Origin of the sequence: Streptosporangium sp. NPDC051022 (genome assembly GCF_040683035.1) — a bacterium.
GTDB lineage: Bacteria > Actinomycetota > Actinomycetes > Streptosporangiales > Streptosporangiaceae > Streptosporangium.
On the sequence record NZ_JBFBCF010000038.1, the window covers coordinates 1 to 55,991 of the forward strand.

The window sequence follows — 55,991 nt, forward strand, 5'->3', positions numbered from 1 at the left end:
GCCGTACGGCGGGGCAAGTCGTGCGCGGAGGTGGGTGGGTGGTCCGGCCGGCGTATAAAAGGACCGAAACCACCGCGCCCGCCAGGCCGAAGGCCTGACCCCACCAGACCGCGACCAACGACGGCCGGCCGGACCACCCACCCGCCGCAGCGCGAACCCACAAACACCCCAAGCCGCAGCGCGAACCCCACGGAACCCCGAACACCGCAGCGCGAACCCCACGGAACCCCGAGCACCACGACACGAACCGCGAACCACAAGTGCTCGACAGCCCCGGAACGCTCGAATCAAACCCATCGCCCCAGGAAACTCACCTCATGGGAAACACAGCCCCCTGGAGGCTCCCGGAGGTTAATGGGTCAGGCACGTTAGGTCACGAGCCCTAGGATGACAGTGTCCAATTGCCATTCCACGAAACGGGTTCAACGACTCATGTCCGCCATAACCCGCGACGAGGTCGCTCACCTCGCCCGGCTGTCCCGGCTGGCGCTGGCCGACGAGGAACTCGACCACTTCGCCGCGCAGCTCGATGTGATCATCGGTGCGGTCGCCCGCGTCGCCGAGGTGGCGGCCGACGACATCCCGCCGTCCTCGCACGCCCTTCCGCTCGTCAACGTCTACCGCCCCGACGAGGTACGGTCCCGCCTGACGCCCGCCGAGGCGCTGGCCGCCGCCCCGGCCGTCGAGGACGACCGCTTCCGTGTTCCGCGCATCCTCGGGGAGGAAGCATGAGCCTCGTCCACAAGTCCGCCGCCGAACTGGGCGCGCTGGTCGCGAGCGGTGAGGTCTCGGCCGTCGAGGTCGCCCAGGCCCACCTTGACCGGATCGCCGCCGTCGAGCCGCAGGTCAACGCCTTCCTGCACGTCGACGCCGAGACGACCCTCGGTCAGGCCCGCGCCGTGGACGCCCGCCGGGCCGCCGGGGAGGCCCTCGGCCCGCTCGCGGGTGTGCCGATCGCGCACAAGGACGTCTTCACCACCACGGACATGCCGACCACGGCCGGGTCCAAGATCCTTGAGGGCTACCGCCCGCCGTACGACGCGACCGTGACCCGGCGCCTGCGCGAGGCGGGCCTGGTGATCCTCGGCAAGACCAACCTCGACGAGTTCGCGATGGGCTCCTCGACGGAGAACTCGGCCTACGGCCCCACCCGCAACCCGTGGGACCTGTCCCGCATCCCGGGCGGCTCCTCGGGCGGTTCGTCGGCCGCGGTCGCCGCCTACGAGGCCCCGCTGTCGACCGGTACCGACACCGGCGGCTCGATCCGCCAGCCGGCCGCGGTCACCGGCATCGTCGGCATGAAGCCGACCTATGGTGGTTCGTCCCGTTATGGGCTGATCGCCTTCGCCAGCTCGCTGGACACCCCCGGGCCCTTCGCCCGCAACGTGCTGGACGCCGCGCTCCTGCACGAGGCCTTCTCCGGCCACGACGTCATGGACGCGACCTCCGTCGACGCCCCGGTGCCCTCGGTCGTCGAGGCCGCGCGCAACGGTGAGGTGGCCGGGCTGCGGATCGGAGTGGTCAAGGAGTTCGGCGGCGACGGCTACCAGCCGGGCGTGCTCGCCCGCTTCCACGAGACCGTGGAGCTGCTGGAGTCGCTCGGCGCCAAGGTCGTCGAGGTCTCCTGCCCGTCGTTCACCACGGCGCTGCCCGCCTACTACCTGATCGCCCCGTCCGAGGCCTCCTCCAACCTGGCCCGTTTCGACGCCATGCGGTACGGCCTGCGCGTCGGCGACGACGGCACCCGCAGCGCCGAGGAGGTCATGGCGCTGACCCGGGCCGCCGGGTTCGGTCCCGAGGTCAAGCGGCGCATCATCCTGGGCACCTACGCGCTCTCCAGCGGCTACTACGACGCCTACTACGGCCAGGCGCAGAAGGTCCGCACGCTGATCGCGCGTGACTTCGAGGCCGCCTTCCACCAGGTGGACGTGCTCATCTCGCCGACCACGCCGACCACGGCGTTCCCGATCGGCGAGCGCGCCGACGACCCCATGGCGATGTACCTCGCCGACCTGTGCACCATCCCGACCAACCTGGCGGGCAACGCGGCCATCTCGGTGCCGTGCGGCCTGGCCGACGAGGACGGGCTGCCGGTCGGTCTGCAGATCATGGCCCCGGTGCTCGGCGACGACCGCTGCTACCGGGTCGCGGCCGCCGTGGAGAAGGCCCTTGAGCACCGCTGGGGTGGCAGCCTGCTGTCCAAGGCCCCGGCGCTGTAGGGCTCTTCGGACGACGGAACGAGAGGCGACGGTGGGGAACGGGGGAACGGCGGCATGATCACTCGGATCGAGATCGATGGTTACAAGTCCTTCTTGAACTTCGCCCTCGACGTGCCGCCCTTCCTGGTGCTGGTCGGTCCCAACGCCGGAGGCAAGTCGAACCTGTTCGACGCCGTCGGCTTCGTCGCCGACGAGATCACCGGTCAGGGCGGCCTGCTCTCGGCGGCCAGGGGGCTGCCGGGCGACCAGTTCCACCGGGTCGCGCGGGGGACGCCCGTCCCGGGGTTCGTCGTCTCGGTCGAGGCCCTGGTCGCCCCGGAACCCGGCGCGCTGCTGCCGATCCGGTTCGACGCGGGCGCCGAGATGGTGCTCAGGATCCCCAGGTCCAGCGGGACGGTCGTCAGCCACGTGGCCCACGACCTGCCCGAGGAGCTGCTGGAGCTCATGGTGGAGGACCCGGATCCGGAGGTCACGCCGCGCCGTACGGTCTCCTCGTGGCACCGGTACGCCCCCTCGCCGCAGGCGATGCGCAAGCGCTGGTCCGCGGCCGACCACGGGCCGCTCGCGACCGACGGCCGCAACCTCGCCGCGGTGCTCGGGCGGATGGCCGGGTCGGCGGCGCTCGCCGACCTCACGGCCGACCTCGCCGGCGTCGTGCCCGACGTGGCGGCCCTGCTGCCGCGCGTCGAGCGGGACGAGTGCTCCTTCGAGCTGGTGGTCGACGGGCAGGGGACGCTCCCGGCCGCGCTGCTGTCCGACGGGACCCTGCGCGTCCTCGGCCTGCTCGCCGCCCTGCACGATCCTGACCATCCGAGCACCCTGCTGGTCGAGGAGATCGAGAACGGCGTGCACCCCGGCCGCCTCGGCGAGCTGGTGCGGCGGATCCGGCAGCGGATCGCCGCGCCGGGAGGCACGACGCCCTTCCGGCAGGTGATCCTGACCACCCACTCGCCGGTGGTGGTCGCCGAGACCTATCGCGCCGACCCGGACGCGCTGACGTTCCTGGACACCGTGGTCCGCGTCGATCCCGACAGGGACCGGGTGTCGAGGGTGACCGTGGCCAAGCCCGTCCAGCCGGACGGCGAGCCGGGCACGTTCGTCTCGCCACGGCAGATCCGCAAGTACCTGGGAGCGGCGGCATGAGCCGCCCGCTGGTCCCCGGCCTGATCGCGCGCGGAGAGGCCGACGAGCGCTTCCTCGGGACCGTGATCTCCCGCCAGCTGCGCGAGCTGACGTGGATGTCGCCGTACACCGTCGACATCGAGGCGGCGGAGGTCATCGTGTGCGACCGGGAGCACATGGTCACGGCGCTGGAGGAGCTGGCGGCCGACTGCCACCTGCTCTTCACCTACGACAAGGAGCGGGAGCGAGGCAAGGCCGACGGGGTCCGCTACCACTCGCACTACCTGGTGCCCGTGATCGGCCTGGGGGACACCGAGGCGTGGCTGCTCGCCGACCCCGGCGTGTGGGCCGGGATCGAGGGCAGCGACCTCGGCCTGCTGCCCGCCAGGCCGCGCGACGTCGAGAAGATCACGGACCCGGCCGCGTTCCTGGCCGCGACCGTTCCCCGGCGCGGCAAGCCGATCGGCGACTACTACGAGTACCTGGGGCGCAACATCGACCTGGCCGTCCTGGCGCAGGTCCCCGGATACGCGGACTGGGTCGCCGAGACGCGGAACGCACTGAAAGGACTTGGTTACCTGTGAACGGGAGGAAACCCGGCACAGTGGGCGGAGTGGCACGTGAGGTACGGACGCTCCGCGAAGTGAACGACAAGGGCGATCGACCGGCGAACGGGAGACGGCCCGACGCGGTGAGCCGAGCGGCGCGTGAGACACGAGCGCTCCGCGCAGTCAACGAGGATTGGTGAACGACCGATGAGCACGGAAACGCTGATGCCGTACGACGAGGCGCTGGAGCGCTTCGAGCCGGTGCTGGGCCTGGAGACGCACGTCGAGCTGGGCACGGTGTCGAAGATGTTCTGCGGTTGCCCGACCACGTTCGGCGCCCCGCCCAACACCCAGGTCTGCCCGGTCTGCCTGGCCCTGCCGGGAGCGCTGCCGACGACCAACGCCGCCGCGATCGAGTCGACGATCCGCATCGGCCTGGCGCTCAACTGCTCCATCGCCGAGTGGTGCCGCTTCGCCCGGAAGAACTACTTCTATCCGGACATGCCGAAGAACTACCAGATCAGCCAGTACGACGAGCCGCTCTGCTTCGACGGCTACCTCGACGTCGAGGTGGACGGCAGGACCGTGCGGATCGAGATCGAGCGGGTCCACCTGGAGGAGGACACCGGCAAGTCCACCCACGTGGGCGGCGCGACCGGCCGCATCCACGGCGCCGACTACTCGATCGTCGACTACAACCGGGCCGGCATCCCGCTGGTGGAGATCGTCACCAAGCCGATCCCCGGCACCGACCGGCTCGCCCCCGAGGTCGCCCGCGCTTACGCGACCGAGCTGCGCGAGGTCATGCGCGCGCTGGGTGTCTCCGACGTGCGCATGGAGGAGGGTTCCATGCGGTGTGACGTGAACGTCTCCCTCATGCCGCGCGGTTCCTCCGAGTGGGGCACCCGGACCGAGACCAAGAACGTCAACTCGCTGCGCAGCGTCGAGCGTTCCGTCCGCAGCGAGATCGAGCGCCAGGCCGCGATCCTGGCCGACGGTGGCAAGATCGTCCAGGAGACCCGCCACTTCCACGAGGACACCGGCACCACCACCTCGGGCCGGTCCAAGGAGGAGGCGCAGGACTACCGCTACTTCCCCGAGCCCGACCTCGTGCCGATCGCGCCCGACCCCGCGTGGGTCGCCACGCTGAAGGAGACGCTGCCCGAGCTGCCGCGCCTGCGGCGCAAGCGGCTGCAGCAGGAGTGGGGCGTGTCCGACCTGGACATGGAGTCCATGCACAACATCGACGCCATCGACCTGGTCGAGGCGACCGTCGCCGCCGGCGCCCCGCCCGCGGACGCCCGCAAGTGGTGGATGGGCGAGCTGGCCCGCCGGGCCAACGAGGCGGCGGTACCGCTCGGCGAACTGCGGATCACCCCCGACCAGATCGCCCGGGTGTGCGCGATGGTCGCCGGGGGAGCGCTGAACGACAAGCTGGCCCGCCAGGTGCTGGAGGGGGTGCTGAACGGCGAGGGCTCCCCGGACGAGGTGGTCGCCGCCCGCGGCCTGCAGATCGTGAACGACGAGGGCGAGCTGTCGGCCATCATCGACCAGGTTCTGGCGGAGAACGCCGCGGCGGCGGACAAGGTCCGGGGTGGCAAGATCGCCGCCGTCGGCGCCCTCGTCGGCGGCGTCATGAAGGCCAGCAAGGGCAAGGCCGACGCGGCCCGGGCCCGGGAGCTGCTGCTGGAGAAGCTCGGGGTCTCGGAGTAGTTCCTCCCGGGCTCTCACCCGGTTTTCTCTTGGCCCCCACGGGCGATTCCCGCCCGTGGGGGCCTCGTTCGTGCGGTTGCCGGTGAACGTTCACCGGGTTGCGCGTCGCTCACCGGCGTCGGCCAGGTCCGCGTCACCGCCGGCCGTACCGGCGCCGTGGAGTGTCCTGAGCGCGGTGGTGGAGTTGTTCTGCGCGGGGGAGCCGGGCGGTGGTGGCGGGGTGTTTCCGGGCGCCGTGAACTGTTCTGAGCGTGGTGATGGGGTGTTCCACGGGGTGGGGGAGTGTCCCGGGCATGGTGGGGGTGTTCCGGGCGTGGTGGACGCGTCGGGCGTCGGGGAGTCGTCGGTCGTGTGAGTTTCGCGGGGTGGTGTCCCGGGCCGCAGGGGTTCGGCGGTCGTCGTGCTTCCTGGAAAGGCCTCGCCGGCCAATCGGATCGGCGGGGCCTTTCTGTATGTGGTAATTCGGATTTTTTATATCTGGCATGTATTGACTGAATTCTTCACTCCTTGCACAGTGATCACATTAATCCTCCCCTTTCTCTCTGGTGCCGCACAGCCCTGAGAACGGAGAACTCCCATGAAAAGGTTTTCGGCCCTTCTGGCTGCGCTCTCGGCCGTCGCGGGCGGGGCGCTCGCCGCCGTCGGCCCAGCCCAGGCGGCCACGTCCGCTTCCTCGTCCGCCTCCTCCCCGGCATTCGCGGTCGACGCCCTCGTCGTCGCCAACGGGGTTCGTCTGAGGTCGACACCGGGGGGAACCCGCGTGATCGGTTTCCTCTACTACGGGGATTACGGCCGGATAGTGGCGGTGAGTTCGTCGACCTGGTGTCAATTCCGGCTCAGCGGCAGGTCGGCTTCCGGACTTCCGGCGGGAACCACCGGATGGGCCTCCTGTTCCTACTTCGCCACGGAGGACGGCGTGCGCATCTCGAACACGGCCGTCGACTCCCTGGCGTCTTAGCGGGGCCCGCCGCTCCCGGCCCTTCCGGTTCCGTGGCCCCCGTCGTCCGCTCGCCCGGTGGCCCTTCCGTCACCCCGGCCCCCGGTGTTCCGGCCCCCGCCGTCTCCGGTTCTCGTCCGGTGGCCGGGTGACGTGGCCCGCCTCCCGACGAGGTGGTGATTTGTTACCGCTCATCAAGAGCGTTGGCTGACAGATGTGGTTTAGGGTTGCCGGAGGTAGAAACTGCGAAGTCAGAGGAGCCGGAGGCCGTGCGGAACGCCGGAGCGTCGACAGACCCGCCGACGGATCCGTTCGCGTCAGTGCCCCTGCCCCCGCATCCCGTTCCTCCCGGAGCCCGCGACCCGCGGCTTCCGCCGGGCGGCAGGCCGAGGGGAAAGTCGAGTCTCCCTCCGGGCGTCTCGCCCGACATTTTCGGTCCCTCGGGCCCGGCCGGTCAGGGCGGCCCCCCGGGACCCGGCCCCGGGTCGTCCGCGCTGCCACCCCCGGCGCCCAGGCCCGAGCCGTGGCAGATGGCGGCGCCCGAGCGCGCCTCCCCGGCGAGATCGTCGCGTGAGGAGCCCGCGCTCGCGCCCGGTGGCGCCGCCGGGTCCTCGCCTCCGGGGCCGCCCCAGCACGAGGAGACGTCCCCGCGCCGCCGGAAGGGGCGCAGATTCCTCTGGGCCGCCCTGATCCTGCTGTTGCTGGCCGGCCTCGCCTACACGGTTCCCGCGATCGTCATGTCCGGCAAGATGCTGCCCGGCACCCGGATCCGGGGGGTCGACATCGGCGGGCTGACCGCGACCGAGGCGGCCGAGCTGATCAGGGAGCGGCTCTCCGAGGCCGCGGCCAAGGAGATGACCCTGCTGGCCGCGGGCGAGAAGTACACCCTGAGCCCGGAGAAGGCCGGGCTGGGGCTCGACGTCGTCGCCACGATCGACCAGTCGCCCAGCGACTTCCCCGCCCCCACGGAGGTCTGGCGGGCACTCACCGGCACCCACGAGTTGAACCCCAAGGTCTCCGTCGACGCGGCGCTCATGAAGAGCGCCGTCAAAGGCCTGGCGAGGAAGATCGACCTCAAGGTCCGGGAGGGCTCGGTCACCTTCGAGGGCACCAGACCGGTGGCGGTGCTGCCCCGGGACGGCCGGACGCTGGAGCGGGAGGGCGCGGCCCGCGTCATCACGAACGCCTTCCTCGGTTCCGGAGGCGAGGTGACGCTGCCGGTCTCGGTGATCAAGCCCAAGGCCACCGCCGAGGGGGTCAAGGAGGCCGCCGCGAAGGCGGGCCGGGCGGTGTCCGGGCCGGTGACCCTGACCCACAAGGGCAGGCAGGCCCGGCTGACGGCCGAGACCCTCGCGGCCCATCTCTCCTTCGAGCCCGACGAGACCGGTGGCATGCGCCCCGTCTTCGACGCCAGGGGCGCGATCGCGGAGGTGGAGAAGGAACTCGTCGATCCGGCCCGTGCCCCGAGGGAGCCCGCCTTCGAGATCGTCGGGAACCGGCCGAAGCTGATCCCGGGGCGTAAGGGCGAGGGAGTCGACAACGGCAGGCTCGCCGACGACGTGGCCAAACTGGTCACCTCCGGCGGGAGCCGTACGATCCCGGTCGCCTTCACGACCGTCGAGCCGCGCATCTCCGACGCCGAGGCGCGGGCGCTGGGCATCAAGGAGAAGATCAGCGAGTTCACCACGCCCTACGTCTGCTGCCCGCCCCGGGTGACCAACATCCGCACCCTGGCCAAGCTCATGGACGGCTACGTCGTCAAGCCGGGGGAGACCTTCTCGCTCAACGGTGTCATCGGCGAACGCGACACCGCCAGGGGGTTCGTCCCGGCGCCCATGATCCAGGGCGGCAGGCTGATCGACTCGGTCGGCGGCGGCATCTCCCAGTTCGTCACCACCATGTACAACGCGGTGTTCTTCGGGGGGCTGGAGGACGTCCAGCACGTGGCGCACGAGTTCTACATCTCGCGCTATCCGGCGGGCCGCGAGTCCACGGTCTCCTGGCCCGCGCCCGACTTCCGCTGGCGGAACGACTCCAAGTACGGCGTGCTGGTGAAGACCTCCTACAACGATGCCGGGGTCACGGTCGCCTTCTGGAGCACCAAGCGCTACGACATCGAGTCGGTCTCCTCGGACCGTTACAACATCACCCCGTTCAAGAGCGTGACCGAAAACGGCCCCACCTGCATCCCGATGGAGGGTCAGCAGGGCTTCACGATCGACGTCTGGCGCGTCTTCAAGCAGAACGGCAAGGAGATCAAGCGGGTCAAGAACACCACGGTCTACCGCCCCGAGCTCGACCTCAAGTGCGTCAAGGGAGGCACCCCCCAGACGGAGTGAACCGGCCTGGGCGCGGCGCCGCCGGGTGTCGCGGAGGCGACGCGACGGGTGGTGCGGAACAACGCGATCGGACGTCGCCGTAAATAATGCACCCATGAAGATCTGGGTCCCCTCCGAGGCCGCCGTTGACGTGCTGTGCGATCTGCCCGATGTGGAGTGCGTCGTCTACGACGGCACGGGACCGGTTCCCGACGGGGCCGGGGAGGTCGAGGTCTGGATTCCGCCGTTGCTCTCGCCGGCGCGGATCCCCGAGCTGCTCGGCGAGATGACCGGACTGCGGCTGCTGCAGACCGTCACGGCGGGAGTGGACGCCTACCGGCCGTACCTGCCCGACGGTGTCGTGCTGTGCAACGCGCGGGGCGTGCACGACGCGGGCACCGCGGAGTGGGCGGTCGGAGCGATGATCGCCGTGTTGCGGGAGTTCCCCGGCTTCACCGACGCCCAGCGGCGGGGGGAGTGGACCTATCACCACACCGGCGCGCTGGCCGACTCCACGGTGCTGATCGTCGGCTACGGGTCGATCGGCCAGGCGCTGGAGCGGCGCCTGGAGGGGTTCGAGGTGGACGTCGTGCGGGTGGCGCGGACCGCGCGGGGCGACGTCCACGGCCAGGACGAGCTGCCGGAGCTGCTGCCCCGGGCGGACGTGGTCGTGCTGCTGGTGCCCTCGACCCCCGCGACCGCGGGGCTGGTCGACGCGGACTTCCTGGCGGCGATGAAGGACGGCGCCCTGCTGGTGAACGCGGCCAGGGGCGGGGTGGTCGACACCGACGCGCTCCTCGCCGAGCTGCGGAAGGGGCGGATCCTGGCCGCGCTGGACGTCACCGACCCCGAGCCGCTGCCCCCCGGCCATCCGCTCTGGACGGTACCGGGGGCGTTCGTCACCCCGCACGTCGCGGGGAGCTCCCCCGCCTCGGGGCGGCGCCTGCTGAAACTGCTCCGTTCGCAGCTCCTGCGCTACCTGGCGGGTGAACCGCTTAAAAACGTGATCACCGGTTCGTACTGACCGGGAAAGGATTCCCGACCGTGGCTGCCTCGTGACCTGGGCTGCGTACGGTGAATTACTGCGAGCCCGTTCGCTCGCCCGGTTATCAGATCGGTGACGACTCCGGCGTTGTCACCACCCGCGTCCGCCGGAGCGCACACACTGACGGTGTGCCGCCGCGGACGTGGACGACGAGGAATGACCCGTTCGCAACGGCAACCCGCGCGCAGCAAGGAGAGGAACGCTGCGGAAGCGAGACGAATCGACACCGATGGGCAGACGACATTGATCCGCTGGCGTGACCCCCGGGTAGCGCTGACCGCCGCCGCCGTGACGGGCGCGGCGGGGCTCGTTGCCGCCCTTCTCAGCGGTGCCTCCGCCGTGCTCGTCGGCGCGGTCGCGGGGGTCTCCGCGGCGGCCGCCGCCGCGGTCTCGCTGTTCGTCGCGGCTCGCCGTCCGTCCGACCGGGACAGCGCGCTGGCCTGGCGCTGGCTCGGGGGCGGCTCCGCCACCTGGCTCGTCGGGATCGGCGTGCGGCCGCTGGCCGACGGCACGCCGTTCGCGGTCACCTTCGCCGACCTGGTGCTGCTCGTCGGCACGGTCATGCTCGCCGTCGGCACAGGTCTGTGCGCGGTCAGACCGGCGCACGGGCAGGCGCTGCTGAGAGATCTCGCCGACGCCTACGTCTGCGCGGCCTCGATCTTCGTCATCGGCTGGGTCCTGCTTCTGGGGCCGGCCTACCGCGACGCCGGCGACGCGGGCACCTTCGCGGTCACCCTCGCCTCGCCGTTACTCTGCCTGGTCCTCACCTGCGCGGTCGGTCCCGCCGTGGTGCCCGCCAGGCAGTCCGCCTGGCCGGTGGGCCTCGCGGCCCTGGCCGTGCTGGCGGCGGTCACGGCGTCCGAGACCATGACCGCGCTGGCCAGGCTGACCGGTGACGAGCCGCCGCTGAGCGGGATGTGGCCGGCCCCGGCCGCCTTCCTGCTGCTGGCCGCGGTCGCGTGGAGCGACCGTACGGCACGGACCCGGGCCGCCCCCGAGCCCGGCGAGCCGCCCGTCGGCCGCGACACCTCCCCCCTGATCGCCGCGACGCCGCTGATCCTGGTCGTCGTGGCCGCCGCCGTCGTGCTCGTACGCGTGCTCGGTGGCGGGATCGAGGGGCCGGTCGCCGTCGTGGCCCTCGTCTCGCTCTCGGTCGTCGTCGTGCTGGTGATGCGCCTGTTCGTGACACTGGTGGAGACGGGACGGATGCGGCGCCTGGTCGACCTCGGCGAGCGCCAGCTGCACGAGCTGGCCGAGAGCACCGGCGACGTGGTCCTGCTGTGCGACTACGAGGGCGTGGTGCGGGAGATCGGCGAGGGCGTCGAGATCATGTACGGCTACCGCCCCGACGAGCTGGTCGGCGGGAAGATCTTCGACTACATCCACCCCGAGGACGTGCCCGGCATCCGGATGGCGCTGCGCGCGATGAGCCTGGACGAGGAGCCCGTCGAGGGGTCCGGCACCTGCCTGGTCGCCTGCCGGGTCAGGGCGGCCGACGGCACCTGGCGGCCCACCGAGTCGGTGGCGACCCGGCAGGTGCGCGGCGAGGAGCTGGTGCTGGTGACCACCCGGGACGTCAGCGGCCAGGAGGCCCTGCGCAACCAGGTGGTCCACCTGACCTTCCACGACGGTGTCACCGGCCTGCCCAACCGGGCCTACTTCGAGGAACGCACCCGGGAGGTGCTCGCCCGGCCCGGCGCGAGCGCCGCCGCCGTGGTCTTCCTGGATCTGGACGGGTTCACGGCGGTCAACGACTCGGTCGGCCACGCCAGCGGCGACTACCTGCTCAGCCAGGCCGCGCGCAGGTTACGCGCGGCCGTACGGGCCGACGACACCCTGGCCCGCTGGGGCGGCGACGAGTTCGCGGTGCTGCTGGAGGGGGGGACGGACGCCCAGACGGCGGTGGACCTGGCCGAGCGCCTGGTCCGCACGGTCTCCTCCGAGCCCTTCCGGGTGGCCGACCGCGACGTCGCGCTGACCGCCAGCGTGGGGGTGGCCTTCGCGGTGGACGACGTGTCCTCGGCCGACCTGATCCGCAACGCCGACGTGGCGATGGCCAGGGCCAAGGAACTGGGCGGTCGCCGGGTCGAGGTGTTCGCCGCGCACATGCACACCGACGTGGTGCGGCGCCTTGAGCTGGCCGCCGACCTGCAGCGGGCGCTGCTGGAGAACCAGTTCGCGATCGAGTACCAGCCGGTGGTCGATCTGGCCACCTCGCGCGTCACCGCCGTCGAGGCGCTGGTGCGTTGGTGGCGGGGGAGCGCTTTCGTGCCGCCCGAGCAGTTCCTCGGCCCCGCCGAGGACACCGGTCTCATCGTGCCGCTGAGCGAGTGGATCCTGCGTGAGGCCTGCCGGGAGGTGGCCACCTGGCGCGCGTCCTCGTGGGAGATCGGGCTCTCGCTGAACCTGTCGGCCCGGCAGATCATGGCACCGCGTTTCGTGGAGAGCGTCGAGTCGGCGCTCGCCGAGAGCGGCCTGCCGCCCAGCGCGCTGACCCTCGAGGTCATCGAGGAGATGCTGGTGGAGGACGCCGAGGAGACCGTCACCAGGCTCTCCGAGCTGCGTGAGCTCGGGGTACGGCTGGCCATCGACGACTTCGGCACCGGCTACGCCTCGCTGGCCTTCCTGCGGCAGCTCCCGGTCGACATGATCAAAATCGATCCGTCGTTCGTCTCCGGCCTCGGCCGCGACGAGACGCTGACGCTGCTGACCCGCACGATCGTACGGCTCGGCCACGACCTGGGCCTGATCGTGGTCGCGGAGGGCATCGAGCGTCCCGAGCAGCTGGAACTGCTGCGCGAGATGGGCTGCACCCGGGGCCAGGGTTTCCTGGTGGCACGGCCGATGGCCGCGCGCGGGGTCGACTCCCTCATGCGCACCAGCCGCTCCAGCCTCCCCAGCGGCGTCTGACGGAACGCCCCCGGACGATGCCCGGGGGCGGGGACCGCGGAGACGGCGGGCACCCCGTGTCGCGCTGTTTCGCCTGGTCGGAGCCATGATCGACGAATCGGCCCGGTCGTGTCCCCCGCCGGTCCCGTGTCCGGGTCCCGACATGCCGCGTCTCGAATTTTGAGACTCCCGTCCCATGAATTTGACGTGGGCCCTCTCCGTCGGCCAAGGTGGATCCATGCATCACCGTGGGATTCTCGTAGTACTTCGCCGGCGCGCGGGCCGATAAGCGAAGCACTTCGACCTGCGCGCCGCCCCAGATCCGCCATCCCAGGCGGGATGGGGCATTTTTTATGCCGTTAAACAAGCTCAGCCACCAAACAAGCTCAGCCACACAAGGAACGAGCCGATGACCGAACAGATGACAGGAGCCCAGGCCCTCGTGAGGGCGCTGGAGCACGTCGGAGTCGACACCGTGTTCGGGATCCCGGGCGGCGCGATTCTTCCCGCCTACGATCCCCTCTACGACTCGGTCAAGGTCCGCCACGTGCTTGTACGGCACGAGCAGGGGGCCGGGCACGCGGCGCAGGGCTACGCGCAGGCCACGGGCAGGGTCGGGGTCTGCATGGCCACCAGCGGTCCCGGTGCCACCAACCTGGTCACCCCGATCGCCGACGCCTACATGGACTCGGTCCCGATCGTCGCGATCACCGGGCAGGTGACCAGCGACGCCATCGGCACCGACGCGTTCCAGGAAGCCGACATCTCCGGCATCACCATGCCGATCACCAAGCACAACTTCCTGGTGACCGACCCGGCCGACATCGCCAGGACGATCGCCGAGGCCTTCCACATCGCCTCCACAGGGCGTCCGGGGCCGGTGCTGGTCGACATCTCCAAGGACGCGCTCACGAACAGGACCACGTTCCAGTGGCCGCCGGTGATGCAGCTGCCGGGTTACCGCCCGGTCACCAGGCCGCACTCCAAGCAGATCCGCGAGGCGGCCAAGCTGATCGCCGAGGCCAGGCGGCCGGTGCTGTACGTCGGCGGAGGTGTGCACAAGGCCGGGGCGTCGGCCGAGCTGCTGGCGTTCGCCGAGCTGACCGGCATCCCCGTGGTCACCACGCTGATGGCGCGCGGGACCTTCCCCGACAGCCACCGCCAGCACCTGGGCATGCCGGGCATGCACGGCTCGGTGCCCGCGGTCGGCGCGCTGCAGCGGGCCGACCTGATCGTCGGTCTCGGCGTCCGCTTCGACGACCGCGTCACCGGCAACCTGGACAGCTTCGCCCCGCACGCCAAGGTCGTCCACGCCGACATCGACCCGGCGGAGATCTCCAAGAACCGGCACGCGGACGTCCCGATCGTGGGCGACTGCAAGGAGGTCATCACCGAGCTGATCAACGCGGTGCGCAACGAGGACCGCAAGGGCGACTACAGCGAGTGGTGGAGGCAGCTCGACGCCTACCGGGAGACCTACCCGCTCGGCTACACCGAGTTCGAGGACGGCTCCATCGCCCCGCAGTACGTCATGCAGCGGCTGAGCGCGATCGTCGGCCCGGACGCGATCTTCACCGCGGGCGTCGGACAGCACCAGATGTGGGCGGCCCAGTTCATCGGTTACGAGAACCCCGGCTCCTTCATCAACTCCGGCGGCGCGGGCACGATGGGCTTCGCGCTGCCCGCCGCGATGGGCGCCAAGATGGGCAGGCCGGAGGCCACGGTCTGGGCCGTCGACGGCGACGGATGCTTCCAGATGACCAACCAGGAGCTGGCCACCTGCGCGATCGAGGGTGTGCCGATCAAGGTCGCGATCATCAACAACGGCAACCTCGGCATGGTCCGGCAGTGGCAGACGCTGTTCTACAACCAGCGTTACTCCAACACCAACCTGCAGACGGTCCGCAGGATCCCCGACTTCGTGAAGCTGGCCGAGGCGTACGGTTGTGTCGGCCTGCGGTGCGAGCGCCCCGAGGACGTGGACGCGATCATCGAGAAGGCGATGGAGATCAACGACGTTCCGGTCGTGATCGACTTCGTCGTCCACGAGGACGCCATGGTCTGGCCGATGGTGGCGGCGGGGACCAGCAACGACGACATCAAGTTCGCGCGTGACATGGCGCCGGTCTGGGACAGCGAGGACTAGCCATGGGCGAGCGGACCGACGGACACAGCGGCGCCCCGGCCGGCGGCCGGGCGAAGGGACAGGCATGAGCAGGCACACGCTCTCCGTGCTGGTCGAGAACAAGCCCGGCGTGCTCGCGCGCGTCGCGTCGTTGTTCAGCCGGCGCGGATTCAACATAGACTCGCTGGCGGTCGGGCCGACCGAGCACGAGGACATCTCACGGATGACCATCGTGGTCAACGTCGAGGACCTTCCGCTTGAGCAGGTCACCAAGCAGCTCAACAAGCTGATCAACGTGCTCAAGATCGTGGAACTCGACCCGGCTCAGGCCGTGCACCGCGAACTCACCCTGATCAAGGTGCGGGCCGACGCCGAGAACCGTTCGAGCGTGCTGGAGCTGGTGAACCTCTTCCGGGCGCGCTGCGTCGACGTCGCCCCGGACGCGGTGACGATCGAGGTCACCGGCACACCGGACAAGCTGCAGGCGTTCATCAAGCTCCTGGAGCCGTTCGGCATCAAGGAGCTCGTCCAGTCGGGCATGGTGGCCATCGGCCGCGGCGCCCGCTCCATCACCGACCGTTCCCTCCGGGCCCTGGACCGGACCGCATAAGCCGTACGGCGCACCATGCGAGCCGTACGAGAAACCTTGAAAGGCTAAGCGAGTGACTGAGATCTTCTACGACGACCAGGCCGACCTGTCGATCATCCAGGGCCGGCACGTGGCGGTTCTGGGGTACGGCAGCCAGGGCCACGCCCACGCGCTCTCCCTGCGCGACTCCGGCGTGGACGTCCGGGTCGGCCTGCCCGAGGGCTCCAAGAGCCGGGAGAAGGCGGAGGCCGACGGCCTGCGCGTGCTCTCCCCGTCGGAGGCGGTCGAAGAGGCCGACCTGACGATGATCCTCGCGCCGGACCACATCCAGCGCCACCTCTACGCCGAGCACGTGGCCCCGAACCTGGTCGAGGGCGACGCCCTCTTCTTCGGTCACGGGCTCAACATCCGCTACGGCCTCATCGAGGCGCCGCAGGGCGTGGACGTCGCCATGGTCGCCCCCAAGGGCCCGGGTCACCTCGTCCGCCGCCAGTACACCGCCGGCCGCGGCGTGCCCTGTCTCGTCGCCGTGGAGAAGGACGCCAGCGGCAACGCCTGGGACCTCGCCCTGTCCTACGCCAAGGGCATCGGCGGCACCCGCGCGGGCGCGCTGAAGACCACCTTCACCGAGGAGACCGAGACCGACCTGTTCGGCGAGCAGGCCGTCCTCTGCGGTGGCGTCTCCGAGCTGATCAAGGCCGGTTTCGAGACCCTGATCGAGGCCGGCTACCAGCCCGAGGTCGCCTACTTCGAGTGCCTCCACGAGATGAAGCTGATCGTCGACCTGATGTACGAGGGCGGCATCCACAAGATGTACTGGTCGGTCTCCGACACCGCCGAGTACGGCGGCTACTCCCGCGGCCCGCGCGTCGTGACGAAGGAGACCAAGGAGGAGATGCGGCGCATCCTCGCCGAGATCCAGTCGGGTGAGTTCGCCAAGGAGCTCGTCGAGGAGTTCGACGGCGGCCAGAAGAAGTTCACCGCCTACCGCGAGGAGCTGGCCGAGCACCCGATCGAGAAGACCGGTGCCAAGCTGCGCCCGATGATGAGCTGGCTGAAGTAGCCGCTCCCGCCCGGACGGCCCGCCGGAGGCGGAACGGTCCGGGTGCCCTTCGCCCGCAGGCGGCCCGCGCCCCCGTGACGGTTCACGTCACGGGGGCGCGGTCTTTCCCGCGGCCTTCCTCGGCCGTTCCCGCGCTCTTCCGCGGGTCTTCCCCGCGCTCTTCCGCGGGTCTTCCCCGCGGCCTTCGGGTAGGGCCGGGCGCCGGGGGGCGCCTTCCGGCCCGTCCGCTCGGACGCCCCCCGGTCCGTTCGCTCCGCCGGGTCAGTGCCTGCCGAAGTCCTGGGTCCAGTAGGGGCCGCGCGGGCTGGTGGCCATGCCGACCCCGAGGTGGGTGTAGGCGCAGTTCATGATGTTGCGCCGGTGGCCTTCGCTGTTCATCCACGCCTCGACCACGTCGGCCGGGGTCCGCTGTCCCCAGGCGATGTTCTCCGCCCAGGCCGACATCGGGCTGAACCCGGACGCCTTGATGCGGTCGGTCATGGTCCGGCCGTCCAGGGAGGTGTGGCTGAAGTAGTTCTTGGACGCCATGTCCTGCGAGTGGCTCTGGGCGGCCGAGCGCAGCTGCGGGTCGTTCTTGAGCGGGGCGCAGTTCCCGGCCCGCCGTTCGACGTTGGTCAGGCGCAGCACCTCGTCCTGGGCGGAGGTGCCCTGGGTCGAGGTGGGGGTGGGGGCGGGGACGGGAGCCGTGGTCGGGCTCGCGGTGGACGTCGGGGACGGTACGGAGGCCGGGGAGCACGACAGCCGGACCGCCTTGGAGCGGGCCGTGTTGCCCTGGTAGTCGGTGGCGGCGGCGTAGTAGACGCCCGAGGTGCACGGCAGCGCCACGGTGACCCGCCCGTTGACGCCCCTCCTGGCCGCGCTCTTGACGGTCGGATCGGCGGCGGCCTCGGCGCGCTTGATCCGGATGCGGACCAGGGCGCTGTCGGAACAGCCCAGCCGGGCGGCGGACGCCTGGATCCGCCCGGCCGAGGTGACATAGGGATCGGCCACGTACACACGGCACTCGGACCGCGCGGCCTGCGGGACCGCCGCCTGGGCGGCGGCGACCGGCGTGCTGAACACCGTCAGGCTCCCGAGGCACGCGAGCACCCTCAGCCGTCTACGCATATCGGTTCCTCCAGATTGCTCGGCGCTGGATGGATTCCGCATTCTGTCGGGGTTACATCGCCCGTGTCACTAAATTACGGACAATAACTGTGAGCTCCAGGTAAACCAGAGTGGTCCCAGAGACGTCTGTGACATGCCGTTCGCCGGGCTCGTCCCGGAGGCCGCCGTCCGGGGCGGCGGGAGTGGCCGGAAGGGTGCTCTCCGGGGGACTCGGGCCGTGTGCGCGCACGTGCGCGCCCCCGTCGTGGGTATCCACGTGGGCGTCCGCGTGGGCATCCGAAGTGTGGGCGTCCGGAGCGTTTACGTCCGGGGCGTCGTCGCCTGCTGTCGGCGAGGCGCTGTCCCCTCACCGCGCGGACGCTCAGATCAGCTGGGGAGTGATCACCAGGAAGACGCAGTCGCCGAAGGACAGGACGTCTCCGGGGTGGACCTTCGCCGGACCGACCAGGCGCCAGTCGTTCAGCCGGGTGCCGTTGAGCGAGCCGAGGTCGACGACGATCCACCCCTCCCCGTCGCGGCGGAGCTCGGCGTGCACCCTGGACACGGTCAGGTCGGCCAGGACCAGGTCGCAGGCCGACCCCCGGCCGACCACGTAGCGGGTGCGGTTGTCGCCCGGCAGCGCCAGCCTGGGCAGCCTCGGGCGACGCCAGGCGGACTCCACGCGTTTGGTGAAGTCGGACGCCGAGGCGACCACCTCGGTCACCATCCGGCGGAACCGGCCGCGTTGCGGCAGATCGGCGACCAGGTTCTCGAGCTCGCCCTGACTGCGGGCGCGCAGCGCCATGTCCACCCGGCCGAGGAACGTGTCGTGCGAGAGGCGGCCCTCGACGGCGCGGTCACGGAGCTCGCTGATCGCACGATCGCGGTCCCCATCGGACGCGCGGGACGGGGGATGCGTCGAGCTCATTCACCGAGTATCAGCCCCAACAGTGGAGCCTGTCCACAATATGCGGATCTCTTGCCGTGACCATACTGGGTATGCATACTCAGTATGCATGACGATCCGACATGGACTCCTCGCTCTGCTGAGTCAGGGGCCCCGTTACGGCTACCAGTTGCGGGCCGAGTTCGAGGCGTCCACCGGGGCGACCTGGCCGCTCAACATCGGCCAGGTCTACACGACGCTCTCCCGTCTGGAGCGCGACGGCATGGTGGCCCCCGGAGAGCAGGACGACCAGGGGCGGGTCGTCTACGTGATCACCGAGGCCGGTCGGGCCGAGATGGAGCGATGGTTCAGCACCCCCGTCGCCCAGTCCGACCGGCCTCGGGACGAACTGGTCGTCAAGCTCGCGATGGCGGTCGCCGCGTCCGCGGACGTGCGGCCGATCATCCAGACCCAGCGCACCGCGACCATGCGGGCGCTGCAGGCGCTCACCCGCGCCAAGCGCGCCGGCGCGGACGGCCCGGCCCAGCGGCTGGTGCTCGATTCGATGATCTTCCACGCCGAGGCCGAACAGCGCTGGCTCGACCACTGCGAGGCCGTGCTCACGGCCTCCCCCCAGACGCAGGAGACACGACAATCATGAGTTTCGATCCGGTCTTACGGCTCACCGACGTGAGCCGCGTGCACGGTGACGGGCCGCGGGCCGTACGGGCGTTACACGGGGTGAGCCTGGAGGTCGCCGCGGGGGAGCTGATCGCGGTGATGGGCCCCTCGGGCTCCGGGAAGTCCACTCTGCTCAACCTCGCGGGCGGCCTCGACCTGCCCACCTCGGGCACCGTGACCGTCGAGGGCGTCCCGCTGCCGACTCTGACGGCCAGGGATCTGGCCGCGCTCCGCCGCCGTCGCGTCGGCTACGTCTTCCAGGACCTCAACCTGATCCCGTCGCTCACCGCGCTGGAGAACGTGACGCTCCCCCGGGAACTGGACGGGGTCGCCTTCGGGAAGGCGCGCCAGGAGGCACTGGAGGTCCTGGCGGAGGTAGGCCTCGGCGAGGTCGCCGACCGCTTCCCCGACGACATCTCCGGCGGCCAGCGCCAGCGGGTCGCGATCGCCCGCGCCCTGGTCGGCGGGCGGCGGCTGATCCTGGCCGACGAGCCGACCGGCGCCCTCGACACCCCGACCGGCGACGAGATCCTCCAGCTCCTGCGCACCCGCTGCGACGCGGGAGCGGCGGTTCTCCTCGTCACCCACGAGCCCCGTTACGCCGCCTGGGCCGACCGGGTGGTGTTCCTGCGCGACGGAGAGGTCGCCGACTCCACCGTCCCCCTGGAGAGCGCCCGGTGAACGCGCTCCTGGCCGCGCTGCGGATCTCCCGCAGGGGCATCGGACGCGCCAGGGCGCGCAGCGCGCTCATCGTGGTCATGATCGGCCTGCCGATCCTCGCCACCACCGCCATGCTCACGCTGTCCGCCACGCGTGAGATGAGTCCGTGGGAGCGGCTGACCATGGACCTGGGCGCGGCCGACGCCAGGCTGGCCGACACCGGGGTCCCGGTGCCGGTCCGGCAGAACCTGACCGGCGCCTCCTGGGAGCCCGTGGGCAAACGAAGGCAGGATCTCCAGGGGAGAGCCAGGATCCTGACCCAGGCGGAGGTCCAGGCCCTGGCCGGGGCAGGGGGGCGGATCGTCCCGCTGACCCGGTTCTACGGCGAATACTGGACGGGTGACGCCTACAACGAGGTGCCGGTCTGGGAGGCGGACCCGCGCGACCCGATGACGAACGGCATGTTCCCGCTCGTGCGGGGACGCTATCCGCAGGCCGCCGACGAGGTGCTCGTCACCGTCCCCATGAAGACGGCGGTCGGCACGACGATCCGCTACACCCGCGGAGACGTGCCCAAACGCGTGGTGGGCACGGTCGTCGGCCAGCAGGCCGTCCTCGGTGAGACGATCATCGGGCTGCCCGGCTCGCTGCTCTCCGCCTCGGCCCGGCGGAGCGCCGAGAGGTTCTGGCTGCTGGACGCCCCGGCACCGGTCACCTGGAAGGAGACCCTCCGGTTCAACCGGGGAGGGATGGCCGTGCTGTCACGGGCGGTGCTCAACGATCCGCCGTCGTCCGCGGAGCGGGGGCGCACCATGCTCGACGGCCTGTACGACCCCGATGCGGTGCGGACGGACGTCAACGGGATCCTCACGACCGTCCTGGGGATGACCCTTGCCGTGATCGAGGTCGTGCTGCTGGCCGGTCCCGCCTTCGCCGTGGGCATCCGGCGCCGCCGCAGGGAACTCGCGCTCATCTCCGCCCAGGGCGGCTCGGCGCGTCACCTCAAGCTCGTCGTGCTGGCCGACGGGCTGACCCTGGGACTGGCCGCCGCCGTGCTCGGCGTCGCCCTCGGAGTCGGGGTCGCCAGGGGCATCGTGTCCTATGTCGGCGTCTGGCCGGCCGGTGAGCTGGGGCCGTTCGAGGTGCCCGCCGGGCAGGTCGCGCTGGTCGCCGCGCTCGGCGTGGTCAGCGGGGTGGTGGCGGCCGTGGCGCCCGCCGTGCAGGCGGCGCGGACGAACGTGGTGGCCGCGCTCGCCGGACGGCGGGCCGAGGTGCGGGACCGGGCCGGATGGCCGTTGCTCGGGCTGGTCCTGCTCGTCGCGGGAATCGCGGCGATGGTCTACGGGATCTGGGGGAGCGGGGTGATGATGTTCCTCGGCGGGGTGCTCGGGCTGCTCGGCCTCGTCATGACGACGCCCTGGCTGGTCCGGCGGATCGGCGGGCTGGCCGGAGGGCTTCCGCTGCCCCTCCGGCTGGTCGTCCGCGACGCCTCGCGCAACCGGGGCCGTACGGCGCCCGCCGTCGTGGCGGTGCTGGCGGCGGCCGCGGCGTTCAGCACGGTCGCCGTCGGAGTCGCCAGCGCCTACCGGATGGACGAGGAGTCCTACCGTCGGAGTTACCCGGTGGGGGTCACGGCCGTCTACGGCGGCGACGTCACCGACGACTCCTGGGGGAGGATCCGCCCGATCCTCGAGGCGAAGCTGCCCGGTGTGCCGCTGGTGGAGGGCTACCACGCGGTCAACGCGGAGGGCAGGAACGTCGACTTTCAGGTGCTGGGAGATTCCTGCAGCCACTGCGTGATCTCGACGGGACCGCTGGGGGTGCTTCCGGCGGGCGGCCCCGACCTGCTCCGCCTGCTGCTGGGTCGTACGGACGCCGCGGCCGAGGCGGCACTGGCGGAGGGCAGGGCGGTGATCTTCAACCCGAAGGCGGTCGAAAACGGCGAGACCCGCCTGTCCGTCTGGGCCCGGACCATGGAGCAGCAGGAAGAGCGGACGGTCACCTTCCCCGCGACGGTCGTCACCTTCCAGGGGCCGTCCCCCGTGCTGGGGGTGGTTCCGCCGGCCGCCCTCGGCAAGGTGGGGTTCACCGCCAGGCTGGGCCACCTCATCGTCGCTCCGAAGGACGCCCTGCCGACCCCGCAGATGCAGCGGCTGATCGACGGGCCCGTGCGCGCCGTCACCCCCAACGTGGCGATCCGGTACGAGCGGGAAGTCCCGCAGAGCAGATGGAACCGGGACTTCCCGATCTGGATCATGGCCGCTCTGGCGGGGCTGGTGGTGTTCGGCTGCACGTTCGCCGTCACCGGGCTGGCCGCCGCCGACGCCAGACCCGACCTCGACGCGTTGTCGGCGGTCGGGGCGCGCCCCGGGACGCGCAGGCTGGTGGTGGCCGGGCAGGCGCTGTTCATCGCCGGGTTCGGGGTGCCCGCCGGTCTGCTCGTCGGGCTGGTCCCCGGATTCGCCATGGCGGCCCAGCAGACGATCGGTCGTTCCGACGTGCTGGCGATGGGGCTCAACGGGATCCCGTACGAGAAGGTCGGGCTCGTCTTCAGCGTGCCCTGGCCGACGCTCCTCGCGGTGGGGGCCGGGCTGCCCCTGGTGGCAGGGCTGGTCGTCATGCTGTTCGCCGGGACGAGGATCACGCCGGTGCGGCGGATGGGCTAGCCCGGAGAACAGCGGAACCGCCGGGCGGGGGAGCGCTCTCCCGCCCGGCGGGCCGACTCGGTCCCGGCCCGGCTCAGTCGGTGACGTCGGCGCAGACCACGTGGACGCCCAGCTCGATCATCCGCCGCTCGCTGCGCGCGTCGGCGACCCGGGCCATCAGGATCGGCGCCTCGCTCGCCGCGAGCTGCGGCAGCCGGGCGCGCACCCCGCGGTGGATGTCCCTGACCACGTCCTCGGCCGCCGACATGTGCACCTTGACGTGAAGCATGATCCCCGGGGCGCCGGAGCTCGTCCGGGCCTCGGAGATCCACACGTGGTGGACGAGCGGGTAGTCGGCGAGCACGTAGGAGATCGCGGTGCGCAGCGCGGGCAGGATCGGGTGGTCGCACCGCCGGTAGCCGGGGTCGACCTGCTGCATGGGCCCCGACAGGTGGGGGCGGGGCGCGGGGATCCACGGCTGGGCCGGCATCGCGGGCGTGGGGACGGAACGTGGGTTCACCCTGGAGGTGCGGGAGACCGTGGCCATCGCCCCGGTCGAGTACGCCGTGGGGGCCGCGTTCGACAGGGCGGGCGTGGGACCACTGCGGAGCGAGAGTAGATAGCGCTGGAGGTCCTCGACCGGTACGGCCGCCGCCGCCGGTCCCGCCGCGTCGATCACGATCTCCCGCACGCCGGTGACGCGCTGGATGTCCATGATGGTGTCGACGTCGCAGGCCGACAGGGAATGGTTGCCCCGGTGCCGTGCGTAGGTGATCGGCGAGGTGTATCCGAGCAGGACTCGGTCGCCTGTCTGGGTCGTGCCGAGCACGACCGAACGGTCGGGCCGCACGGCGACCAGGAGTCCTCCTTCGGCCAGCGCTGCCAGAAGCCGGTGTGGGCCGCCGTGCTGCGCGAGGACGTCGCCGAGAGCGGAGTTCCCGATGCTCATACAAGGAACCATAGGTAGTGAACCACGGCTTATCAGGGTAATCGTGAAGATTTCTCTAGATCAAGACCAAGATGAATTTTGTACGCATGAAAGGTGTACGAGGTGGGTAACCATCTCGGATCGCGGGACACTCGTGAATGCGTTCACAAGCGCAGATAGACTACGTGAGGTTCGTGCAGCAGCCTCCACGTCTCAGAAGGATCTAGCCTGTGAACAAGCCCGTCGTACTGGTCGCAGAGGAACTCTCGGAGGCCGGTCTCGCGGTCCTGGGCGCGGACTTCGAAGTCCGCCACACCGATGGCGCCGACCGTGCCCAGTTCCTTCCCGCCCTCGCCGACGTGGACGCGCTCATCGTGCGCAGCGCCACCCAGGTGGACGCCGAGGCGATCGCCGCCGCGCCCAAGCTCAGGGTCGTCGCCCGCGCCGGTGTCGGCCTCGACAACGTGGACGTCGACGCGGCCACCAAGGCCGGCGTCATGGTCGTCAACGCGCCCACCTCCAACATCACCAGCGCCGCCGAGCACACCGTCGCGCTGATCCTCGCCTCCGCGCGCAACGTCGCCCAGGCGCACGCCGCGCTCAAGGACGGAGAGTGGAAGCGCTCGAAGTACACCGGTGTCGAGCTCGACGAGAAGGTCGTCGGCATCCTCGGCCTCGGCAAGATCGGCCAGCTGGTCGCGCAGCGTCTGCAGCCGTTCGGCGTCGAGCTGATCGCCTACGACCCCTACCTGCAGCCCGCCCGCGCCGCGCAGATGGGCGTGCGGCTGGCGTCGCTGGACGAGGTCCTGCGCGAGGCCGACTTCATCACCGTGCACCTGCCCAAGTCCAAGGAGACCATCGGGCTCATCGGTGACAAGGAGCTCCGTCAGGTCAAGCCGTCCGTCCGCCTGATCAACGTCGCGCGCGGCGGCATTATCGACGAGGGAGCGCTCTACTCCGCGATCAAGGAGGGCCGCGTCGCTGGCGCCGGCATCGACGTGTTCCCCAAGGAGCCCGTCACCGACAGTCCGCTGTTCGAGCTGGACCAGGTCGTCGTCACCCCGCACCTCGGCGCCTCGACCCACGAGGCCCAGGAGAAGGCCGGCACCCAGGTCGCGCGCAGCGTGAAGCTCGCCCTCGCCGGTGAGTTCGTGCCGGACGCGGTCAACGTCCAGGGCGGCGCCGTGGCCGAGGACGTCAAGCCGGGCCTGCCGCTGGCCGAGAAGCTCGGCCGGGTCTTCACCGCGCTCGCGGGCGAGGTCGCCACCAAGCTCGACGTCGAGGTGCGCGGCGAGATCGCCTCCGAGGACGTCCGCGTGCTGGAGCTGGCCGCGCTCAAGGGCATCTTCACCGACGTGGTCGAAGACTCCGTCACCTACGTCAACGCCCCGCTCCTGGCCAAGGACCGCGGTCTGACCGTCGAGCTGGTCACCAGCTCGGAGAGCCCCGACTGGCGCAACGTCCTGACCGTCCGCGGCGTCCTCGCCGACGGCCGTACGGTCTCGGTCTCCGGCACGCTCTCGGGCCCGCGTCAGATCACGAAGATCGTCGAGGTCAACGGCTACCAGATGGAGATCGAGCCGACCGACCACCTGTCGTTCTTCACCTATGTCGACCGTCCCGGCGTCGTCGGGATCGTCGGCCGCATCCTCGGCGACCACAACATCAACATCGCCTCCATGCAGGTGGCCCGTGACGTCAAGGGCGGCAAGGCCCTCATCGCGCTGACCGTCGACTCCGCCATCCCGACCGAGGTGATCGAGCAGATCGGCGGCGAGATCGGCGCCGAGAGCGGCCGCTCCGTCGACCTGGCCGACTAGGTTCCGGCCCGCGGGTCCCGCCGGACGGTCCGTCACGGGACCGTGCCGAGGATCCGCGCGACGGGCGCACCGCGTCGCCGTCGTGACGTTCGAGGGCGCTCCCGAGCCACCGCGCTCGGGGGCGCCCTCGTTGTTGTGCCCGTCGTCCCGCCCGGGATCTTGAGGGAGCGGCGCCGGATGCTCTGTTGTCTCAACATGTGAGAAATCTGTACAACAGGCGAGACGACATCTTGACCGGCAGGTAACATGGCATGAAATGCGCCAGGTTCTCGTACTCATTACCTGCCGCGGCGAGGCCTGACAGGGGCGGGCCGGCAACTCGCCGCGGTGCGCTGGCGCTCGCCGGCCCCGGGCTCCGCGTCGCCGATTCACGACCTGGATCCGCGATCTCAGGCCCGGCCCGGATTCGTGACCGGAATCCGGACCATCTCCTCCTGCTCCTGTGCGATCGAGATGAGAAGCACCATGTATGACATGTATCCCTGGAACCGTCCCGAAGAGACCGAGGACGAGGCCACCCAGGCCCTCCAGACCGCCCTGGACCGCCGCGACAACGGCGGGGCCCCGACGCGTTTCTGACAGGTCGTACCCTCGCCGCGCTCGTGGCCGGAACATCCGCCGATCCGCGTCCCGGCCGCCGCGGGCGATCCTGACACCGGTTGGTAAGTAAGGCGATTTACCGTCAAGGACGTTGGCTAGCCTTTTCCTGGGACCCCGGGACTGAGGAGAGCGAAGTGCGAGGCCGGCTCGGCAATCCACGGTTGTTGCGGGTGATGAACGAGCGACGCCTCCTTGACCGGCTCCTCGAACACGGCCCGGCCTCACGGGCCCAGCTGGCCAAGGTCACCGGCCTGTCCAAGCCGACCGTCTCGGCCGCCCTGGCGGGTCTTGAGGAGGACGGCCTGGTCCACCTGGTCGGCGAGGTCTCCGGCCGGCCGGGCCCGGTGACCTCGCTCTACGACATGAACGCCGCCGTGCTGCACGTCGCGGGCGTCGACATCGGCCGCGACTGGATCCGGGTGGCGGTGGCCGACCTCCGGGGGCGCTTCGTGGGGCGCAGGGACGGACGCAACGACGCGCGTACCGAGGACGAGCTGGTCCGCGCGGTCCGGGGCCTGACCCGGACCGCGGTGGCCGAGGCCGGTCTCGGATGGTCCTCCGTCGCCCACGCGGTGGTCGGCAGTCCCGGCGTGTACGACCCCGAGACGGGACGGCTGCACCTGGCCGCGAACCTGCCCGGCTGGGGCACCCCCGGTCTGGTGGACCGCCTGTGCGCGGCGCTGGGGACCGAGGTGACCATCGAGAACGACATCAACCTGGCGGCCCTGGGCGAGCACGCGCACGGCGAGGGCAAGGGACGATCCCATTTCGCGCTGGTGTCCATCGGCACCGGTGTCGGCATGGGCATCGTCGTCAACGGCGAGCTGTACTCGGGGGCGCGCGGCGCCGCGGGGGAGGTCTCCTACCTGCCCACCGGGGAGGATCCGGTTCCCGGCAGGGAGGCGCTGGAGCACGGACCGACCGAGACCCCGGTCGGCGCCCTCGGCGTGGTGCGCGCGGCACGCGCGGCCGGGGCGCGGGTGGAGACGGCGAAGGAGGTCTTCGGCGCCGCGGCGGCCGGAGACCCCGTGGCCCTGGCCGTCGTCGAGGCCGAGGGGCGACGGATCGGCGACCTGATCGTCGCGGTGGCCTCGGTTCTCGATCCGGAGATCGTGGTGCTCAGCGGTGGCGTCGGCCGTAACCTCGACCTTCTCGGCGACTCCATCGCCGCCAGGATCGCCGAGCTGGGTCCGCTGCGTCCCACCGTGGTCACGAGCAGCCTGGGGGACAGCGGGGTGCTGCTGGGCGCCGTCACGCGCGCGCTCGGCCGGGCCTGGGACGTCATCTTCGCCGGCCGGCACGGCTGATCCGCTTCGCTGGCCGGTACGGCCGGTCCGCCCGGCGGAAGCCTCGTCCCGGATTCTGGCCGGAGCCCTGTCCGACGCCCTGGCCGGGGCCCGTTCCGCCGCTCTGCGCCGGAGGCGAGGATTCGCGGAACAGGCCCCGTCCGGCGGAGGGTCAGGGGGCGGTGGCGGGCGCCGGGGCCGGGGCGGCGGTCGTCGGCGCGGGTTGATCGGTGGGGGTGGTCGGTGCGGTCGGTGCGGGCTGGACGGCCTGCTGGGCCTGCTCAGCCTGTTTGGCCTGTTTGGCCCGCTCGGCTTGTGCGGCCTGTTCTGCCCGCTTGGCCTGTGCGGCCTCCTTGGCCTGTTCGATGGAGAGCTTGACCCCCTTGGGGTCGGGGCGTACGGCGCCGACGAAGCTGTCACGGCGCCACGCGCCCAGCTTCTCCACCTTGACCACGTCGCCGGTGCTCGGGGCGTGGACCATGTACCCGGGCTTGCTGATCATGCCGACATGGCCGAGGTTGTGGAAGAAGACCAGGTCACCCGGCTGGAGGTCCTTCCAGGCGATCTTCTTGGAGAAGGCGGAGTACTGCGCTGCGGCCACCCGCGGCAGGTGGATTCCGGCGGCGCCGTACGCGCGGAGCATCAGGCCGGAGCAGTCGAACCCTCCGTTGCCGGTGCCGCCCCAGACGTACGGCGTGCCGCGCTTGGACATGGCCCACTGCAGGGCCTTCTTCCAGGCGGGGGCGGACGGTTTCCTCGTGGTCTTCGGGGTTTCGGCGGCCCCCGGGGCGTCGGAGGCGTCGGCGCCGGTGAGGGCGGCGGGCGCGAGGGATATGACGGGGGCGAGAGAGGAGTCGACGGGGCCGGGGGCGGGAGAGGTGAGGAAGGCGGCTGTCGTGAGGGAGGGGGAGGAGGCCGCGAGCGCGGAGTCGGCCATCGCGAGAGTGGGGATCGCGAACGCGGTGGCGCCGGTGACGATCAGGGTCAGGACACGGGGGTAGGTCTTGCCGGTCAGGATCGTTCCTTCCATAAGGCCGGCCGGGTGAGCTGTCGGGCTCGGACGTGAAGGTCGCCCTACGGCGCGCGAGAGCGCCGATTCGCCCCAAGGGATCCAGCGGGGGACGGCAGGAGACGTGCTCCGGCAAGCGGAGGTGAAGACTCCGGACGCCCCGTGGATCCCGGAAGTGGTTCCCCGGCTCCGCGCAGGCCGGAAAAGGGGGGTGGCCTGCGAGGATTAGGCGACGATGCGAATGGCCAGGACCTTAACGAAACGGTCAAAAGATCGCAAATAGGACAAAATTCTTATGCCTCGTCAGAGGAAGATGTGTCCGATGGGTGAGATTGGTGTTCGCTCCACGAGACGGACCGGTAAGGTGCGTGCATGGATTCGCGCAACATTCGCCTGGCCGTCATCCCCGGGGACGGGATTGGAACCGAGGTCGTCACGGAGGGCCTGAAGGTCCTGGAAGCCGTCGGCACGAAGGTGGAGACGACCACCTACGACCTGGGTGCCAAGCGGTACCACAAGACCGGTGAGGTCCTTCCCGAGGCGGTTCTGGAGGAGTTGCGCGGATACGACGCGATCCTGCTCGGCGCGGTCGGCGACCCCAGCGTCCCGCCGGGCATCCTGGAGCGCGACCTGCTGCTCAAGCTCCGTTTCGAGCTCGACCACTACGTCAACCTGCGTCCGGTCAAGCTCTTCCCCGGCGTCGAGACCCCGCTGGGCAAGTCCGGCCCCGAGGACATCGACATGGTCGTCATCCGTGAGGGCACCGAGGGCCTGTACGCGGGCGCCGGTGGCGTGCTGCGCCGTGGCACCTCGCAGGAGATCGCCACCCAGGAGTCGCTGAACACCGCCCACGGCGTCGAGCGCGTCGTCCGCTACGCCTTCGAGAAGGCGCTCAGCAGGCCGCGCAAGAAGCTGACGCTGGTCCACAAGACCAACGTCCTCACCTTCGCCGGTGACCTCTGGGCCCGCACCTTCGACCGGGTCAGCCTGGAGTACCCCGACGTCACCACCGACTACAGCCACATCGACGCCGCCTCGATGTTCTTCGTCAACCAGCCCGAGCGGTTCGACGTGATCGTCACCGACAACCTCTTCGGCGACATCATCACCGACATCGGCGCGGCCATCGCCGGTGGCATCGGCCTGGCGGCCAGCGGCAACATCAACCCCGACCGCACCGCGCCCAGCATGTTCGAGCCGGTCCACGGCAGCGCCCCCGACATCGCGGGCCAGGGCAAGGCCGACCCGACCGCGACGATCCTGTCGGTCGCCATGCTCCTGGACCACCTCGGCCTGGCCGAGGAGTCCGCCAAGGTGGAGCGGGCCGTGGCCGAGGACCTGGTCGAGCGCCTGACCGGCCCCGGCCGGACCACCCGCGAGATCGGCGACGACATCACCGCCCGAGTAGCCGGCTGAGAAGCCGCCTACCCGACCTCAGACGCGTCCGGCGGCTCACCCGAGCCGCCGGACGCGTCTTTTTTGTTCGTCCCTCCAACGACAGTGCCGGATTTCGGCATAGATGCAGTAGTTTCCCGTTACCTGCTCCATCGCAGAATGGACTCAGGTGCAGTCCGTCACAAAGAGAAGGATCCCCGTCATGACCACCGCTCAGAAGCTCAGCTTCGACGTGCAGCTCTCCGACCACGCTCGCACCGCGGCCGAGCGCGAGCAGGTACTGGCGAATCCCGGGTTCGGTCAGAGTTTCACCGATCACATGATCTCCATCGACTACACGGAAGGGGAGGGCTGGCACAACGCGCGGCTCACGCCGTACGGCCCGCTCAGCCTCGACCCGGCGACCGCGGTCTTCCACTACGCCCAGGAACTCTTCGAGGGGCTGAAGGCCTACCGTCAGGAGAACGGCGCGATCGCCTCCTTCCGGCCGGAGGCGAACGCCGCCCGCTTCAACCAGTCCGCGCTGCGGATGGCCATGCCGGAACTTCCGGAGGAGACGTTCGTCGAGTCGCTGGAGCTCCTTGTCCAGACCGACCGTGAGTGGGTGCCCACGACCCCGGGTCACAGCCTCTATCTCCGCCCCTTCATGATCGCCACCCAGGCCGCGCTCGGCGTCAACTACCCGTCGAGGTCCTACCGCTACATGGTGATCGCCTCGCCGGCCGCCGCCTACTTCGGCGCGGACAAGCCGGTCTCGGTCTGGCTGTCCACCGAGTACACCCGCGCCGCCCCCGGCGGCACCGGCTTCGCCAAGTGCGGCGGCAACTACGCCGCGGCCTTCGTCGCCCAGCGCCAGGCCGTCGAGCAGGGCTGCGACCAGGTGGTCTGGCTCGACGCGAACGAGCACCGCTACGTCGAGGAGATGGGCGGGATGAACCTGTTCTTCGTCTTCGGGGACCGCCTGCTCACCCCGGCCCTGACCGGCACGCTCCTGCCCGGCATCACCCGCGACTCGATCCTCACCCTCGCCGCCGAACTCGGCCTGAAGGCGGAGGAGGGACGCCTGTCGATCGAGGAGTGGCAGGCGGGCTGCGAGTCCGGTGAGCTGACCGAGGTCTTCGCCTGCGGCACCGCCGCGGTCGTGACCCCCGTCGGCTCGATCAAGGGCGCCGACCGCGCCTGGACCGTGGGCGACGGCACCCGGGGACCCGTCACCGCCAGGATCCACAAGGAACTGGTCGGCATCCAGTACGGCTCCCGCCCCGACACCCACGGCTGGATCCACAAGATCTGCTAGTCCTCACCCCCCGGGAAAGCCCGCCCCTCGCGGCCGGGTTTTCCCGGGCTGTGTCACTGTTTCCGGATCATGGTCAGGCCGTCGGCGATCGGGAGCATCAGTGAGGTCACCCTGTCGTCGGCCGTGACCAGGTCGTTGAACTCGCGGATCCCGCGGGTGTGCTCGTCGTCGACGGTGGGATCGGCCACGCGCCCCTTCCACAGGGTGTTGTCGATGAGGATCAGGCCGCCCGGCGCCAGGCGCGACATGAGGATCTCGTAGTAGACGGGATAGTTGGACTTGTCGGCGTCGACGAACGCCAGGTCGACGGGCCGGTCGGCCGGAAGCTCCCGCAGCCGTTCGGCGGCGGGGCCGATCCTGAGGTCGACGCGCTGGGCGACCCCGGCCTTCTCCCAGTAGCGCCGGGCGATCGCGGTCCAGTCCTCGTTGATGTCGAAGCAGGTCAGCCTGCCGCCGGGGCCGAGCCCTCGGGCCAGGCAGATGGACGAGTAGCCGGTGAAGGTCCCCACCTCGACCACGTTCCGTGCGCGGCTGAGCTGGACGATCATGGTGAGGAACCGCCCCTGGTCCGGGGATATCTGCATGCCCGCCCGGTCGCCGGTGATCTCCCTGGTCTCCAGGGCGAGCGCGTCGAGGACGTCGTCGGGCAGAGTGGTGTGCGCGAGCAGGTACTGCCCGACCACCGGGTCCAGATAAGTCGCCTTCATGCGGCCATTCTCGCCGGTCAGAGCGGGTCCGTGCGAGCGGTTCGGCCCCGTGTCCGCGGGGCGCGCGTCCCGGATCCTGAGATCAATGTGTCAACCACCGGTTGCGTATGGCAGACTCCGAAGCATCATGTTCTACGGTCTGCTCATTATCGGCAGGCGCGCTGGCTGACAAGGGACACCGCCAGCGCGCAGACCTCTCACGTCCGTGAGGGGTTTTTTTGTTTCTCTGGACCGAGATGAGCGCGCGGCGAATCAACAACCCGCGAATGGAGACTGACATGGCCGACGACCGCTTTCACGTGTACGACACGACGCTCCGTGACGGTGCCCAGCAGGAGGGGCTCAACCTCACGGTCGTCGACAAACTGGCCATCGCGCGCCAGCTGGACGGCCTGGGCGTCGGCTTCATCGAAGGCGGTTGGCCCGGAGCCAATCCCAAGGACACCGAGTTCTTCAGACGGGCCCAAACAGAGCTCGATCTGAAGCACGCGCAGCTAGCCGCGTTCGGCGCGACCCGCCGGGCCGGTGTGAAGGCGGCCGACGACCCGTTGGTGGCCGCGCTGCGCGAATCCGGCGCGCCGGTCGTGACCCTTGTCGCCAAGAGTCACGACCGGCACGTGGAGCTGGCCCTTCGCACGACTCTCCAGGAGAACCTCGCGATGATCCGCGACACGGTCTCTCACCTTCGTGCGGAGGGCCAGCGAGTCTTCCTCGACGCCGAGCACTTCTTCGACGGCTACAAGTCCAACCCAGCCTACGCGCTGGAGGTCCTGCGCACCGCCGCCGAAGCCGGAGCCTCGGTCATCGCCCTGTGCGACACCAACGGCGGCATGCTCCCCGACGAGCTCGCCGAGGTCGTCCACGCCGCCGTCGGAACCTCCGCCAGGATCGGCATCCACTGCCACGACGACACCGGCTGCGCGGTTGCCAACACCCTGGCCGCGGTCAAGGCCGGCGCCACCCACGTGCAGGGCTGCGCCAACGGGTACGGCGAGCGCTCCGGCAACGCCAACCTGTTCACCGTCGTGGCCAACCTCCAGCTCAAGCGGGGCTTCGACCTCGTCCCCCGGGAGGCGCTCGCGGACATGACCCGGATCGCCCACGCGATCACCGAGGTCACCAACGTCACCCCGAACTCCCACGCCCCCTACGTGGGCGTCTCCGCCTTCGCCCACAAGGCCGGGCTGCACGCCAGCGCCATCAAGGTCGACCCCAACCTCTACCAGCACATCGACCCGGCCATGGTCGGCAACGACATGCGCATGCTCGTCTCCGACATGGCGGGCCGCGCCTCGGTCGAGCTCAAGGGCCGGGAACTGGGCTACGAGCTGTCGCCGGAGATCTCGCGTACGCTGGTCGAGCGGGTCAAGGAGATGGAGTCCAAGGGCTACACCTTCGAGGCGGCGGACGCCTCCTTCGAACTGCTGCTCCGCGACACCGTCGCGGGCGAGCGCAGGCGCCACTTCGAGGTCGAGTCCTGGCGGGTGATCATCGAGCGTACCCGCGGCGGCGAGCTGGTCAGCGAGGCCACGGTCAAGCTGCACGCCAAGGGCGAGCGCATCGTCGCGACCGGCGAGGGCAACGGCCCGGTCAACGCCCTGGACAAGGCCGTGCGGCTGGGACTCGAAAGGCTCTACCCCGAGCTGTCCGCCGTCGAGCTGATCGACTTCAAGGTGCGGATCCTGGAGGGCACCCACGGCACCGACGCGGTCACCCGGGTGCTCATCACCTCCAGCGACGACACCGCCGAGTGGGCCACCGTCGGCGTCGACGAGAACATCATCGAGGCCTCCTGGCAGGCACTGGAGCAGGCCGTCACCTACGGGCTGCTCCGGGCGGGCCACAGCGCCGACTGACCCGGGAACAGGCGAGAAAAAGGGGGGACGGCCCGCTGGGCCGTCCCCCCTTTTTCTCCCGATGGGTTCAGGACAGGTCGGCGCCGGAGGCCCGGAAGCTCACCTTGCCCTTGGGGGTCTGCAGACGCACCCGGCCGCCCGAGCAGGAGACCGAGGGGGCGTCGGTGCCGGGCACCACGACGGTGAGCAGCGCGTTCTCCGAGGTGGGGGAGAGGACCGCGGGCGCGGCCTGCTTCTGCAGGTAGGCGGGGGACACCCAGCCCTGGTAGGGGTTCTGCTGGCCGCTGACCACCCGCTGCCCGCCCACCGGCTTGCAGGACGGCATGGACAGCTGGACCAGCGCCGCCTTCCAGCCCGTCTTGTCCTTGACCACGACCCGGCCACCGCTGTTGGAGACCGCCGACAGCTCACGGGCGAAGTGCCAGACGTTGCTCACCTTGGAGCCCTTGGGAACCGTGTCCAGCACGGCCATCACGTCCTGCTCGTGGGAGACCAGCACCGAGCGGGTCCTCGGCACGCCGTACGCCCTGTCGGTCAGCCGGTAGCTCTGCCTGTCCTGTCCGATCGAGGACCTGCTCAGCGCGGTGGCCGTCTTGCCGCGGAACCCGGCGCCGACCACGGCCGAGGTGTTGTGCGCCTCCGGCGACATCGTCCAGTGGCGGTAGGCGTTGTTCTCGTAGGAGTGGAAGCCCACGTCGACCAGGACGTCACGGCCCTGGGCGTAGTAGGTCACGCCCATGTGGTCCTCGTGGCCGTGGAACTTCAGGGCCGGTCCGAACCTGATGGAGTAGAACGCCGACGCGGGGTCCTCCCAGGCGGTGCGCCCGTAGACGTAGCCGCCGCCGAACACCCGCACGGTCTTCTTGGGGTGGGAGTACCCGACGGGCCGCACGTCCGCGCCGCCGTCGCCGATCGGGACCATGAGCCCGTTCGGCTGGGTCGAGTGGGAGATGAAGTCCTCCAGTGACTCCCACCTCCTGCCGATCTCGGCGGGAACCTTCCGGCCGCACTCCTCGATGCGCTCCATCGCGACCTTGAGCCGGTCGTAGACGTAGATCGCGTATCGCGGAGCCTGCTCGCGCAGCACCCCCTGGGAGTCGACGTCGAGTTTGACCGTCTCGGTCAGCCGCTTGAGGGCCAGGGAGGCCCACTCGTCGTGGCCGTACCGGCAGCCGATGCCGAGCAGCGCGATGTCCTGGTCCATCCCGTGGTTGTGGCCCTTTTCGTACAGGCGGGGATCGGCCAGCATCTTGCCGTGCTCGACCAGGCTCTTGGACAGCCAGGGCTCGCTGACGTGCTTGCTCAGGCAGACCAGCGCGGGGGCGCGCAGCGCGATCGGGTGCTCCTGCCAGGCGTACGGGCTGGCCTTGGGGCCGCCGCCCCGGGGATTGTCCGCGACCCAGTCCTCGGCGATCTCGGTGGCGCGGGTCAGGTAGGCCTTCTCGCCGGTGGTCTCGTAGTCGGCGACCAGGCGGCCCATCCAGCGGAGCGAGTGGAAGACCATGCTCCAGGAGCGGTTGTGGTAGGGGTCGGTACGCCAGTTGACGTCCTTGTCCACCTTCACCGCGGGCAGGCCGACGAACTCGACCTCACCGGCCATGATGTCCGGCGAGGTCGGGGTCGCGGGCAGCCAGTCGCCCTGGCATTCGGCCGTGCGTTTGACCTTGTCCGCCGCTTCCGCGGTACCGACCGCCGCGCCGCAGGTCGCGAGGAGAGCGAGGGAGATCAGGAGTGCGGTGGTGCGGCGGCGCACGCCAGGGTCCTTTCTGTATGGTTCTGCGACACCTGGCGGCGTCGCGGGCCCGGGCACGCCCAAGCCGGAACCGGTCAAGCCCCTGGTGTCCGGCCGGTTCCGTCACCGGGGCCCAAGGGGTGGGGCCGGTGATGTTCCTGAGCCGGTTGCGCCGTTGGCGTGTCCGAGTTGGGCTAGTTTAGCGGGGTGATCGTGCGGGTACAGTGCTCTCCCAAATGTTGGGATGTGGGAGGGAGTCGCCGGTTTTGACGGCGGCGACCCATTCCGCGGTGGTGGCCACGGAGGCGAAGTTGGAGTCCATCACCACCAGCACGTGATTGTGCAGCTCCTCGGCCGTCACGGTGCCCGCGCGGTTGGACATGGGCAGCGTGCCGGTCGCGTCGGACAGGAACTCCACCGTCAGGCCGAGGTGGGCGGCGTCGCGGGCGGTCGACTCGTCGCAGTTCTGCGTCATGTATCCGGCGACGGCCAGCGTGTCGATCTCGTGGGCGGCCAGCCACCCGGCCAGATCCGTCCCGGCGAAGGCCGAGGCCAGCGACTTCTCCAGCAGGTGGTCGTACGGCCTGCGCCCGACCTCCTCGTGCAGCTCCCACGAATGACCTCCGGCCGCGAACAGCGGGGACTCGGCGGGAGCGGTGTGCTTGACCACGATCACCGGGACATCGTGCTCGTGCGCGGTCTCCATGGCGGTGAGGATGTTGGCCAGGCTCTCCTCGCGCGGAGGGTGGGCGATCGGCAGGTTGCCGGTGAAGTACTCGTTCTGGACGTCGATGACGATCAGTGCTCGCTTCATGCCTCCAGCCTGGCCAGGCGGGCCGTACCGGTGTGATAGCGATCTCGGCCATCCACCGCGAGGATCACGCCACGGTCCGGACACCGGCTTTCAGGCTCTCTGGGTGCCGAACGTCTCGCGGTAGGTGGTGGGGGAGACGCCCACCTGGCGGCGGAAGTGGGGACGCAGGGCCACGGCTGAGGCGAAGCCCGCGCTGCGGGCCACCAGTTCGATCGGCTCCTCGGTGGTCTCCAGCAGCCTCTGCGCGTGCAGGATCCGCTGGTGGAGCAGCCACTGCGTGGGCGTGGTGCCGGTGACCCGGCGGAAGCGCCGGTCGAAGGTGCGGCGGCTCATCATGGCGCGGGCGGACAGGGCGTCGACGGTGAGCTCGCGGTCCAGGTGGCGCAGCGCCCATTCGAGGGTCTCGCCGAGCGGATCGCCGGCCGCGGGCACCGGTACCGGATGGTCGATGTACTGCGCCTGGCCGCCCGACCGGTGCGGCGGCACCACCAGGGACCTGGCGATGTCGTTGGCCGCCCGCGGGCCGTACGTCCTGCGGACGAGGTGGAGGCACAGGTCGATGCCGCCCGCGCTGCCCGCGGAGGTCAGCAGGTCGCCCTCGTCGACGTACAGCACGTCGGGCTTGACCTGGATCCTCGGGTACGTGGAGGCGAGCAGGGGGGCGTAGCGCCAGTGGGTCGCCGCCGTACGCCCGTCCAGCAGCCCCGCGGCGGCCAGCACGAACGTGCCGAGGCAGAGGCCGACCACCGTGGCGCCCCGGTCGTGGGCCCGGCGCAGCGCGTCCAGCGTCTCCGGTGAGGGCGGCGGGCCGAGCGGGTGCCGCCAGGTCGGCACGATGACCAGATCGGCCTCGTCCACGGCGTCCAGGCCGTACGGCGCGGACAACATGATGCCCGCGTCGGTCCGCACCGGGCGGCCCTCGGCGGCCACCGCGCGCACATCGAACTCCGGCAGCTCGACCCGGTGCTCTCCGAAGACCGCGATCGGCACCGACGCCTCGAACAGCGGGATCTCGTCGAACAACATCACCGCGATCGTCGTGAACCCCATGGCGCGATCCTATCGACGGTTGTCCTCCCGGCCACTCGTGGACGATCCCGGGCCTGCGACAGGCTGCTCACATGAGATTCGCCGACATCGTGGTCCCCGAGACTCCCGCGGCTCGCGCCGCCCTGGAGGTGGCCACCGCCTACTGCTCGCCCGCGCTGCTGAACCACTCCGTACGGGCCTACCTGTGGGCCGCCGCGTACGGCGCCGTGAACGGCATCGCCTTCGACGCCGAACTGCTGTACGTCTCCTCGATGTTGCACGACATCGGCCTGGTCAGGGAGTTCGACAGCCACACCGTGCCGTTCGAGGAGGCCGGGGGCCATCTCGCGTGGGTCTTCTGCGCGGCCGCCGGATGGCCCGTCGAACGGCGGGTGCGCGCCTCCGAGGTGATCGTGCGTCACATGTGGGACAAGGTGGACGTCTCGGAAGACCCCGAGGGGCACCTGCTGGAGCTGTCCACCGGGCTGGACATCTCCGGCAGGCGCCATGAGGCCTTCCCCGTCGGCTTCAGGGCCGAGGTGCTGGAGCGCTACCCCCGCCTCGGGATCGGCCCGGAGTTCGCCGCGTGCTTCGGGGACCAGGCGGAACGCAAGCCGGACAGCCTGGCCGCGCTGTTCGTGCGCGACGGCATCGCCGGCCGCATCGCGGCCAACATCCTGGACCGCTGACCTTTCGGCCCTATTCGTCCTTGGGGCCGGTGCTCTGAACCACCTCGAACGACCAGAGCGTGGCCCCGGTCGCGGCCGGCCCCTGACCGTGGCCGTGCCCCTGTCCCTGCCCCTGGCCCGGCTCCTGCCCGTGCCCGTGGCCCTGAGCCTGCCCCTGGGCCTGACCCTGCGCCGCCTCGGCGGAGGCCTGGGCGTGGCCCCGCTGGAAGGCCTGGCTGTCGGTCCACCGCCTGAAGTCCTCCTCCGACCTCCAGCGGGTGTAGACGAGGTACTGGTCGGTGCCCTCCAGCGGGCGCAGCAACTCGAACCACTCGAAGCCGTCGGCCGCCTCGACCATCCCGGCACGCCCGGAGAAGCGACGCTCGAGTTCCTCGCGCCGTTCGGCGGGCACGGTCAGCACATTGATCTTCACAACGCTCATGAGACCATCCTGCCCCAACGGTGCCGCCCCGCCCCGAGCAGGGCTTGGGCGCGCCGGTGTCCGGACCGAGAGGTGGCCGGACGCCGAGGGACGCCGAGAGACGCCGAGAGATGCCGCCGGCGCGGAGGCGCCCGAGTCCGCGACGCCGCCGGACGCCGCCGGGAAACACGGCTCAGAGCACTCTGCGGGAGGGGGACGCCTCCTCCAGGCTCACTTTGGCGACGGCCGGCATGTTCTCCAGATCCAGGGCCTGGCGCATGTGCGGGATGGCGCGGTCGCCCAGTTGTTCGCGGATCACGCTCATCGGGGCGCTCTCGTCGGCCACCACGCGCAGCCGTACGGCGGGGTGCGCCCTGCTGCCGGTCATCGAGGCGCTGGCGCTCAGGACGGCGGGGTGGGCGCCGATCTCGTCGGCCATCGCGTTGGCGACGGTGGTGGTGTCGACGTCGGTGACTCCGGCCGAGCCGCTCTCCAGACGGAAGTCGCCCAGCCTGTCGCGCCGTCCCTGGACCATCAGCCAGCGCAGTCCGAACAGGGCGAGCACGATCGCCGCCGCGGCGATCACCCACCACAGCCACGGGTCGTAGCGGGCGAAGGCGGCCCGTACCGGGTCGTTGACCAGCGGTTCCCCGGCGGGGGCCAGATGCTGCGGCAGGGCGTACGCGCCCCGGACGAGCGTGTAGCCGCCGAGAAGTATCAGCAGCAGTCCCATGATCAGCAACCCCAGCCGGTTGCCCCGAGCGGTCTTCCTGTTCATGCCGGTCACTTTCCTCGCAGGTTCACGCGTACGGGATAGTTCTTCAGCGGGGAGAGGTCGGCGATCCGGGCCGTCACGGCCTGCCGTACGGCCTCCGTCATCTCCGCGGGGTCCCGCAGCGGGCTGCGGGCCGTCACCTCGGCGGTCCTGCCCCGCAACCTCACGCGGGCGTGATCGACTCCCTGGACCCGCTCGGCCGCGTGGGCCAGGGCCCGGGTGAAGCCCCGGGGGTGCATGCCGATGATCAGGTTGGGGTCGCCCGTCCTGACCGGGATGAGCCTGGGCCGTCCGGGAATGAGCGCGAGCAGCACCAGCAGCAGGCCCAGCAGGGCGATCACGGCCCCGCTGAGCAGTACCCGGGAGTCGTCCCACCGGATCGACGACGTCCAGCTCAGCAGGCGGTCGTACGGCACCCAGCGCAGCGGGTGCCCGAGCAGCCCGGAGATCACCTCAGCGGCCACGACGACGCCGAGCGCGGCCATCAGCACGGCGGTGATCACGGAGGGGACCACCCGGCGCGGGCGGAAGGCCCTGACCGCCGCCCGATCCGCGGCGGGGTTCCTCGGAACCCCCGCGGACGCGGACGGCGCGGTCGCCTCCGTGCCTCCCGTGCCGGGTGCGGACTGGACCTCAGGGGCGGGCCCTGTCCCGTAGACAGGATCCGGGCCGGGCCCCACCCCCGAGGCAGCGACCGGCGGTTCGGCGGGAGGGACGGTCATCCGTCGTCCTCCTGCCGGGAGGGGACCACTCCGGTCACGTCGATGTCTATCTGGCCGACGGTCAGCCCGGTCAGCGTGTGGACGCGATCGTTGACGTGCCGCCGGATCTCTTCGGCCATCCGCAGGAGCGGGGCGGGGTAGTCCACCGTGACCTCGAGCTCCAGCAGGGTGAGGCCGTCGTCGACGGTGGCGCTGGTGTGTCCTCCGAAGGCCAGCGGCCTCCGCTCGCGGACCTCCCGCACCCGCGCCACCTCCCCGGCCGCGCGGGCGGCGATGCGGGAGACCACCCGTTCGGGGATCTCCGTCCTGCCCCGCCGTTCGGGCGGTACGGCGAGTCCTGCCGGCGCCTGGGGGGCTCCGGCCGGGTAGGCCGTCCGTGTCTCGTCGGGGGACGCGGTCTCCCCGGCTCGCCGGGCCGGCGGGCCGGTGGGCGTCTCCGCGGCGGTGTGGTGTTCGACCGGGGTGGTCATCGTCGCCTCGTGGACAGCCGCGACAGGTCGATCTCGCCGCCCTCGACGATGCGGCCGATGAGGAGTCCGGCGGCGCCCAGGACGAGCACCAGCAGGAACGCGCCCAGACCGCCGAAGGCCGCCGCGAAGCCCAGCGCCAGGCCGAAGATCAGCCCGACCACCGACCAGACAGGGAACTGGTTCATCGAATACCTCCGATATGCACGTTCACGGGGCGATCTCCCACCAGCGGTGCGAGCGCGGCCCGCACCTCGTCGGCGATCTCCGGTAACGGCCGTCCCGGCTGGACGACGACGGAGACCTCCACTTCGTTCTCACGCAGGGCGACGCCGGACACCCGCTCTCCCGGCAGGTAGGTCGCCACGGTCCCGAAGGGGCCGCCCGACAGGTCGGCCACGTCGGGGCAGTTCCGTACGGCCTCGGCTATCTCGTGTGCGAGCTCGCTCACTGGACGCGCGGCTCCGGCTCGGGCTGTTCCTGTCCGCCTCTCTCGCCGTCCTGGTCGGGCAGATGAACGTCGTCGACCTTGATGTTGACCTCGGTGACCTCGAGGCCGGTCATGCGCTCGACGCCCGTGATCACGTTGCGGCGCACCGAGGCGGCCAGGTCGGGGATGGCCACGCCGTACTCGACGACCAGATCGAGGTCGACCGCGGCCTGCCGCTCGCCCACCTCGACGGCCACGCCCTGCGTCGCGGTACTCCTGTCGCCTCCCACCATGCCGCGGACCGCGCCGAGCGCTCGTGCGGTGCCCACGCCCATGTTGTAGACACCCGAGATCTCCCTGGCGGCCAGACCTGCGATCTTCGCGACGACTCCGCTGTCGATGCTGGTGGTTCCCTTGGGGGTCACCAGGCTCGCCTGACCCGAGGGGGCGTCGGTCCGAGCCTGCGGCGCGGGGTTCCCCTCGCCCCTTGGCTTGTTCACCGTGTTGGCTTCGGTCACGTCGATTCCCTCCCCTGTGGGGAAGGCGCTGTGCTTCCCCGGAAGTTTCCTACGTTCGTGATACCCCCCATATGGGCAGCAACCAGCGCATACTTCTCCTTCGGGCGATCCTTTGTATGGGTGTTTAGGTGTTTTAGGAATATTTTTAGAATTAAATGCTTTATTGGAGCTTTGTCATGATTTTCAGGGGGCTGTGGGCGCCGCTCGGCCGTCCAGGGGGCGGTCCGGCGGGAGCCGGGGCACGACTAGCCTTGTCATGTGCGTATAGCGAGGTTCTCCACAGGCGGGGATGTAGGGTTCGGCGTTGTCGAGGGCGGGCCGGGCGAGGAGTTCGTCTCGGCGGTCTCCGGGCACCCGTTCGGTCCCATCCGGTTCACCGGGGAGCGCCACTCGCTCTCCCAGGTCAAGCTGGTCGCGCCGATGCTGCCCAGCAAGGTCGTCGCGATCGGCAGGAACTACGCCGAGCACGCCCGCGAGATGGGCGGGGAGGTCCCCGACGAGCCGCTGGTCTTCCTCAAGCCGTCCACCTCGGTGATCGGCCCCGGAGAGGCCATCGCCTACCCGACCGGGCTGAGCAACCGGGTCGACTACGAGGGCGAGCTGGCGGTGGTCATCGGCAGGCTCTGCCGGGAGGTCCCCGCGGAGCGGGCCCACGAGGTCGTCTTCGGCTACACCTGCGCCAACGACGTCACGGCGCGCGACCTGCAGCGCAAGGACGTCCAGTTCACCCGGGCCAAGGGGTTCGACACCTTCTGCCCGCTCGGCCCCTGGATCCAGACCGAGCTCGACGCGACCGACGTGGGCATCACCACGACGGTGAACGGCGAGGTCAGGCAGAGCTCCCGCACCTCCAAGCTCATATACGACATCCCCGCGCTGATCGCCCACGTGAGCGCGGTCATGACCCTGATCCCCGGCGACGTCATCCTGACCGGGACACCGGAAGGGGTCGGCCCGCTGGATGTCGGCGACGAGGTCAGCGTCGCCATCGAAGGAATCGGCACTCTCACCAACCGGGTGGTCTCCCGTGATTAGGGTTCGTTTCGCTCCCTCCCCCACCGGCATGTTCCACGTCGGCGGCGCCCGCTCGGCGCTGTTCAACTGGGCGCTGGCCGAGCAGTCGGGCGGCAGGTTCGTGCTGCGCATCGAGGACACCGACGCGGCCCGCAACCGCCCCGAGTGGACCGAGGGCATCATCTCCGCGCTGGCCTGGATCGGCATCAACGGCGACAGCCCGTTCTTCGAGGGCCCCTACTTCCAGTCGGCCTACGAGGAGCAGCACCGGGAGGCGGTCGCCAAGCTGGTCGCCGACGGCCGCGCCTACTACTGCACCTGCACCCGCGACGACGTGAAGGCCCGTACGGGCTCCGAGCACCAGGGCTACGACGGCTTCTGCCGCGACCGGGGCCTGACCGAGGGCGCGGTGCGCTTCCGTACCCCCGACGAGGGCGTCACCGTGGTCGAGGACCTGGTCCGCGGCACGGTCGAGTTCCCCAACAACGCGATGGAGGACTTCGTCGTCGCGCGCGGTGACGGCTCGCCGCTGTTCGTGCTGGCCAACGTGGTCGACGACGTCGAGATGCGGATCAGCCACGTGGTCCGCGCCGAGGAGCACCTGTCCAACACGCCCAAGCAGCAGCTGCTCTGGGAGGCGCTCGGCGTCACCCCGCCCGTCTGGGCGCACGTGCCGGTCATCGTCAACGAGAAGCGCCAGAAGCTCTCCAAGCGCCGCGACAAGGTCGCCCTGGAGTCCTACCGCGAGGAGGGCTACCTCGCCGAGGCGATGGTCAACTACCTGATGCTGCTCGGCTGGGGGACCGGCGAGGACCGGGAGATCATGCCCTGGTCCGAGATGGTGCCGAGGTTCAGGCTGGAGGACGTCAACCCGTCCTCGGCCTTCTTCGACGAGAAGAAACTGCGCGCCTTCAACGGCGAGTACATCAGGGCGCTGCCGCTGGAGACCTTCATCGGCCGCTGCGAGCCCTGGCTCGAACCCGACTGGGACCGTGAGACCTTCGCCAAGGTCGCCGCGCTGGCCCAGACCCGCATCGCGGTCCTGTCCGAGATCACGGCGAACGTCGACTTCCTCTTCCTGGACGAGCCCGTCTTCGACCAGGCGTCGTGGGACAAGGCCATGAAGACCTCCGCCGCGGAGATCCTCACCGGCTATCTCGCCCGCCTGGAGACGGTCGACATGGACCCCGAGTCGCTCAAGACCGCGCTGGAGGAGGTCGGCGCCGAGCACGGCCTCAAACTCGGCAAGGCCCAGGCCCCGGTCCGGGTGGCGATCACCGGACGGACCGTCGGCCTGCCCCTGTTCGAGTCGATCGAGGCCCTCGGCCGCGAGCGCTCGGCGGACCGCATCCGCGCCGCCCTCGCCAGGCTCGCCGCCTGAGAGCCCCTTAGGCTCGCCGTCTGAGAACCCCCGGCCGGAAGGCCACCCGGCGAACGCCCCGGCCCGCGACGCGTGAACGTCGCGGGCCGGACGCGTTTCACGGACGATCAGTCCAGACCGCGACGCTCCAGCAGCGGCTCGATGCGCGGAGCGCGCCCCCTGAAGTCGCGGAAGGCGTCCATCACGTCCATGGAGCCGCCGACCGACAGCAGGGTCGACCGGAAGTGGTCGCCGTTCTCGCGCCTGAGGCCGTCGTTCTCCTTGAACCATTCGACGCTCTCGGCGTCCAGTACCTCACTCCAGATGTAGGAGTAGTAGCCGGCGCTGTAGCCGCCGACGCCGCCGGAGAAGATGTGCGCGAAGTAGTTGGTCCGGTAACGCGGGCGGACCAGCTCGAAGGCGATTCCCGCGCGCTCCAGGGCCTCCGCCTCGAACGCCTGGGCGTCCTCGACGGTCTGTCCCGGGGCCAGGCGGTGCCAGGCCCAGTCGAGCAGCGCCGCCGCGAGATACTCCACGGTCGCGAAGCCCTGGTTGAACTTCTCCGCCGCCTTCATCTTCTCCAGCAGTTCCGCGGGCACCGGTTCGCCGGTCTCGTGGTGCCTGGCGAAGTTGGCGAGCACGGAGGGCCAGGTGGCCCACATCTCGTTGACCTGGGAGGGGTACTCCACGAAGTCCCTCGGCACCTCGGTGCCGGAGACCCGGGGGAAGCGCACGTCGGAGAACAGGCCGTGCAGGGCGTGGCCGAACTCGTGGAAGGCGGTGGTGACCTCGTCGAAGGTCAGCAGCGTCGGGCCCTGGGAGGGCTTGGTGATGTTGAGGTTGTTCATCACCACGGGCAGGTCGCCGAACAGGTGCGACTGGTCCACGAGGTTGTTCATCCACGCGCCGCCGCGCTTGGTCGGCCGCGCGTAGGGGTCGAACAGGAACAGGCCGAGCGGTGAGCCGTCCGCCTCGAACACCTCGAAGACCCGCACGTCCGGGTGGTAGCCGACCAGGTCCTCCCGCTCGGTGAAGGTGATCCCGTACAGCTCGCCGGCCGCGTGGAAGACGCCGTCGCGCAGCACCCGGTTCAGTTCGAAGTAGGGGCGCAGTTCGGCGCCGTCGAAGTCGTAGCGCGACTTGCGGACCTTCTCCGCGTAGAACGACCAGTCCCACGGCTCGATGGAGAAGCCCGCCTCCTCGGCCAGCGCCTCGGCCTCGCGCCTGGCGTTGGCCACCGCCGGGCCCACCAGCTTGCCGAGCATCTCCTCCACGGCCTCGGTGGTCTTGGCTGTCTGGTCCGCGACGGAGTAGGCGGCGTGGTCGGGGTAGCCGAGCAGGGCGGCCCGCTCGGCGCGGAGCGTCGCCAGCCTGACGGCCAGGTCGAAGTTCTCCGGCGCCCGGTTGACCGAGAGCTCGTAGAGCCTCTTGCGGGTCCGCCTGTCGGTCAGCTCGGCCAGGGCGGGCTGGTTGGTGAAGTTGAGCAGCGGCAGGACGTAGCGGCCGTCCTGCTCGATCGCCCTGAGCGCGCTCTCGGACAGCCCGTCGAGGTCACCGGCGTGCTCGACGACCAGCGCGGAGTCGGTCGAGGCCCTCAGCAGGTTCTGGGAGAAGGAGGTGGCGACCCTGGTCAGCTCCTCGTTCAGCTCCCTGAGCCGCCGCTGCTCGGTCTCGGTCAGGTCGGCGCCCGCCCTGACGAAGTCCACGCGGTACTTCTCCAGCAGCCACGCCTCCTCGGGGTTCTCGGTCGAGACCTGCTTGATCCGTTCGTAGAGCGCGCGGTTCAGCCGGATCGCGTCGCTGTGCTTGGTGAGCTTGGGGTAGATCTCGCTCTCGATCTCCCGGATGCGGTCGGTCGCGTCCGAGGCCGCGACGCTGGAGAAGACCGTCGTCGTCCGGTTCAGGATCTGGCCCGAGCGTTCCAGAGCCTCGACGGTGTTCGCGAACGTCGCCGGAGCGGGATCCGAGGCGATCGCCTCCACCTCCCGCAGTTGTTCGGCCATGCCGCGCTCGAAGGCGGGCAGATAGTGCTCATCCCGGATCTGCGCGAAGTCCGGCAGCTTGTAGGGCAGTGTGCTGGGGGCGAAGAAGGGGTTCTCGGCCAAGGCGCGGGCTCCTCACGTGGGGTCGGATCTCCTTCAGCAGCGTCGCACAGCGGCCCCCGGACCCCCATGGGACACCCCTGGGACGTCCGCGGAGAGCTGCCGGGATCGGGGGGTCGCCAATCGTTTTGGCCTTGACCCCCAACCTGGGCTATTCTTTCGGAGTCGCCAGCGAGCCCCGCAAGGGGGTCAAGCGCGGTGGGGTATGGTGTAATTGGCAACACGACTGATTCTGGTTCAGTTATTCTAGGTTCGAGTCCTGGTACCCCAGCTACATCTCCTTCTGGAGATGTCGCAGATTCCGCTTCATCGGAATCTGACGACAGTGTCATGGTCCCGTCGTCTAGTGGCCTAGGACGCCGCCCTCTCAAGGCGGTAACGCCGGTTCGAATCCGGTCGGGACTACCACTGTCATCTTTGCAAGGCTCCGTCGTCTAGTGGCCTAGGACGCCGCCCTCTCAAGGCGGTAGCGCCGGTTCGAATCCGGTCGGGGCTACCTGGTGAACCCCTCGGAAGCATTGGCTTCCGGGGGTTTTCTGTATTTCCGCCGAGAACTCCGTTCCGGGAATACCCCTCCATGGGATGGCGTTGCTCGCCAACAGTTGGTGAGTGCTGCTATCCAACAGGGGTTGACGATGATCACTTTGCCGGCGGCCGGGCCGGCCCCGCGCGACCTCGCCGTTCGCCGGGGCCTCATGCCGCTCAACGGCGTCGACCCGTTCGGCGACGAGTACTTCGGGTTCCGCGAGGAGTTCGGGTTCCGCGAGGAGCTGGAGACGGCCGGTGTCGCGATCTACCGGTCCCTGCCCGACCGGCAGGAGGATCCCCGATGAGCGATCTCCCGGTACGGCTCGCCCACCCCCTCACCCTCCTCCTGGCGCCGGTGCTGGCCGTTCAGGGACTCCGGGTCCGTCGCGGGACACCCCGGCTGCCCGAGGCCGCCGGAGCGCGCGCAGGGACGGCCTCAGCCCCGGGAACGGCCCGGGGGGCGGCCCAGGGGACGGAGGCACTCCCGGGAACGGCCCAGGGAACGGCCCGGGGAACAGCCCGGGGGGCGGCCCAGGGAACGGAGACGGTCTCGGGAGCCGGGGCGGGCGAGCCGCTCAGGGTGGCCGTGCTCGGCGAGTCCACCGCGGCCGGGGTGGGCGTCACGACCCACGAGGAGGGGCTGGCGGGCTGCCTGGCGCGGGCGCTGGCCGTACGGGCCGCCAGGCCGGTGAGCTGGCAGGTGGCGGCCAGGAGCGGGATCAACACCCGCGCCACCACCGCCGAGCTGGTCCCGCTGCTGGAATCCGCGGACGCGGTGGTGGCCGTGCTCGGGGTCAACGAGCTGCTGGAACTCAACTGGCCGTCCCGGTTCGGCCGTCAACTGCGCGAGCTGGTCGGGACCGTGCGCGGGCGGATCCCCGGCGTTCCGATCGTGGTGACCGGAATGCCGCCGGTGAGCCGGTTCCCCGCCCTTCCGCAGCCGCTCAGGGCGGTCATGGGCCTGCGCGCGCGAGCGTTGGACCGGGTGATGCGGGAGACGGCGGCCGACGTCGCGGGTGTCACGTACGCGGCCGTGGACGTCCCCGCCGAGCCGGCGGGCTTTTTCGCCCGGGACGGCTTCCATCCCTCCGCGAGGGGATACGAGGTCTGGGCCGGGGGACTGGCCGAGGTGCTGTCGGACGTCCTGACCCACCGCTAGCGCGGGGATCACTCACCTTCACTGTGTGGGTACGCGCGGAGGTGTGTGTCGTCCCGGCGGCCGTGGGTGCGGTCAGGGTGATCGCGAGCACGGCGGCCGGGACGACCGCAGGCGTGGCGGGGCGACGACCGGGAGCGCGGTGAGAGCGTGGGGTCACCGCGCCGGTCGGGTGTGGTCGCCGCGTCAGTTGTGGGTCGAGCGGGCCTTGAACAGGGCGCGCCTGGCCGCCTTGCCCACCTGCTTGTCCGGGTGGGCCTTGCCGATCGCCTCCAGAAGCTCCTCCAGATGCGGGTGCGGCACCTTCCAGATCACGTCGAGCAGGTTGACGAGGTTCGGCACGTTGCCGATGTCGTCCAGGCTGCTGACGAACTCCGGCCTGCCGAGACCGGCCGAGATGGTCAGCATGTCGAGGATCAGCCAGTGGGTGTCGGCCTGGGTGGGCGGGGGAGCGTCCTCGATGCCGAGCTGGGCCAGGTGCGTGGCCGCGTAGGGCCGCAGGGACGGCTCGTCGAGGGCGTCCTGCCACGCGGGCACGGCGACCTCGCCGAGCGAGCCGACCATGCTGGCCGCCTGGACCCGGACCAGGGCGTCCGCGTCGTCCTCGGCCGCCGCCTCCAGCAGCTCCTTGGCGGCCTGGTGGGGCGCGCGCAGCTCCATCCAGGCGGCGAACTCGGCGTCCACCTCCTCCTCGGGCAGCTCCGCGCTGAAGGAGAGCAGGTCCAGAGCCGTCATCGCGTCGATGGCGGGGCGGGCGTCCAGCTCGATGTCGGCCTCGTCGGCCAGGTGGACCACGCCTTCCATGCCGAGCGGCGTCAGCCGTACCTGGTCGTGCTCGACCTCGACCATGCCGTAGCCCGCGAGCCAGTCGAGCACGGGCGTGAGCGGGTCGCCGTACTGCCCGGCGGCCTCGGCCCAGGCCTCGGCGCCCTGCTCGTCGTACTCGGCGACGGCCTCCGCCAGCTCGGTGCGGAGGTCGGTCAGCGACTTGGAGCCGGTGGCCAGCAGGATCCTGACCAGCAGCGCCCGGGTCAGCCCGGACAGGGCGATCGTGGCGTCCTCGTCGTCGAGCTCGGGGTCGCCGTAGTCGATCGAGTGCAGACCGGCCAGCCAGGCGTCCAGGACGTCGTCGTCCTCCTCGAAGGGCCACTCGGCGGTGTCGGCGTCGGCGCTGACGGTGTCCTCGCCCTCGGGCTGCAGGAAGTCGAGGTCGATCGCGAGGTTCCAGATGTTCCAGAGCGCCGGAACGGAGTCGGCCAGCGGCTTGTCGCCCCTGTCGGGGGCGGGGAGTCCCAGCGCCGCCAGGGCCTCGGTGATCTCGGCGTCGGTGAGCAGGGTCGTCTCACCCACCCGGCGCTCCGAGCCGACCCACATCGCGAGGTCGCGGGCCTTGGTGATCAACCTGACGTCCCTGGCGGCCGCGGCCAGCTCGGCGTCCGGGCGGAGCCGGATCGTCGGGAGTTCCGAAAGCTCGTCCGCGAACGGCTCGAAGTCCCCCAGCCCGTCGGCCTCCTCCTCGTCCTCGTCGTCCTCGTATTCGTCCTGCTCGGCGACCAGGTCCTCCATCACGTCGACGAAGTCGTCCTCGAGGCGATCCAACTCCGTCAGCAGGTCCTTGAGGGAGGCGGAGCCCTTGGACAACCTGCCGGTCTCCGACAGGAATGTCAGATAGGCGCGGATCGCGGGCACCATGCTGTCGGCGGCGGCGTCCGGATCCTCGACGACCTGGGGCATCCGGTCGAGCAGCACGGTGCGCAGATCGGCCTGCCTCCACCGGCCGACATCGGTGGAGGCGATCAGCCGGTGCCACAGTGCGACGGAGCCGACCAGATTGGAATCGCTGCCGGGCGCGTTCTCCCGCGCCCAGAGGATGAAGTTTTGGAGCAGGGGACGCAGTTCAGCGGCGGCTGCCTCGATGCGATCTGTCACCTACCCAGCCTAGGGGGCCGCAAGGGTGCTCGCCTCCTCATATCGCGCGGCTCAGTTGGCCCGTCGCATCGCCTCGGTGATCCGTTCGGCGGCGGTGACCACCGGAGCGGCGTGCAGCCGTCCGGGTGTGCGGGTCAGGCGCTCGATCGGGCCCGAGACCGAGACGGCGGCGACGACCTTGCCGGCCGCGCCCCTGATCGGCGCCGAGACGCTGGCCACCCCCTGCTCGCGCTCGCCGACGCTGTGCGCCCAGCCCCTGCGGCGGACGCTGGCCAGGGTCGCGGCGGTGAACTTCGCCCCGCGCAGCCCCCGGTGGAGGCGGTCGGGCTCCTCCCAGGCCAGCAGGATCTGCGCCGCGGATCCGGCGAGCATCGGCAGCGCCGAGCCGACCGGAACGGTGTCGCGCAGCCCGCTGGCGCGCTCGGCCGCCGCGACGCACACGCGTTCGTCGCCCTGGCGCCGGTACAGTTGGGCGCTTTCGCCGGTCAGGTCCCGCAGATGGGTCAGCACCGGGAGCGCGACGGCCAGGAGCCTGTCCTCGCCCGCTGCCGTGGACAGCTCGGACAACCGGGGGCCGAGGACGAATCGTCCCTGTGTGTCGCGGGAAACGATGCGGTGGTGCTCCAGCGCGACGGCGAGCCGGTGGGCCGTGGGCCGTGCCAGGCCGGTGGCCTGGACGAGCTGCGCGAGGGACGCCGGACCCGCTTCAAGGGCGTTGAGCACGAGAACGGCCTTGTCGAGTACGCCGACTCCGCTAGAGTTGTCCATACACCGATACTGCCGTCTCGACATATGAGAAAGCAAGTGGGGTGCGGAATAGCGATCGCAAGGAGGCGACATGGGCCGCACGCTGGCGGAGAAGGTCTGGGAGCAGCACGTTGTACGACGTGCGGAGGGAGAACCCGACCTGCTCTATATCGACCTGCACCTCATCCACGAGGTGACCAGCCCGCAGGCGTTCGACGGCCTGCGCATGGCGGGGCGTCCCATCCGGCGGCCCGACCTCACGATCGCCACCGAGGACCACAACGTCCCGACGGTGCTCGGCCCGATCACCGACGTGGTCTCGCGCACCCAGGTCGAGACGCTGCGCAAGAACTGCGCGGAGTTCGGCGTCCGGCTGCACCCGATGGGCGACGCGGGCCAGGGCGTCGTGCACATCATCGGCCCGCAGTTCGGCCTGACCCAGCCGGGCATGACGATCGTCTGTGGTGATTCTCACACTTCGACCCACGGCGCGTTCGGCGGCATCGCCTTCGGTATCGGCACCTCCGAGGTCGAGCACGTGCTGGCCACCCAGACGCTGCCCGCCTACCGTCCCAAGACGATGGCGATCGAGGTCTCCGGCGAGCTGCCCGTCGGGGTCACCGCCAAGGACCTGATCCTGGCGATCATCGCCAAGATCGGTACCGGTGGCGGCCAGGGCTACATCGTCGAGTACCGCGGCGAGGCCATCCGCAAGCTCTCCATGGAGGGCCGGATGACCGTCTGCAACATGTCGATCGAGGCGGGCGCCAGGGCGGGCATGATCGCCCCGGACGAGACCACCTTCGCGTACCTGGAGGGGCGCCCGCACGCCCCGACCGGCGACAAGTGGGACGCCGCGGTCGAGTACTGGAAGTCCCTGGTGACCGACGAGGACGCCGTCTTCGACACGGTCGTGGAGATCGACGCCTCCACGCTGACGCCGTTCGTCACCTGGGGGACCAACCCGGGTCAGGGCGCTCCCCTGGGCAGCGCGGTGCCGGATCCGCGGGACACCGCCGACCCGGCCGCCGCCGGCCGCGCCCTGGAGTACATGGGCCTGACCGCGGGCACCCCGCTTCGCGAGATCGAGGTCGACACGGTCTTCGTCGGCTCCTGCACCAACGGGCGCCTGGAGGACCTGCGGGCCGCGGCCGAGGTGCTGCGCGGCCGCAAGGTCGTCACCCGCACGCTGATCGTCCCCGGCTCGATGCTGGTCAAGCTCCAGGCCGAGCAGGAGGGGCTGCACGAGGTGTTCAAGGCCGCCGGCGCCGAGTGGCGCGAGGCCGGCTGCTCGATGTGCCTGGGCATGAACCCCGACACCCTCGCCCCCGGCGAGCGCAGCGCGTCGACGTCCAACCGCAACTTCGAGGGGCGCCAAGGCAAGGGCGGCCGTACCCACCTGGTCTCCCCGCAGGTCGCCGCAGCGACCGCCGTCACCGGCAAACTGACCGCGCCCGCCGACCTGGCCTAGGAGATCTCACCGATGGAAGCCTTCACCGTTCACACCGGCCGGGCCGTGCCGCTGCGCCGCAGCAACGTCGACACCGACCAGATCATCCCCGCCGTCTGGCTCAAGCAGGTCAGCCGGACCGGATTCGAGAAGGGCCTGTTCTCCGCCTGGCGCGAGGACCCCGGCTTCGTCCTGAACGACCCCGCCTACGAGGGCGCCTCGATCCTCGTCGCCGGACCCGACTTCGGCACCGGCTCCTCGCGCGAGCACGCGGTCTGGGCCCTGCAGCAGTACGGCTTCCGCGTCGTGATCGCGGCGCGCTTCGCCGACATTTTTCGTAATAATTCCACCAAGATGGGACTGCTCCCGGTGGTCCTTCCGGCGGCCACGGTCGAGGCTCTGCAGGACGCGGCCGAGGCCGACCCGACCCTGGAGGTCACGGTCGATCTGCGGGAGCGGCAGGTCCGCTGGGCGGGTGAGAGCGCCGCGTTCGAGATCGACGACTACACCCGCTGGCGGCTGACGGAGGGGCTCGACGACATCGGCCTGACCCTCCGCAACGCCGACGACATCGGGGTATACGAGAATGGTCGGCAGCCATGGCTGCCGACGACCGTCTGACACGTTCAGAAGACGAGCTGGCGCGGCGGTTGCGCGATGCGCACCGCCGCGTCCGCGCTTTGACCGTTCCCCGGGAACAGCGGGAACGCCTCGCAAGACGCCTGCTGTCGATCTGTGACCTCGCCAAGCGTGATCTTCCACATGCAGCGGGGCGTCTTGATTTATTCCTTCTCGACCTTGATGCTCTGGTTTCAGATACGCCAAGTGCTGGAAACATTGCGGAAGGTGATTGAGTCATACGGCTCCGTCCCCTAATTTCAAGCGGGCAAGGGGTTTCTCGCTCTGTTGAGACCTCAGGCCGTGACAAACCGGGTGAGACGGGCTATCTGCCTCATGACCCACTCCCAGACATCGGTAAGCAGGGGGAGCAACCTTTATGAACAAGAAGGAACTCGTCGAGGCGATCGCGGATCGGGTCGGCGACAAGAAGACCGCGACCGAGGCGGTGAACGCGGTGCTCGACGCCATCCAGAAGGCCGTGGCCGGCGGGGACAAGGTCTCCATCACCGGCTTCGGCGCCTTCGAGATGGTGCACAAGCCCGCCCGCTCGGCCAGGAACCCTTCGACCGGCGCGGAGATCAAGGTCGCCGAGAGCTGGGGGCCCAAGTTCCGGCCCGGCTCGGACTTCAAGGAGCTCGTCAACGCGGAGGGAAAGAAGGCCGCGAAGAAAAAGTAGGACCGTGTTCGGGTGCCCGGGTTCCCAACGAGGGAGTCCGGGTGCCCGCCTGTCCGGGCGCGGGCCCGGCGTCGAGCAGGAGGCCACGGCCGGCCGCGGGGGGTTCAGGCCGTGGCCGGCCCGGGCGGGACGGGCCCGTCCGAGGACGGTCCGCCGGAGGGCGGAGCGGCGGAGGACGCGGGCGGCACGGGTGGCACGGGTGGCACGGTCGGGGGCAGCCGGGACGGCTAGGGCAGGGGGAACGTCGACAGCGTGACGTAGGTGATCCGGCCGCCGTCCACGACGACGTTCACCCGCTGGCCGGGCCGGAGCAGCCTCAGCGGCCCGGCGTCGAAGGCCGCGGCGTCGAACGGGATCTCGGTCCCGTCGTCGGAGTACACCGACCCCGACCGGGTCGCCGTGTCGAAGATCCGAACCGTCGCCTGCATCCGATCAGGGTAACCCGCCCCGGGGCCGGCCCGATGTCACGGCCGGGGCCGTGCCGGACCCGCCTTCCGGTGCTCCGGCGCGGCCGGGTTCGTCTCCCGGTGGTCCGGCGCGGCCGGGTTCGTCTCCCGGTGGTCCGGCGAGGCAGGGCCGTCGTCGGGTGAGGCCGGGTCGTCGCCGTCCGGGACGGCGGGGCCGGTGGAGGAGCCGGTAGGGAGGGCGGCGGAGGGACGCGGGGCCGTCGAGACGGCGGCGTCCTCGGCGAAGGAGGCCAGGCCCCGGATGATGATCTCGATGCCGAGGTCGAACCGCTCGTCGTTCGTCTTGTTCAGCATGGAGCCGGAGAGCGCGGTCAGGTGCGGGAAGCGCTCGGGCGGCAGGTTCTCGAAGTAGCGCTGGAGCGCCTCCCGGATCTCCTCCCAGGACTGCTCGCCCGACTTCTGGGTCCAGGCGTGGTCGCCGGACTCCTGGTGCCGGCTCTCCCAGATGCTCTCCTCCAGGGCGAACCCGTTGATGAAGGTGGAGATCACGTCTCCCGCCGCCCCGGCGAGACGGTCGGGAAGGCCGCCCGCGCGGAAGAGGCCGAGAAGCCGGTCGAGGTGGGGGAGCGCCTCGGGACTGAAGGGCATCCCGCTCATCGACACCCGGGCCATGTCGCGATGGCTGTGCATCTTGCCCCGTCCCTCGCGGGCGTAGTCCCTGACCTGTTCGCGCCAGCGCTCCGGATCGGGATCGGGCAGCTCCCACTCCTCGAACATGCGCAGATACATGAGTTCGAGGAGCTCGTCCTTGGAGCTGACGTGGGCGTAGAGGGCGGAGACCGCGACGCCGAGCTCGGCCGCGACCTGGCGCATGCTCAGCTTCTCGTAGCCGACGCGGTCGAGAACCGTGTAGGCCGCCTCGACGATCCGGTCCCGGGTGAGCGGGATCCGTGCGGGCCCGGGCCTCCGGCGCGCCCGTTCCCAGGGCAGTGCGGGCAGCTCGTCACTCATGAAATCAGTGTAACGCCATGGTGAACAGTGCTCAGGAGGGCGAACGTCGCTCATTTTCACGATATATCTTGTTCTCGAAGCAGATGCGACATATCTTAAGAACATCGCACTATCCGGCGAACAGTGTTCGTTGTAAGAACGACGCTCATGTATGGTGAACACCGTTCAGAGGAAGCGGGCATCGCCTCCCAGACCAGAACGAGGAGTCCCCCCATGACCACCGGCGTGACAGCCGCAGCCCAACCGGCGACCGAACCGGTCGCCTACCGCTGGCGTTGGGCAGCCCTTTTCGTGATCCTGCTCGGCGAGGTGATGGACCTCCTCGACGCCATGGTCACCAACATCGCGGGTCCCACCATCAGGGCCGAGCTCGGCGGCAGCGCCGCCACCATCCAGTGGCTCGGCGCCGCCTACACCCTCTCGATGGCCGTCGGCCTGATCACCGGCGGCAGGCTCGGCGACATCTTCGGGCGCAGGCGGATGTTCGTCATCGGCGCGGCGGGGTTCACCCTGGGATCGCTGCTGTGCGCGCTCGCCCAGTCGCCCGAACTGCTCGTCGGCGCGCGGGTCGTGCAGGGCCTGTTCGGCGCGATCATGCTGCCGCAGGGGCTCGGCATGATCAAGGAGATGTTCCCGCCGAAGGAGATGGGAGCCGCGTTCGGCCTGTTCGGGCCGGTCATGGGCCTGTCCTCGGTCGGCGGCCCGATCCTGGCCGGATGGCTGATCGACGCCGACTTCTTCGGCACCGGCTGGCGCATGATCTTCCTGATCAACCTGCCGCTCGGTCTGGCCGCGGTCCTCGCCGGACTGCGCTTCCTGCCGGAATCGCGCTCGCCGCACCCGCTCAAGCTGGACGTCCCCGGCGTGATCCTGGCCTCCGTCGCCGGTCTGCTGCTGGTCTTCCCGCTGGTCCAGGGCAGGGAGAACGACTGGCCCGCCTGGTCCTTCATCATGATCGCCGCCTCCGTCGCGGTCTTCGGCCTCTTCGGCTGGTTCGAGGCCCGCAAGAGCAGGGCGGGCGGCGACCCGCTGGTCGTCCCCAGCCTCTTCCGCAAGCGGGCCTTCACCGGCGGCCTGCTGACCGGCCTGGTCTTCTTCTCCGCCATGTCGGGCTTCGCGCTGGTGTTCAACCTCTACAGCCAGATCGGGCTCGGCTACTCCACGCTCCAGGCCGGTCTGGTGATGATCCCCTGGTCGCTGGGCATGGTCGCGGGCTTCGGCGTGGCCCAGACGGTGGCCAGGTTCGGCCGCAAGGTCCTGCAGGGCGGCATCCTCGTCATGGCGCTCGGCACGATCGGCGTCCAGGTGACGGTCACCGTGGCGGGCGCGGGCGTGACCGCCTGGCAGTTCGTCCCCGCGCTGGCGGTCACCGGGCTCGGCATGGGCCTGCTGATGGCGCCGTTCTTCGACATCATCCTGGCCGGGGTCGAGCAGCACGAGACCGGCTCCGCCTCCGGCACGATGACCGCGATCCAGCAGCTCGGCGGCGCCTTCGGCGTCGCGCTGCTCGGCACGGTCTTCTTCGACCAGGTGGTGGGCCCGCGGCCCGACTTCATCGGGGCGATGCAGGTGGTCCTGTGGATGGTGGCCGGAATGCTCCTGGTGACCTTCTGCACGACCTTCCTGCTGCCGAAGCAGGCGCGGGAGGGAGAGCACGCGGGCCACTGACCCCGTCGCGGAGTCCCGCTCGCGGGGGCTCGCCGCTCGGCCCGGGAACCCGGGACCCGAGCGGCGGACGCGGCGGAACGCGGCAGGTCAGGACCGATCAGGACTGATCAGGAAGATCAGGGCTGATCAGGAAGGCGAGGGGGTCCCCCGGCGGGGGACCCCCCGCTTATTTTCCCCACCGTCGCGACGGTGCGCGGGCCCACGCCGAGGGCGAGCGCCGTCCGCAGGTCGTCGGGGGTGTCCACGTCCCTGCGGATCGAGTCGACCCCGGCCAGGCAGAGCTCCTTCGCCCCGCGCCGCAGATGGCGCTCGCGCGACTGCC

At 70.4% G+C, this 55,991-nt stretch carries 49 protein-coding genes, 3 tRNA genes, 1 pseudogene and 1 riboswitch (1 of these 54 running past the window's edge); of the genes and pseudogenes, 32 read left to right on the forward strand and 21 right to left on the reverse strand.

Annotation, left to right across the window (positions count from 1 at the left end; genetic code table 11):
• The first annotated feature begins 432 nt into the window (after positions 1-432).
• The 11 genes from gatC to ilvC all read left to right on the forward strand — a co-directional run bounded on the left by gatC (position 433) and on the right by ilvC (position 16,568).
• On the forward strand, positions 433-732 hold the full coding sequence (gene gatC / locus AB0N02_RS39870; RefSeq protein ID WP_363958148.1) for an Asp-tRNA(Asn)/Glu-tRNA(Gln) amidotransferase subunit GatC: 300 nt from the start codon (positions 433-435) through the stop codon (positions 730-732).
• Positions 729-2,219 carry an Asp-tRNA(Asn)/Glu-tRNA(Gln) amidotransferase subunit GatA gene (gatA, locus tag AB0N02_RS39875; RefSeq protein WP_363958151.1) on the forward strand — a complete coding sequence of 497 codons (1,491 nt, stop codon included), beginning with the start codon at positions 729-731 and terminating at the stop codon, positions 2,217-2,219. The genes gatC and gatA overlap by 4 nt, the downstream gene beginning before the upstream one ends.
• A 54-nt stretch (positions 2,220-2,273) precedes the next feature.
• Positions 2,274-3,362, forward strand: a complete 1,089-nt coding sequence (locus tag AB0N02_RS39880) for an AAA family ATPase (protein WP_363958154.1) — start codon at positions 2,274-2,276, stop codon at positions 3,360-3,362.
• Complete coding sequence (locus AB0N02_RS39885; protein WP_363958157.1) at positions 3,359-3,925, forward strand: hypothetical protein; 567 nt, start codon at positions 3,359-3,361, stop codon at positions 3,923-3,925. The genes AB0N02_RS39880 and AB0N02_RS39885 overlap by 4 nt, the downstream gene beginning before the upstream one ends.
• A 171-nt stretch (positions 3,926-4,096) precedes the next feature.
• Complete coding sequence (gene gatB, locus AB0N02_RS39890) at positions 4,097-5,602, forward strand: Asp-tRNA(Asn)/Glu-tRNA(Gln) amidotransferase subunit GatB (protein ID WP_363958160.1); 1,506 nt, start codon at positions 4,097-4,099, stop codon at positions 5,600-5,602.
• A gap of 1,467 nt (positions 5,603-7,069) precedes the next feature.
• Entirely contained in the window at positions 7,070-8,878 is a 1,809-nt protein-coding gene (locus AB0N02_RS39895) for a VanW family protein (RefSeq protein WP_363958162.1), read from the forward strand.
• A 94-nt stretch (positions 8,879-8,972) separates the two neighbouring features.
• Complete coding sequence (locus AB0N02_RS39900; RefSeq protein ID WP_363958164.1) at positions 8,973-9,881, forward strand: 2-hydroxyacid dehydrogenase; 909 nt, start codon at positions 8,973-8,975, stop codon at positions 9,879-9,881.
• A 177-nt stretch (positions 9,882-10,058) separates the two neighbouring features.
• The gene (locus AB0N02_RS39905) at positions 10,059-12,812 is read left to right on the forward strand and encodes an EAL domain-containing protein (RefSeq protein ID WP_363958167.1); all 2,754 of its coding nucleotides are present in this window, start codon (positions 10,059-10,061) and stop codon (positions 12,810-12,812) included.
• A 325-nt stretch (positions 12,813-13,137) separates the two neighbouring features.
• Positions 13,138-14,937: an acetolactate synthase large subunit gene (locus AB0N02_RS39910; RefSeq protein WP_363958383.1), complete on the forward strand. Its 1,800-nt coding sequence runs from the start codon at positions 13,138-13,140 to the stop codon at positions 14,935-14,937.
• 64 nt (positions 14,938-15,001) lie between these two features.
• Positions 15,002-15,526 (forward strand): acetolactate synthase small subunit, encoded by a 525-nt coding sequence (gene ilvN / locus AB0N02_RS39915; protein WP_363958169.1) that lies wholly within the window; start codon positions 15,002-15,004, stop codon positions 15,524-15,526.
• Between the two features lie 61 nt (positions 15,527-15,587).
• Entirely contained in the window at positions 15,588-16,568 is a 981-nt protein-coding gene (gene ilvC / locus AB0N02_RS39920; RefSeq protein ID WP_363958386.1) for a ketol-acid reductoisomerase, read from the forward strand.
• Positions 16,569-16,829: 261 nt separating this feature from the next.
• Here ilvC and AB0N02_RS39925 read toward each other — a convergent pair whose 3' ends face one another.
• Positions 16,830-17,675, reverse strand: coding sequence for a CAP domain-containing protein (locus tag AB0N02_RS39925; protein WP_363958172.1), 846 nt, complete (start codon positions 17,673-17,675; stop codon positions 16,830-16,832).
• Between the two features lie 361 nt (positions 17,676-18,036).
• The gene (locus AB0N02_RS39930) at positions 18,037-18,582 is read right to left on the reverse strand and encodes a DUF1707 and FHA domain-containing protein (RefSeq protein ID WP_363958175.1); all 546 of its coding nucleotides are present in this window, start codon (positions 18,580-18,582) and stop codon (positions 18,037-18,039) included.
• 88 nt (positions 18,583-18,670) lie between these two features.
• Between AB0N02_RS39930 and AB0N02_RS39935 the strand changes: the two genes are divergently transcribed.
• Genes AB0N02_RS39935 through AB0N02_RS39945 form a run of 3 tightly spaced genes read left to right on the forward strand, consistent with a single transcriptional unit; the run spans position 18,671 to position 22,547 of the window.
• Positions 18,671-19,201 carry a PadR family transcriptional regulator gene (locus AB0N02_RS39935; protein WP_363958178.1) on the forward strand — a complete coding sequence of 177 codons (531 nt, stop codon included), beginning with the start codon at positions 18,671-18,673 and terminating at the stop codon, positions 19,199-19,201.
• The gene (locus AB0N02_RS39940; protein ID WP_363958181.1) at positions 19,198-19,902 is read left to right on the forward strand and encodes an ABC transporter ATP-binding protein; all 705 of its coding nucleotides are present in this window, start codon (positions 19,198-19,200) and stop codon (positions 19,900-19,902) included. The genes AB0N02_RS39935 and AB0N02_RS39940 overlap by 4 nt, the downstream gene beginning before the upstream one ends.
• On the forward strand, positions 19,899-22,547 hold the full coding sequence (locus AB0N02_RS39945) for an FtsX-like permease family protein (protein ID WP_363958184.1): 2,649 nt from the start codon (positions 19,899-19,901) through the stop codon (positions 22,545-22,547). Before AB0N02_RS39940 ends, AB0N02_RS39945 begins: the two co-directional genes overlap by 4 nt.
• Before the next feature lie 73 nt (positions 22,548-22,620).
• Here the strand turns inward: AB0N02_RS39945 and AB0N02_RS39950 are convergent, their stop codons facing one another.
• Positions 22,621-23,475, reverse strand: a complete 855-nt coding sequence (locus AB0N02_RS39950) for a hypothetical protein (RefSeq protein WP_363958187.1) — start codon at positions 23,473-23,475, stop codon at positions 22,621-22,623.
• 209 nt (positions 23,476-23,684) lie between these two features.
• Here AB0N02_RS39950 and serA point away from each other — a divergent pair, with 209 nt between their 5' ends.
• Both serA and AB0N02_RS39960 read left to right on the forward strand, forming a co-directional pair.
• Entirely contained in the window at positions 23,685-25,274 is a 1,590-nt protein-coding gene (serA, locus tag AB0N02_RS39955; RefSeq protein WP_363958190.1) for a phosphoglycerate dehydrogenase, read from the forward strand.
• A 773-nt stretch (positions 25,275-26,047) separates the two neighbouring features.
• Complete coding sequence (locus AB0N02_RS39960; protein ID WP_363958193.1) at positions 26,048-27,181, forward strand: ROK family transcriptional regulator; 1,134 nt, start codon at positions 26,048-26,050, stop codon at positions 27,179-27,181.
• A 151-nt stretch (positions 27,182-27,332) separates the two neighbouring features.
• On the opposite strand, the gene AB0N02_RS39965 is transcribed toward AB0N02_RS39960, so the two are convergent.
• Positions 27,333-28,190, reverse strand: a complete 858-nt coding sequence (locus tag AB0N02_RS39965) for an NlpC/P60 family protein (protein ID WP_363958196.1) — start codon at positions 28,188-28,190, stop codon at positions 27,333-27,335.
• Positions 28,178-28,396: riboswitch (cyclic di-AMP (ydaO/yuaA leader) on the reverse strand. (Overlaps the previous gene by 13 nt.)
• 145 nt (positions 28,397-28,541) lie before the next feature.
• On the opposite strand from AB0N02_RS39965, the gene AB0N02_RS39970 reads away from it, so the two are divergent.
• Both AB0N02_RS39970 and AB0N02_RS39975 read left to right on the forward strand, forming a co-directional pair.
• Entirely contained in the window at positions 28,542-29,585 is a 1,044-nt protein-coding gene (locus tag AB0N02_RS39970; protein ID WP_363958199.1) for a 3-isopropylmalate dehydrogenase, read from the forward strand.
• Between the two features lie 181 nt (positions 29,586-29,766).
• The gene (locus tag AB0N02_RS39975) at positions 29,767-30,861 is read left to right on the forward strand and encodes a branched-chain amino acid aminotransferase (protein ID WP_363958201.1); all 1,095 of its coding nucleotides are present in this window, start codon (positions 29,767-29,769) and stop codon (positions 30,859-30,861) included.
• 53 nt (positions 30,862-30,914) lie between these two features.
• Here the strand turns inward: AB0N02_RS39975 and AB0N02_RS39980 are convergent, their stop codons facing one another.
• Positions 30,915-31,568 carry a class I SAM-dependent methyltransferase gene (locus AB0N02_RS39980; protein WP_363958203.1) on the reverse strand — a complete coding sequence of 218 codons (654 nt, stop codon included), beginning with the start codon at positions 31,566-31,568 and terminating at the stop codon, positions 30,915-30,917.
• Between the two features lie 278 nt (positions 31,569-31,846).
• Here AB0N02_RS39980 and cimA point away from each other — a divergent pair, with 278 nt between their 5' ends.
• Complete coding sequence (cimA, locus tag AB0N02_RS39985) at positions 31,847-33,424, forward strand: citramalate synthase (protein ID WP_363958389.1); 1,578 nt, start codon at positions 31,847-31,849, stop codon at positions 33,422-33,424.
• Positions 33,425-33,491: 67 nt separating this feature from the next.
• On the opposite strand, the gene AB0N02_RS39990 is transcribed toward cimA, so the two are convergent.
• The 3 genes from AB0N02_RS39990 to AB0N02_RS40000 form a co-directional block, all read right to left on the reverse strand.
• On the reverse strand, positions 33,492-35,177 hold the full coding sequence (locus tag AB0N02_RS39990) for a heparinase II/III family protein (RefSeq protein WP_363958206.1): 1,686 nt from the start codon (positions 35,175-35,177) through the stop codon (positions 33,492-33,494).
• 178 nt (positions 35,178-35,355) lie between these two features.
• Entirely contained in the window at positions 35,356-35,970 is a 615-nt protein-coding gene (locus tag AB0N02_RS39995; RefSeq protein WP_363958209.1) for a cysteine hydrolase family protein, read from the reverse strand.
• Between the two features lie 90 nt (positions 35,971-36,060).
• On the reverse strand, positions 36,061-37,020 hold the full coding sequence (locus AB0N02_RS40000) for a helix-turn-helix domain-containing protein (RefSeq protein WP_363958212.1): 960 nt from the start codon (positions 37,018-37,020) through the stop codon (positions 36,061-36,063).
• 71 nt (positions 37,021-37,091) lie between these two features.
• Here AB0N02_RS40000 and AB0N02_RS40005 point away from each other — a divergent pair, with 71 nt between their 5' ends.
• Positions 37,092-37,688: an HD domain-containing protein gene (locus AB0N02_RS40005; protein ID WP_363958215.1), complete on the forward strand. Its 597-nt coding sequence runs from the start codon at positions 37,092-37,094 to the stop codon at positions 37,686-37,688.
• Positions 37,689-37,698: 10 nt separating this feature from the next.
• Here AB0N02_RS40005 and AB0N02_RS40010 read toward each other — a convergent pair whose 3' ends face one another.
• From AB0N02_RS40010 to AB0N02_RS40040, 7 genes are all read right to left on the reverse strand, one after another.
• Complete coding sequence (locus AB0N02_RS40010; RefSeq protein ID WP_363958218.1) at positions 37,699-38,109, reverse strand: antibiotic biosynthesis monooxygenase; 411 nt, start codon at positions 38,107-38,109, stop codon at positions 37,699-37,701.
• Between the two features lie 172 nt (positions 38,110-38,281).
• Positions 38,282-38,866, reverse strand: a complete 585-nt coding sequence (locus tag AB0N02_RS40015; RefSeq protein ID WP_363958221.1) for a hypothetical protein — start codon at positions 38,864-38,866, stop codon at positions 38,282-38,284.
• 5 nt (positions 38,867-38,871) lie between these two features.
• A complete protein-coding gene (locus AB0N02_RS40020; RefSeq protein WP_363958223.1) occupies positions 38,872-39,585 on the reverse strand; it encodes a DUF6286 domain-containing protein in 714 nt (237 codons plus the stop codon).
• On the reverse strand, positions 39,582-40,055 hold the full coding sequence (locus tag AB0N02_RS40025; RefSeq protein ID WP_363958226.1) for an Asp23/Gls24 family envelope stress response protein: 474 nt from the start codon (positions 40,053-40,055) through the stop codon (positions 39,582-39,584). The genes AB0N02_RS40020 and AB0N02_RS40025 overlap by 4 nt, the downstream gene beginning before the upstream one ends.
• A complete protein-coding gene (locus AB0N02_RS40030; protein ID WP_363958229.1) occupies positions 40,052-40,240 on the reverse strand; it encodes a hypothetical protein in 189 nt (62 codons plus the stop codon). The genes AB0N02_RS40025 and AB0N02_RS40030 overlap by 4 nt, the downstream gene beginning before the upstream one ends.
• Positions 40,237-40,503 carry a hypothetical protein gene (locus tag AB0N02_RS40035; RefSeq protein ID WP_363958231.1) on the reverse strand — a complete coding sequence of 89 codons (267 nt, stop codon included), beginning with the start codon at positions 40,501-40,503 and terminating at the stop codon, positions 40,237-40,239. Before AB0N02_RS40035 ends, AB0N02_RS40030 begins: the two co-directional genes overlap by 4 nt.
• On the reverse strand, positions 40,500-40,910 hold the full coding sequence (locus tag AB0N02_RS40040; RefSeq protein WP_363958392.1) for an Asp23/Gls24 family envelope stress response protein: 411 nt from the start codon (positions 40,908-40,910) through the stop codon (positions 40,500-40,502). Before AB0N02_RS40040 ends, AB0N02_RS40035 begins: the two co-directional genes overlap by 4 nt.
• 348 nt (positions 40,911-41,258) lie before the next feature.
• Between AB0N02_RS40040 and AB0N02_RS40045 the strand changes: the two genes are divergently transcribed.
• Both AB0N02_RS40045 and gltX read left to right on the forward strand, forming a co-directional pair.
• Positions 41,259-42,035 (forward strand): fumarylacetoacetate hydrolase family protein, encoded by a 777-nt coding sequence (locus AB0N02_RS40045; RefSeq protein ID WP_363958234.1) that lies wholly within the window; start codon positions 41,259-41,261, stop codon positions 42,033-42,035.
• Between the two features lie 28 nt (positions 42,036-42,063).
• Entirely contained in the window at positions 42,064-43,395 is a 1,332-nt protein-coding gene (gltX, locus tag AB0N02_RS40050; protein WP_363958395.1) for a glutamate--tRNA ligase, read from the forward strand.
• Between the two features lie 107 nt (positions 43,396-43,502).
• Here the strand turns inward: gltX and AB0N02_RS40055 are convergent, their stop codons facing one another.
• Positions 43,503-45,479, reverse strand: a complete 1,977-nt coding sequence (locus AB0N02_RS40055; RefSeq protein WP_363958236.1) for a M3 family metallopeptidase — start codon at positions 45,477-45,479, stop codon at positions 43,503-43,505.
• Between the two features lie 196 nt (positions 45,480-45,675).
• Here AB0N02_RS40055 and AB0N02_RS40060 point away from each other — a divergent pair.
• From AB0N02_RS40060 to AB0N02_RS40080, 5 genes and pseudogenes are all read left to right on the forward strand, one after another.
• Positions 45,676-45,747: transfer RNA gene (locus tag AB0N02_RS40060), tRNA-Gln, on the forward strand.
• A 61-nt stretch (positions 45,748-45,808) separates the two neighbouring features.
• A tRNA-Glu gene (locus AB0N02_RS40065) sits at positions 45,809-45,884 on the forward strand.
• A gap of 15 nt (positions 45,885-45,899) precedes the next feature.
• Positions 45,900-45,972 (forward strand) — tRNA-Glu (locus tag AB0N02_RS40070).
• 154 nt (positions 45,973-46,126) lie between these two features.
• Positions 46,127-46,309 (forward strand): annotated as a pseudogene (locus tag AB0N02_RS40075) (TlpA family protein disulfide reductase); the annotation flags it as partial.
• A complete protein-coding gene (locus AB0N02_RS40080) occupies positions 46,306-47,163 on the forward strand; it encodes an SGNH/GDSL hydrolase family protein (protein ID WP_363958239.1) in 858 nt (285 codons plus the stop codon). The pseudogene AB0N02_RS40075 and the gene AB0N02_RS40080, both read left to right, overlap by 4 nt.
• A gap of 183 nt (positions 47,164-47,346) precedes the next feature.
• On the opposite strand, the gene AB0N02_RS40085 is transcribed toward AB0N02_RS40080, so the two are convergent.
• Together AB0N02_RS40085 and AB0N02_RS40090 are read right to left on the reverse strand one after the other, a co-directional pair.
• Positions 47,347-49,089: a hypothetical protein gene (locus AB0N02_RS40085; RefSeq protein WP_363958242.1), complete on the reverse strand. Its 1,743-nt coding sequence runs from the start codon at positions 49,087-49,089 to the stop codon at positions 47,347-47,349.
• A gap of 51 nt (positions 49,090-49,140) precedes the next feature.
• Positions 49,141-49,857, reverse strand: a complete 717-nt coding sequence (locus AB0N02_RS40090) for an IclR family transcriptional regulator (RefSeq protein WP_363958245.1) — start codon at positions 49,855-49,857, stop codon at positions 49,141-49,143.
• A gap of 70 nt (positions 49,858-49,927) precedes the next feature.
• Here AB0N02_RS40090 and leuC point away from each other — a divergent pair, with 70 nt between their 5' ends.
• The 4 genes from leuC (at position 49,928) to AB0N02_RS40110 (ending at position 52,583) form a co-directional block, all read left to right on the forward strand.
• Positions 49,928-51,307 (forward strand): 3-isopropylmalate dehydratase large subunit, encoded by a 1,380-nt coding sequence (gene leuC / locus AB0N02_RS40095; protein WP_363958248.1) that lies wholly within the window; start codon positions 49,928-49,930, stop codon positions 51,305-51,307.
• Positions 51,308-51,319: 12 nt separating this feature from the next.
• On the forward strand, positions 51,320-51,907 hold the full coding sequence (leuD, locus tag AB0N02_RS40100) for a 3-isopropylmalate dehydratase small subunit (protein WP_363958251.1): 588 nt from the start codon (positions 51,320-51,322) through the stop codon (positions 51,905-51,907).
• A complete protein-coding gene (locus tag AB0N02_RS40105; protein ID WP_363958254.1) occupies positions 51,886-52,140 on the forward strand; it encodes a hypothetical protein in 255 nt (84 codons plus the stop codon). Before leuD ends, AB0N02_RS40105 begins: the two co-directional genes overlap by 22 nt.
• Positions 52,141-52,283: 143 nt before the next feature.
• The gene (locus AB0N02_RS40110) at positions 52,284-52,583 is read left to right on the forward strand and encodes an HU family DNA-binding protein (RefSeq protein ID WP_363958257.1); all 300 of its coding nucleotides are present in this window, start codon (positions 52,284-52,286) and stop codon (positions 52,581-52,583) included.
• 227 nt (positions 52,584-52,810) lie between these two features.
• Here the strand turns inward: AB0N02_RS40110 and AB0N02_RS40115 are convergent, their stop codons facing one another.
• Both AB0N02_RS40115 and AB0N02_RS40120 read right to left on the reverse strand, forming a co-directional pair.
• Positions 52,811-53,011, reverse strand: coding sequence for a hypothetical protein (locus AB0N02_RS40115; protein ID WP_363958260.1), 201 nt, complete (start codon positions 53,009-53,011; stop codon positions 52,811-52,813).
• A 36-nt stretch (positions 53,012-53,047) separates the two neighbouring features.
• Positions 53,048-54,001, reverse strand: a complete 954-nt coding sequence (locus AB0N02_RS40120) for a TetR/AcrR family transcriptional regulator (protein WP_363958263.1) — start codon at positions 53,999-54,001, stop codon at positions 53,048-53,050.
• A gap of 213 nt (positions 54,002-54,214) precedes the next feature.
• On the opposite strand from AB0N02_RS40120, the gene AB0N02_RS40125 reads away from it, so the two are divergent.
• Positions 54,215-55,669, forward strand: a complete 1,455-nt coding sequence (locus AB0N02_RS40125; RefSeq protein ID WP_363958266.1) for a DHA2 family efflux MFS transporter permease subunit — start codon at positions 54,215-54,217, stop codon at positions 55,667-55,669.
• 116 nt (positions 55,670-55,785) lie between these two features.
• On the opposite strand, the gene cofC is transcribed toward AB0N02_RS40125, so the two are convergent.
• A protein-coding gene (gene cofC, locus AB0N02_RS40130) for a 2-phospho-L-lactate guanylyltransferase (protein ID WP_363958269.1) crosses the window boundary here: on the reverse strand, positions 55,786-55,991 show its end. Its footprint extends 490 nt past the window's final position; 206 of the gene's 696 nt are visible here — the last part of the coding sequence; its start codon lies off the right edge, out of view — the gene reads right to left on this strand; its stop codon occupies positions 55,786-55,788.

Excerpts from the sequence above, each read along its gene's own strand:
- AB0N02_RS39970 (WP_363958199.1), top strand. The coding sequence starts at position 28,542 with ATGGATTCGCGCAACATTCGCCTGGCCGTCATCCCCGGGGACGGGATT.
- AB0N02_RS40115 (WP_363958260.1), bottom strand. The coding sequence starts at position 53,011 with ATGCAGGCGACGGTTCGGATCTTCGACACGGCGACCCGGTCGGGGTCG.
- AB0N02_RS40025 (WP_363958226.1), bottom strand. The coding sequence starts at position 40,055 with ATGACCACCCCGGTCGAACACCACACCGCCGCGGAGACGCCCACCGGC.
- AB0N02_RS39880 (WP_363958154.1), top strand. The coding sequence starts at position 2,274 with ATGATCACTCGGATCGAGATCGATGGTTACAAGTCCTTCTTGAACTTC.
- AB0N02_RS39885 (WP_363958157.1), top strand. The coding sequence starts at position 3,359 with ATGAGCCGCCCGCTGGTCCCCGGCCTGATCGCGCGCGGAGAGGCCGAC.
- AB0N02_RS39950 (WP_363958187.1), bottom strand. The coding sequence starts at position 23,475 with ATGAGCATCGGGAACTCCGCTCTCGGCGACGTCCTCGCGCAGCACGGC.
- AB0N02_RS40105 (WP_363958254.1), top strand. The coding sequence starts at position 51,886 with ATGGCTGCCGACGACCGTCTGACACGTTCAGAAGACGAGCTGGCGCGG.
- AB0N02_RS40030 (WP_363958229.1), bottom strand. The coding sequence starts at position 40,240 with ATGAACCAGTTCCCTGTCTGGTCGGTGGTCGGGCTGATCTTCGGCCTG.
- cimA (WP_363958389.1), top strand. The coding sequence starts at position 31,847 with ATGGCCGACGACCGCTTTCACGTGTACGACACGACGCTCCGTGACGGT.
- AB0N02_RS40005 (WP_363958215.1), top strand. The coding sequence starts at position 37,092 with ATGAGATTCGCCGACATCGTGGTCCCCGAGACTCCCGCGGCTCGCGCC.
- AB0N02_RS40110 (WP_363958257.1), top strand. The coding sequence starts at position 52,284 with ATGAACAAGAAGGAACTCGTCGAGGCGATCGCGGATCGGGTCGGCGAC.
- AB0N02_RS40000 (WP_363958212.1), bottom strand. The coding sequence starts at position 37,020 with ATGGGGTTCACGACGATCGCGGTGATGTTGTTCGACGAGATCCCGCTG.
- AB0N02_RS39975 (WP_363958201.1), top strand. The coding sequence starts at position 29,767 with ATGACCACCGCTCAGAAGCTCAGCTTCGACGTGCAGCTCTCCGACCAC.
- AB0N02_RS39900 (WP_363958164.1), top strand. The coding sequence starts at position 8,973 with ATGAAGATCTGGGTCCCCTCCGAGGCCGCCGTTGACGTGCTGTGCGAT.
- gatC (WP_363958148.1), top strand. The coding sequence starts at position 433 with ATGTCCGCCATAACCCGCGACGAGGTCGCTCACCTCGCCCGGCTGTCC.
- AB0N02_RS40090 (WP_363958245.1), bottom strand. The coding sequence starts at position 49,857 with ATGGACAACTCTAGCGGAGTCGGCGTACTCGACAAGGCCGTTCTCGTG.
- AB0N02_RS40125 (WP_363958266.1), top strand. The coding sequence starts at position 54,215 with ATGACCACCGGCGTGACAGCCGCAGCCCAACCGGCGACCGAACCGGTC.
- leuC (WP_363958248.1), top strand. The coding sequence starts at position 49,928 with ATGGGCCGCACGCTGGCGGAGAAGGTCTGGGAGCAGCACGTTGTACGA.
- AB0N02_RS39940 (WP_363958181.1), top strand. The coding sequence starts at position 19,198 with ATGAGTTTCGATCCGGTCTTACGGCTCACCGACGTGAGCCGCGTGCAC.
- AB0N02_RS39965 (WP_363958196.1), bottom strand. The coding sequence starts at position 28,190 with ATGGAAGGAACGATCCTGACCGGCAAGACCTACCCCCGTGTCCTGACC.
- ilvN (WP_363958169.1), top strand. The coding sequence starts at position 15,002 with ATGAGCAGGCACACGCTCTCCGTGCTGGTCGAGAACAAGCCCGGCGTG.
- AB0N02_RS40015 (WP_363958221.1), bottom strand. The coding sequence starts at position 38,866 with ATGAACAGGAAGACCGCTCGGGGCAACCGGCTGGGGTTGCTGATCATG.
- AB0N02_RS39925 (WP_363958172.1), bottom strand. The coding sequence starts at position 17,675 with ATGCGTAGACGGCTGAGGGTGCTCGCGTGCCTCGGGAGCCTGACGGTG.
- AB0N02_RS39995 (WP_363958209.1), bottom strand. The coding sequence starts at position 35,970 with ATGAAGCGAGCACTGATCGTCATCGACGTCCAGAACGAGTACTTCACC.
- AB0N02_RS39895 (WP_363958162.1), top strand. The coding sequence starts at position 7,070 with ATGGCGGCGCCCGAGCGCGCCTCCCCGGCGAGATCGTCGCGTGAGGAG.
- gltX (WP_363958395.1), top strand. The coding sequence starts at position 42,064 with ATGTTCCACGTCGGCGGCGCCCGCTCGGCGCTGTTCAACTGGGCGCTG.
- AB0N02_RS39980 (WP_363958203.1), bottom strand. The coding sequence starts at position 31,568 with ATGAAGGCGACTTATCTGGACCCGGTGGTCGGGCAGTACCTGCTCGCG.
- leuD (WP_363958251.1), top strand. The coding sequence starts at position 51,320 with ATGGAAGCCTTCACCGTTCACACCGGCCGGGCCGTGCCGCTGCGCCGC.
- gatA (WP_363958151.1), top strand. The coding sequence starts at position 729 with ATGAGCCTCGTCCACAAGTCCGCCGCCGAACTGGGCGCGCTGGTCGCG.
- AB0N02_RS39935 (WP_363958178.1), top strand. The coding sequence starts at position 18,671 with ATGACGATCCGACATGGACTCCTCGCTCTGCTGAGTCAGGGGCCCCGT.
- gatB (WP_363958160.1), top strand. The coding sequence starts at position 4,097 with ATGAGCACGGAAACGCTGATGCCGTACGACGAGGCGCTGGAGCGCTTC.
- AB0N02_RS40080 (WP_363958239.1), top strand. The coding sequence starts at position 46,306 with ATGAGCGATCTCCCGGTACGGCTCGCCCACCCCCTCACCCTCCTCCTG.
- AB0N02_RS39960 (WP_363958193.1), top strand. The coding sequence starts at position 26,048 with ATGAACGAGCGACGCCTCCTTGACCGGCTCCTCGAACACGGCCCGGCC.
- AB0N02_RS40120 (WP_363958263.1), bottom strand. The coding sequence starts at position 54,001 with ATGAGTGACGAGCTGCCCGCACTGCCCTGGGAACGGGCGCGCCGGAGG.
- AB0N02_RS39930 (WP_363958175.1), bottom strand. The coding sequence starts at position 18,582 with ATGAGCTCGACGCATCCCCCGTCCCGCGCGTCCGATGGGGACCGCGAT.
- AB0N02_RS40010 (WP_363958218.1), bottom strand. The coding sequence starts at position 38,109 with ATGAGCGTTGTGAAGATCAATGTGCTGACCGTGCCCGCCGAACGGCGC.
- AB0N02_RS39905 (WP_363958167.1), top strand. The coding sequence starts at position 10,059 with ATGACCCGTTCGCAACGGCAACCCGCGCGCAGCAAGGAGAGGAACGCT.
- AB0N02_RS40020 (WP_363958223.1), bottom strand. The coding sequence starts at position 39,585 with ATGACCGTCCCTCCCGCCGAACCGCCGGTCGCTGCCTCGGGGGTGGGG.